Genomic DNA, 56,676 nt, shown 5'->3' with positions numbered 1-56,676 from the left:
CTCATGGTGCGGGCGTGCCAGCGCTGGATGGCCGGGTCCTCGTAGGCCGCGACGACGGCGGGAACGTCCACCGGGGTCCACGGACGGAGCAGGGCGGTGCCCGCCTCGAGGACCGGCTGGCTCCGTCCGGAGAAGCTGCCGGTCCGCAGGGCGGGTGACGTGGTGGTCGGCACGTCACCCGATCCTGCCCGACCGGCGGCCGGGGAGGGGACGCGCGGCGCGGGGCGCCAGAGGAATTCAGGGGCGGCCGGGGCCGGTGGCCTCCTACCGTGCCCCCATGAGTGAGACCGCCGCCGTCGCCGCCAACCGGGCCAACTGGGACGAACGCGTCGCCTCCCACCTCATCGCCTACGGCGTCGAGGACTTCATCGCCGACCCCACCCGGACCACCTCGATCGTCCGCGACGACCTGGCGCTGATGGCCCCGCACCTGCCCGGCGGCTCGCCCGCCGGTCTGGACCTGGTGCACCTGCAGTGCCACATCGGGCTGGACACCCTGTCGTGGGCGCGGCTCGGTGCCCGCGTCACCGGCATCGACTTCTCCTCCGCGTCCACGGCCGCCGCCCGGGACGTCGCCGCCCGCGCGGGCCTGGCTGCCACCTTCCTCGACTCCGACGTCGACTCCGCGCTCGACGCCTGCGGCGACCGCTTCGACGTCGTCTACACCGGCGTCGGTGCCCTGTGCTGGCTGCCGGACCTGACGCGCTGGGCCCGGGTCGTGGCGGGTCTGCTGCGCCCCGGCGGGCTCTTCGCCGTCCGCGACGCCCACCCGGTCCTGAGCGCCGTCGACGACGACCGCTCCGACGGGGCACTGGTCCTGACCCACCCGTACTTCCCGACCGGCGGGCCCCAGCACTACGACGACGGCACCACCTACGCCGACGCCGACGTGCGGCTGCAGCACGCCGACACCTACGAGTGGCAGCACTCCCTCGCCGAGATCGTGCAGGCCCTCCTCGACGCCGGGCTGACCCTGACCTCCCTGGCCGAGCACCGCACCATCCCGTGGCGGGCCCTGCCGCAGATGGTGGAGACCGCCGGGGGCTACGTCCTGCCCGTCGGCGGAGACCGGCTGCCCCTGACGTTCTCCCTCACCGCCACCAAGCCCCTCGGCCGAGGAGCGGACCGCCTGCGGGACACTCGGCCGTGACCTTCTCCGCGGTGATCCTCGACTGGCGCGGCACGCTGGTCACCACGCTGTCGTGGCGGGCCTGGGTGGAGGAGGGGCTGCGCCTGGCCGGGCGGGAGCACTCCGCCGCGCACGTCGAGCAGGTGCTGCAGGCGCTGGAGGCGGTCGATCCCGGGGAGGCCCGGCTGGACGCGCCGGGGGTGGACTGCGACGCCGAGCTGCACCGGCGCACCTACTTCGGGGTCTTCGCCGACGCCGGTCTGGACCCGGAGGTCGCGCGGGCCCTGTACGCGGTGGAGTCCGACCACCGCCACAACCGCTTCGCTGGCGACGTCGCCGGGGCCCTGCAGCGGCTGAGGAACGCGGGGGTCCGCGTGGCGGTGCTGAGCGACGTGCACTTCGACATCCGCCCGGCCTTCACCGAGGCGGGCCTGGGCGGCCTCGTGGACGCGTTCGTCCTCTCCTTCGAGCAGGGCGCGCAGAAACCGGATCCGGCGGTGTTCACGGCCGCCCTGCACGCCCTGGGCGCCGCGGCCGAGGACACCCTGATGGTCGGCGACCGCTCCGGGCCCGACGGAGCCGCCGTCGAGTGCGGCATCACGACGCTGCTGCTCCCGCCGCTGCGCAGCGTCGACGACCACCGGCTGGAGCGGGTGCTCGCACTCTGCGGCTGCCGCTGAGGGATTCCTCTCCTCCGCGGGGGCGGCGACCGGCTCAGCCGCCGCGCCGCGTGGGCCGGGCGCGGACGTGCATGCGCTCCCCCTGCGGGCCGAACAGGCTGAGCAGTTCCACGGGCCGGTTCGTGGCGCTGCCGAACCAGTGCGGCACGCGGGTGTCGAACTCGGCGGCCTCCCCCTTGCCGAGTTCGACGTCGTGCTCCCCCAGCACCAGCCGCAGGCGGCCGGAGAGGACGTACATCCACTCGTAACCCTCGTGGACCTTCAGGTCGGGTTCGGCGGGGCGGGCGGGCAGGACCAGCTTGTACGCCTGCACGCCACCCGCTTCCCGCGTGAGGGGGACGTGGGTGGTGCCGTTGCGGGTGACGGGCCGCTGCGGAACGCGCGGGTCCTCGACGGCGGGGGCGCCGACGAGGTCGTCGAGGGTCGTGCCGTAGAGGCGGGCCAGGGGCAGCAGCGACTCCAGCGCGGGCCGCCGCGCGCCCGACTCCAGCCGGGAGAGGGTGCTGACGGAGATGCCGGTCGCGGCGGCCACGGCGGCGAGGGTGAGCTCGCGCTTGCCGCGGGCGGCGCGCAACCGCGGTCCCACTCCCGCCAGGACCTCGCCCAGCCCGCCGCCGTCCGCACCGTTCACGCACCTATTTGCCGTTCCGGCAACCGTGCTTGTCAAGACCGCCCACCCGGGCGGAGCGTTCGGTGCGGAGGTGGTCGACGTGGGAACGGGAGGGGTGGTCGCGGTGCGCGGGGACGAGAGGGCGGTCGCCGGGGAGCGGGGGCCGGCGCGGGACGGCTACGACGTGGTGGTGGTCGGCGGCGGGGCGGCGGGGCTGAGCGCGACGCTGCAGCTGGCGCGCTCGCGGCGGTCGGTGCTGGTGGTGGACGCCGGGGAACCCCGCAACGCCCCCGCGGCGGCGATGCACGGCTTCCTCGGCCACGACGGGCTCCCCCCCGCCGACCTGCTGGCCCGCGGCCGGGCGGAGGTCCGCCGCTACGGGGCGGAGGTGGTCCGCGGACGCGTCGACGGAGCAGCCCGCGACGGCAGCGGTTTCGCGGTGCGGCTGGCCGGCGGCCGCGAGGTCGGCGCACGGCGGCTGCTGGTGGCGACCGGCCTGGTGGACGAGCTGCCCGACGTCCCCGGCCTGCGCGAACGGTGGGGGCGCGACGTGCTGCACTGCCCCTACTGCCACGGCTGGGAGGTGCGCGACACCCCCGTCGGCGTCCTCGGGTCCCCCGCTGCGCTGCACCAGGCGCACCTGTTCCGGCAGCTGACGCCCGACGTGGTGCTGTTCCAGCACACCGCACCGGCGCCGGGCGCCGCGGAGCGGGAGGAGCTCCGGGCCCGCGGCATCCGCCTCGTCGAGGGCGAGGTCGCCGGGCTCGTCGTGGCCGGGGACGAGCTGACCGGGGTCCGGATGCGCTCCGGGGAGGTCGTGCCCCGCCGGGCGCTCGCGGTGGCGCCGCGCTTCGTCGCCCGCAGCGCCGTGCTCGAGTCGCTGGGGGCGGCGCTGTCGCCGCTGACCGTGGACGGTGCGGTGGTCGCGGTGCAGGTCGAGGTGGACGGGGGCGGGCTGACCTCCGTGCCCGGGGTGTGGGCGGCGGGCAACGTCTGCGACGCCCGTGCGCAGGTCGTGACCGCCGCGGCCGCCGGCGCCGCCGCCGGTGCGCGGATCAACGCCGACCTCGCGGCGGAGGACGTCGAGCGGGCCGTCGCGGCGCTGCGCTCCCCCGAGCCGGCGCGGGCGGTCGGCTAGCGTCGGGGCATGCGCGCGGCGGAGCAGGACGACCGGTCGACCGGGGCGGCGGGCCACGTCGGGGCGCTGGCGCGGTACCCGGTGAAGTCGCTGCTGGGCGAGTCCCTGCCCCGGGCGCGGTTCGGCACCCGCCTGGAGGGCGACCGCTGCTGGGCCGTGTACACCGAGGACGGCCGCCTCGGCAGCGGGAAGAACTCGCGCAGGTTCCGCGCCGTCGACGGCCTCCTGCACCTGCGCGCCCGGCTCGCGCCGCAGGGTCCGCTCGTGCGGCTGCCCGACGGCCGGGAACTGCCGGCCGGGGAGCCGGGGACCGACGCGGAGCTCAGCGCCCTGCTGGGTGCGCCGCTGGCGCTGCGGCCGGAGACGACCCAGCCCCACCACGACGACTCCCCCGTGCACGTCGTGACCACCGCGGCGTTGCGCCGCCTCGCCGGGCTGCTCGGGGAGCCGGTGGATCCCGCCCGCTTCCGGGCCAACGTCGTCGTGGACACCGGCGACGCCGAGGGGTTCGTGGAGGACCGCTGGCTCGGCCGCGAGCTGCACCTGGGGGCGGAGGTGGTCCTCCGCCTCACCGAGCCCATGCCGCGCTGCGTCATGGTGACCGCCGCCCAGGAGGCCCTGCCCCGCGCGCCGCAGGTGCTGAAGACCCTCGGCGCCGTGCACGACGTCGAGTTCGGACTGCAGGCCGAGGTCGTGCGCGGTGGTTCCGTCGCGCTCGGCGACCCGGTGCTCCTCGGCTGAGGAGCACCGGGTCGGCGGCGGTCGTCGCGGCGGTGGTGGCCCGCCTCAGCCCAGCGCGATCGCCGTCCAGGACACCGGCGGCAGCTCGACGGTGAGGACGCCCTCCTCGAGGGCCGCACTCTTGTTCTCCACGGGCACCACCCGGTCCGGCTCCTCCAGGGTGTTCTGCGCGTAGGGGTCGTCGTCGTTGAGGGTGTGGGTCTCGACGATCCGCACGTTCCCGAGGCCGGAGACGTCCACCGTGACCGTCGTCGCCTCGGCGAGGTTGCGGTTGACGAGGAAGACGGTGGTCGCGCCCGTCTCCTCGTCGTGGGTGGCCACCGCGTCGACCAGCGGCACCTCCCCGTAGGCGCCGGTCCGGTAGGCCGGGGTCTCCAGCTCCACGCGCAGCGCGCTCCCCCGGGCCAGGCGGGAGGTGAGCGCGAAGGGGAAGAACGTCGTCTGCCGCCACGCGGGGCCGCCGGGCTCGGTCATGATCGGGCCGATGACGTTGACGAGCTGGGCGAGGCTGGCCGAGGTGACCCGGTCGGAGTGCTTGAGCAGGGAGACGAGCAGGCTGCCGACGACGACGGCGTCGGCGACGGTGTAGACGTCCTCCAGCAGCCGCGGCGCGTACGGCCACTGCTCGATGTCGGTGATCTTGTCGACGTTCTCGAAGCGGTCCTGGTCCCAGACGTTCCACTCGTCGAACGAGATCTCGATCGTCTTCGAGCTGCCGAGCTCCGCCTTGACGGAGTCCGCGGTGGCGACGACGTCCTCGATGAATCGGTCCATGTCCACCGCCGAGGCGAGGAAGCTCGCGAGGTCCCCGCCGCGCTCGAAATAGTAGGCGTGGCAGGAGATGTAGTCCACGTCCGCGTAGGTGTGCTGCAGGACGGTGCGCTCCCACGCGCCGAAGGTGGGCATCTGCCGGTTGGAGCTGCCGCAGACGACGAGCTGGATGCGCGGGTCGAGCTGGCGCATCGCCTTCGCGGTCTGGGAGGCGAGCTTGGCGTAGTCCTCGGCGCTGCGGTGCCCGAGCTGCCACGGCCCGTCCATCTCGTTGCCGAGGCACCACATCCGCACGTCGAACGGCTCCGCGGTGCCGTCGGCGATGCGCTTGTCGGACAGCGCCGAGCCGGAGCGGACGTTGCTGTACTCCAGCAGGTCCAGCGCCTCCTGCACGCCACGGGTGCCGAGGTTCACCGCGAGCATGAGCTCGCTGCCCGCCTTGGCGTTCCAGCGCGCGAACTCGTGCAGGCCCACCTGGTTCGTCTCCAGCGAGTGCCACGCCAGGTCCAGGCGGCGCGGGCGCTCCTCCCGGGGCCCGACCCCGTCCTCCCAGCGGTAGCCGGAGACGAAGTTGCCGCCGGGGTAGCGGACGGTGGAGACGCCCAGCTCCCGCACGAGCTCCAGCACGTCGGCGCGGAAGCCGTCCTCGTCGGCGCTCGGGTGGCCGGGCTCGTAGATGCCGTCGTAGACGCAGCGCCCGAGGTGCTCGACGAAGGAGCCGAACACTCGGCGGTTGACTTCCCCGACGCGGAAGCGGGGGTCGATGGTCAGGCGTGCGGTGGCCATGGGAAGTCCTCGCGGTCGTGGTGTCGCGCTCGGGTGGCGCGGGAGGGGTGGAGACGGGGTGCGGAGCCGGCGGCGGGCACGGGTCCTACTTGAGGCTGCCGATCGCCAGGCCGCCCTGCCAGTACTTCTGCAGGGAGAGGAAGGCGATGATGAGCGGGATGATCGAGACGAGGGAGCCCACGACGATGAGCATCCAGAGGGACTCCCCACCGCCGTTGTTCGCGCCGGCCAGGCCCTGCAGCAGCCCGATGCCGACCGTGACGGGGAACAGCGTGGAGTCCGACAGCATCGCCAGCGGGAGGAAGTAGTTGTTCCAGGTCGCGACGACCGACAGCAGCAGGACGGTCACGATCGCGGGCCGCAGCAGCGGCAGGGCCACCTGGAAGAAGGTGCGGAACGTCCCGGCCCCGTCGACCCGCGCGGCGTCCAGCAGCTCGTCGGGGACGCCCTCGGCGGCGTAGACCCGCATCAGGTAGACGCCGAACGGGTTGAGCAGCGAGGGCAGGATGACGGCCCAGGGCGTGTTCGTCAGCTCCATCTCGGACAGCAGGACGAACGTGGGGATGACCAGCGCCGTCGCCGGCACCATGACCGCGCCGAGCAGGATGGAGAAGGCGAGGTTGCGGCCCTTGAAGTGGAACTTGGCGAAGCCGTACCCGGCGAGGACCGCCAGCACCGTGGAGCCGAGGCCGCCGGCCAGCGCGTAGAGGAAGGAGTTGCCCATCCAGCGCAGGTAGATGCCGTTGTCGTAGGCGAAGAGGGCGCGGAGGTTCTCCACGAGGTGGAAGCCGTCGCCGAACCACAGGGCGCCGTGCGGGCTGGCGAACAGGCTGGTGGTGTCCTTGGTGCTGGCGACCAGCAGCCACCACAGCGGGAGCGCGAAGTACAGGATCAGCGCGACGAGGAACAGGTTGCTCAGCATCTTCGGGCGCCGTGCGGCGCGCTGCCTGCGGGGAGCCTCGTCCGGGGTGCGGGTGCTGGAGGCTCCGGCGGGGGTGGTCAGGACGGTCACAGGAAGCTCCCCCGCTTGCGGGTGGCGAACAGGAAGATGTACACGCCGATGAAGACCACGGCACCGAGGGAGAAGGAGATCGCCGACGCGTAGTTGAACTGGGCGAAGGCGAAGGCCGTGGTGAAGGCGTACATGTTCGGCGTGAAGTCCGGCGGGATCGCCCCGTTGGAGATCCGCCCGAGGATCTGCGGCTCGGTGAAGAACTGCAGGGTGCCGATGACGGCGAAGACCAGGATGAGCACCAGCGCCGAGGCCACCATCGGGATCTTGATGCGCAGGGCGACCTGCCACGAGGAGGCGCCGTCGATCTTGGCGGCCTCGTAGATCGAGGGGTCGATGCCCTGCAGGGCGGCGTAGATGACGATCATGTAGTAGCCGGCCCACTGCCACGTCACGACGTTCATCAGGGCGCCGAAGACGTTGTCGGGGCTCAGCATGACCGGGGCGTCGAGGCCGAAGAACCCGAAGAGCTGCTGCGCCGGGCCGAAGTTGGGGCTGTAGAGGAAGCCCCACATGAGGGCGCCGATGACCGCCGGGATCGCGTAGGGCACGAACATCATCAGCCGGGAGAAGCGGCTGAACTTGCTCGTCATGCCGTCCAGGACGAGTGCGGCGGCGAGCGAGACCGCCATCTGGACCGGGATGAGGACCAGCGAGAACTTCACCACGAACCACAGGCCCTTGAGGAAGGCGGGGTCGGTGAAGGCGCGGGTGTAGTTGTCGAGGCCGGCGAACTTCGTCCCGGTCGCCAGGCCCTTGGTGAAGAGGCTGAGGTAGAACGCGTAGGCAAGCGGCGCCACCAGGAAGACGATGAAGACCGCGCCGAAGGGGGCGATGAACAGCCAGCCCTTCGCGTCCTCGCGCTGCCGCCAACCGCCGGCGGGCCGGCCGCTGCCGCGTGCGCCGGGGCGTTCCCGGGGCGGCGGGGGCGCCGCCCGCAGGTCCGTCTGTGCTGCCATGACCGTCTCGCCTTCGTGCGCTGGGGGATCGCCGGTGCCGCCCCGGGGAGGGTGCCAGGCACCCTCCCCGGGGACGTACCCATCGCCGGCTCGATGGGCCGCGCCTGCTGCTCGCTCAGGGTGGTCGCGTCGCGCTCACGCGGGGCGCGACCACCGTGAGCAGGTCACTCCTGGACCGTGAAGCCCTGCTGCTTGCCGTAGGCGACCATGGCCTTGTGCAGGTCCTCGGCCGCCTGCGAGCCGGTCTTCTCGCCGTTGTTCATGGCCGTGATCTGCTTGGTGAACTCGGCGTAGAAGCTGGTCGAGTAGGGGCTGTAGGTGGAGCCCTTGTAGGCGTTGGCCGCAGGGATGTAGACGTCCTTGTTGGCGGTCTGGCCGTCGAAGAACTCGGACTCGTTGTTGATGAACCAGTCCGCGTTCAGGACGCTCTGGTTGAGCGGGAAGATGATCTGGTCCTTCGCGCCCTGCTCCAGCGACGCGTCGTCCGCGTAGAGCTCCATGGCCACCTTCGCGGCGAGCTCCTTGTTCTCCGCCTGGCTGGTCACGGCGAAGGTCGAGCCGCCCCAGTTGACGGCGACGGGGTTGGCCGGGTCCCACTGGGGCAGCGGGGCGACGGCCCAGTTGCCCTTGTCGTCGCCGGCACCGGCACCGGCACCGGTGAGGTAGCCGGGGGCCCAGGCGGCGGAGATGTAGGTGGCGTAGTCGCCGTTCACGACACCGGAGATGTACTCGGTGGTGAACTGGTCCTGCTTGCCCACCAGGCCGTCCTGGACGAGGCCGCCCCAGTAGTCCAGCACCTTCTTGGCCGGCTCGGAGTCCAGGTCGATCTTCAGGTTGGTCTTGTCCGAGGCGTCGTACTCCCACGGCTTGGCGCCGGCCTGCTCCATGAGCGCGACGGTGGGCGCGGGGACGTTGCTCGGGAAGTCACCGAAGAGGGGGCCGCCGGCCGCCTTCATCTTCTCGGCCGCGGCGCGGTACTCGTCCCACGTCGTGGGCGGGGTGATGCCGTACTTCTCGAAGATGTCCTTGCGGTACATCATCGCCATGGGACCGCCGTCGACGGGGATGGCGTACACGGCGTCCCCGCTGGAGACGTCCTTCCACGCACCCTCGCTGAAGTTGCCCTTGACCTCCTCGGCGCCGTACTCCGTCAGGTCCACGAGGGCGTCCTGGATGGCGAAGACGGGGACGGTGTCCGCCTCGAGCATGATGACGTCGGGGGCGCCCCGGCCGGCGGAGACCGCCGTCTGGAACTTGTTGTACTCGTCGGCGCCCTGGCCGGCGTTGGTCCAGCAGACCTGGACGTCCTCGTGCGACTCGTTGAAGTTCTTGACGACCGACTCCATGTTCGGGTACCACGCCCAGACGGTGACCTGCGGCGCGTCCGCGTGGGTCACCGGGACGCTGCACTTGGCCTTGGCGTCGGAGGCGGCACCGGCCGCACCGCCGCCACCGCCACCGCCACCACCGCCGCACGCGCTCAGCGAGGCGATGAGCGCTCCGGCGCTGAGGACGGCGGCTGCAACCTTCGTGTTCATGTGCTCCCTCTCGGTGTGGCCGCACGGACTGCGTCGTCGTGCTCGGCTCGTGGTGGCGGCGGGCCCGGTGGGCGCTGCCGTCGGCTGGGGCGTCTCGCTGCGGAGCGGGTTCCCGCCCGCTCGATCCGCCGGTGGCGGGCACGGGCACGGGTTCCCGGGTCTTGCGGAAATCGTTCTGGGTGGCGCGGAACGGTGGTGCTACCGGGTCCTCCTCGACCCTCGAGAGCCCTCCGGTGGGCGGTGGCCGCACCCGGGAACTTCTCGTTTACAACGTTGTGAGGGCAATCATGCGTACCCACCAGCCCCCTGTCAAGCCGCCCCGGGGAACCGGTTCACCCGCGCAGCACGCATCACATTCTCGTTGCAGCGCAAGGTGATTCCCGGCCGATGCGACCGGGAAGGCAAGGGGTGGAGCAGTGGGTCAGGCGGACTCGCGCACGACCACGCTGAAGCCGACCTCGACGTGTCTGGCCGCCGATCCGCGGTTCTCGATCCGGTTCAGCAACACGTCCACGGCGGACTCCGCGATCCGGCGCCGGCCGGGGTCGATCGTGGTGAGGCCCGGTATCGAGTACATGCCCTCGTCGGAGTTGTCGAAGCCCATGACGGCCACGTCGTCGGGAACCTCCCGGCCCGCCGAGCGCAGCGCATGGATCGCCCCGAGCGCCAGGGTGTCGTTGAAGGCGAACACCGCGTCGAAGTCGACGCCGGAGTCGATCAGGGTCCTGGTGGCCTCGTCGCCCTCGCGCAGGTGCCAGAGGTCCGCGACGCCGAAGAGCCGCTCGTCCACCTCGATGCCCGCATGCTCCAGGGCCTCGCGGTAGCCGCGCAGGCGCAGGCCGGCGGTGCCGATGACCTCACCCGGATGGACGCCGACCACGGCGATGCGCCGGCGCCCGCGGTGGAGGAGGTACTCCGTGGCGGCCCGGGCGGCCTCCACGTTGCGCATGGTCACGTGGTCCACCGACGGGTGGAACATCCGTTCGCCGAGGAGCACGAGCGGCGTGTCGATCTCGATGAGAGCGGCGTCCTCGATGCCGAGGACGAGCGGGCTGAAGAGCAGGCCGTCCACCATGCGCAGCCGCGCGCTGGCGAGCAGGTCGACCTCGCGCTGGCGGTCGCGGTTGGTCTGCTCGATGAGGACGACCATCCCCCGCCGTTCCGCGGCGCGGATCACCTCGTCGGCGAGCTCGGCGAAGTAGGGCAGTCGCAGCTCCGGCACGGCGAGGGCCAGGGCCCCGGTGCGACCGGAGCGCAGCGTCCGGGCCGTGAGGTTGGGCTGGTAGTCCAGCGTCCGGATCGCCTCCTCCACCCGCTGCCGGGTGGTGGGGCGGACGTGGGGGTAGTCGTTGACCACGTTGGACACGGTCTTGATGGAGACGCCCGCGAGGCGCGCGACGTCCCGCAGCGTGGCGGCCCCCGCACCACGACGTCCCTCCGCCTGCGGAAGGGGTCCCGCACTCGTCGTCGTCATGGCCCCTCCGCGGCTCGTCGTCGCAGGGCAACCGCCGTGTGCAACGTTGTAGAGAGCTTATCGTGCGTCCCGCTCCCGAGCCTGTCAACTCACCTCCCACGCGCGGTGCAGCCGGGCGTCGGAGGCCGCACCTACGCTGCCCGCATGTGCCGCAACATCCGCCCGCTGCACAACTTCGCCCCGCCCGCCACCGACGAGGAGGTCGAGGCCGCCGCGCTGCAGTACGTGCGGAAGGTCTCGGGGACGGTGCGCCCGTCCCAGCGCAACGCCGCCGCCTTCGACCGCGCCGTGGCCGAGGTGGCGGAGGTGACCCGCCGCCTGCTGGGCGAGCTCGTCACCACCGCCCCGCCCAAGGACCGGGACGTCGAGACCGCGAAGGCCAGGGAGCGCGCCGCCGCCCGCTACGGCGGCTGAGCTCGGCCCCCCGTCACTCGACGATCAGCGGCCCGCCCGGTCGCTGGACGTGCTCCTCGGCGATGCAGCCCTCGGACGGCGCGTCCTCCGCCATCACGACCGGTAGACGGGTGGGAGCCGTGATCTCGACCCGGTGGTGGCTCGTCCAGCTCACCGAGAGGGAGGGGATGCCGTGGCTGCCACCGTGCGCACCGGCCCGAAGGGCCCGCTCAGGTGGCGGTCGACCCTCGCGGGCCGGAGGGTGGTTCCTCGTGAGCCAGAACAGCGACGCCCCGACCGGCACCACCCCCAGCGACGACACCGTCGACGTGTTCGACAACGCCGAGGTCCGCCAGGTCCAGGACCAGGGCAGCCGCGAGAACGCGCGGGCGTCGAACTCCGGCCCCCTCCCGGCTCCCGCACGCGACCCCCAGGACCCCTTCGGCCAGCAGGACGACGTCGCCGACGGCACCGGCCAGGGCGACCCGACCGCCGGCGTCCGGATCAGCGACGAGGACCTCCAGGACGCCGTCCCCGGCGACGACGGACCCGCGCACCCCGGCACCCGCTGACGGCCCCGCCCCGGTCGAGCGAGGCGTCGCCGCCCTGACGAGGCGCTCCCGGGCGAAGTGCTCCCGGGCGAGGCGCCAGTGCCCACCTCGGGGGCGCGAGGACCGTTCCCGGGGACCTCACCGGCCGAGGCGCAACGCGTCCCGGAGCATCTCCGCCTGCTCCTCCGCGCCGCTCAGCCCGCTGCTCAACCCGGAGAGGAAGATCCTCCGTCCGTCCCCCATGTGGAGCTCAGGAGCGAACGCCCGGCCGCGCACCGCGACCTCCACGCCCTCGACGTCGCGGACCTCCAGGCGCCGGGTGCGGAGGAACTCCACGCTCCGGAGCTCCTCGCCGTCGACGTCCACCTTCATCAGCAGCGACCTCACAGACATGATCACGAAGATCGCCGCGAGGACCGGGAGCTCCGGCTGCTCCTGCCCGTACAGGTGCGCCAGGGCGCAGGCGGCGACGGTGACGGGGAGCAGGGCCCAGCGGTTCGACCCGCGCATCGTCACTCGCCATCCCCCTTCCGGACCACACCGGGCATCGCACAGCCATCCATCGCCCGCCGCGGAAGCGATGCGGGTCCTGCCGTTCCGGCCTCCGTCCCGGGAACCCCGGGACGGAGGCCGGCGCTCCGAGCGCACCGCCGACCTCAGCCGAGCAGCTTCACCACCGGCTCCGGCAGCGGGGACCCGAGCTCCGCACGGCGGTCGCGGTAGCGCTGCACGCTGTCCAGCTTGATGTCCTCGTAGCCGCGGACCAGTTCCGCCGACTCCACGACCTCGCAGGCGGCCTCGTACCCCGCGGCGTCGAGACCGGCAGCCAGGTGCCGCACCAGCGCCTCGAACTCCGCCGCGAGGGCGCGCTCCACCCGGCGGACCCGTGCGTAGCCGAAGACGTCCAGGGGCGTGCCCCGCACGACCTTCGCCCTGGCCAGCGCCCTCATCGCCGGGGCGAACCGCGGCCCCAGGTGGATCTTGTGCTTGAGGCCCATCGCCCGCAGCGCCGGCGGGTGCAGGTTGAACGTCGGCCCCGTCGCACCCGGGACCTGCGCCATCAGGTCGGCGATGAGCTGCGGGTCCGTCAGCAGCCGGGCGACCTCGTACTCGTCCTTGTACGCCCACAACCGGTGCAGGGAGGACGCGACCGCCTCCGAGAACCGCGTGGCCTGGCCGGCGCGCCGCTCGGCCTCCCACGCCAGTTCCACCAGGTCGACGTAGCGGCGGGCGAGGTCGTCGCCGCCGAAGTCGCGCAGCGCGGCGGCGCGGATCCCCGCGAGCCGGCGGGTCTCCCCCGCCAAGGGGCTGCCGTCGAGGAACCGCGAGCCGTCGGGCACCTGGCGCTCCGCGGTGGCGGGAGCGGTCGCGGCGGCGAAGGCGGCGGGGTCGGCGACGGCGAGACGTCCCCAGCGGAACGCGGCGACGTTCTTCGCGACCTCCACGCCGTTGAGGCGGATCGCCTCCTCGATGCTCGCCGCGCGCAGCGGCAGCGCCCCCGCCTGGAACGCGGCGCCCACGACGAGGAGGTTCGCCACGGTCGTGGTGCCGAACAGCACCTCCGCCGCGCCGAGGGCGTCGAGGGTGTGCACCTGCGCGGTGGAGCGGGTCAGCCTGTCCAGCAGCTCCCGCTCCTGCGGGTAGCGCACGCCCGGGTCGTAGACCATCTCCCCCGTCGGCGTCTTGCTCGTCGACGCGACGGCGACCGTGCTCGCCTGGCTGGCGACGGGGAGGTTCTTGGCGTCCGTCCCCACGAGCAGGTCGAACGCCAGCAGCGCGTGGGCGTGCCCGGCGCTGACGCGGTTGGCGACGTCGCCGGTGCCGAGCGCACCCGGGGCGGACAGCCGCAGGTGCGACGTGACCGGGCCCGCCTTCTGCGACAGCCCCGTCTGGTCCAGGCCGGCGCTGCGCAGGCCGTCGACGAGCGCCGCGGTGGCCAGCACCGCGTTCACGGTGACGATGCCCGTGCCGCCGACGCCGGCGAGGAACACGTCGTACGTCGGGCTCGGGACCGGCAACTGCGGGTCCGGCACCGCCGGCGCCTGCGGCGGTGCCCCGGCCGACGTGCGCGGCTTCTTCCCGCCGGACTTCTTCGTCACCGGAACCTGCACCGTCACGAACGAGGGGCAGTCGCCCTCCAGGCACGTGTAGTCGGTGTTGCACGAGGTCTGGTCGATGCGGGTCTTGCGGCCGAACTCGGTGTCCACCGGCTGCACGGACAGGCAGTTGCTCTTGCGGCCGCAGTCCCCGCACCCCTCGCAGACGGCCTCGTTGATGAGGACGCGCTTCGAGCGCTGCTCCAGCTGCCCGCGCTTGCGCAGGCGGCGGGCCTCCGCGGCGCACATCTGGTCGTAGATGATGACGGTGACGCCGGGAACCTCGCGCAGCATCCGCTGTGCCTCGTCGAGGCGGTCGCGGTGCCACACCAACGTGCCGGGGGCCCACTTCGCGCCGCGGCCGTAGCGCTCCGGCTCCTCGGCGCACACCACGACCTTCTTCACGCCCTCGGCGTGCAGCTTCCGGGTGAGGTCCGGCACCGACAGCGACGCCTCGGCGTGCTGCGCGCCGGTCATGGCGACGACCTGGTTGTGCAGGACCTTGTAGGTGATGTTGACCCCGGCGGCGACGCAGGCCTGCAGGGCGAGCTGGCCGGAGTGGAAGAACGTGCCGTCGCCGACGTTCTGGAAGATGTGCGGCACGTCGGTGAACGGCGCCTGGCCGATCCACTGCGCACCCTCGCCGCCCATCTGGGTCAGCCCCGTCACCTGCGAGGACTCCCGCGAGGCGATCGTCACCATGGTGTGGCAGCCGATGCCGCCGCCGCCGATGGACCCCTCCGGCAGCACGGTGGAGCGGTTGTGCGGGCAGCCGCTGCAGAAGTAGGGCTTGCGCGCGGCCGAGGCGTCGACGGGGGTCAGGCTCAGCGTCGTGCGCGGCGTCCGCGCCGGCGGGGTCAGGTCCACCCGGCGCCGCAGCAGCGAGCGCAGCGGCGCCGCGAGGGAGTCGGCGGTGAGCGCACCGCCGGCGGGGATGAGCGCCCGCCCGTCGGGGCCCTTCTTGCCCAGCACCGCCGGGGCGCCGCTGCGGCCGTAGAGGAGGTCGCGGACCTGCGTCTCGACGAACGCCGTCTTCTCCTCCACGACGAGGAGCTGCTCCAGCCCGCGGGCGAAGCGCTCCAGCGGGCCGCGGCTGAGGGGGAACGGCATCCCGATGCGCAGCAGCCGGATCCCGGCGCGCTCCAGGCGGGCGTCGTCGAGGCCGAGGTCGGCCAGGGCCTGCCGCACGGAGTCGTACTGCGCGCCCGCCGCCGCGATGCCGAACCACGCGTCGGCCGGGTCGACGGTGACCTCGTCGAGCGGGTTGAGGTTGCCGAACTCCTCCACCACCGCCCAGCGCGGACCGACGAGGTCGGCCTCGGCGATGAGGCTGTCGGTGGGGTTGGCCATCCGGCGCTGGACGTACTCCCACGGCCGGCCCTGCCACTCGATGCGCGGGATGCGCACGTCGAGGGCGGCGAAGTCGCGGTCGACGGTGAACAGCCCGTCGGCCACGTCGGAGACGATCTTCAGACCGACCCAGCAGCCCGAGGCGCGCGAGAGGGCGACGCCGTAGAGGCCGAGGGTGACGAGCTCCTCCGCGTTGCGCGGGTACAGCACCGGCACCTGGAACGAGGCGAGGGTCCGCTCGCTGACGCACGGCACCGTGGAGGACTTGGAGGCGGGGTCGTCGCCGGCCAGTGCGAGCACGCCGCCACGCGGGTGCACCCCGTACATGGAGGCGTGCCGGATGGCGTCGCCGGAGCGGTCCACGCCCGGGCCCTTGCCGTACCAGACGCCCAGCACGCCGTCGTGGGTGCGCGTGCCCGCCGGCAGCTCCGTCTGGCTGCCCCACACCGCCGTGGCGCCCAGCTCCTCGTTGACGCCGGGCACCAGCCGCACGTCGTGCTCGCGCCGCAGCGCCGGAACCGACGTCAGCGCCTTGTCGATGCCCGCCAGCGGGCTGCCCTGGTAGCCGGAGACGAACGTCGCCGTCCGCTGCCCCGCCCGGGCGTCGCGCACGTGCTGCTCCACCAGGAGGCGGGCCACCGCCTGCACGCCCGTCAGCAGCACGGGTCGGGTTCCCGGCCGGTACCGGTCCCCGAGGTCGAGGGAGCGCGGCTCCCCAGCCCCGGCCAGCTCCACCGTCTCGATCACGTGGACCACCTCCAGCGGCGCCCTGCGCAGCGCGCAGTCCAGGCACCCGCACTGGTGCCTGGAGGAGCCAATGTGCGACCGTGCGTGCGGATGCGTCAACAACGTGTGCGGCAACTGAGCAATATGCTCAGGCCGGACCGCGAAGAGCCCAGGGAGGTGACGTCCGTGAGCAGCATCGACCGGCTCGACGCGGACCTGCTGGCCGCGCTGTCCGAGGACCCCCGCCGCGGCATCAGCGAACTCGCCGCCCTCACCGGGGTGGCCCGCAACACGGTGATGGCCCGGCTGTCCCGCCTGTCGGAGACGGGCGTGCTCCAGGGCTACGACGTGCGGGTCGACCTGGAGCGCCTCGGGCTGCCCGTCACGGCGTTCCTGCACCTGCAACTGGCGCAGGGCGGGCTCCAGGAGATCATCGACGCCCTGGCCCGCTTCCCCGAGGTGCTGGAGATCTGCATCACCACCGGCGCCAGCGACCTCGTCGTCCGCGTCGCCTGCCCCGGCAACGCCGAACTCCAGGCGTTCGTGCAGGAGGTGCTCGCCGTGCCGGGGGTGGTGCGCACCACCACCGAGATCGCGCTGACGACGCCCGTGCCCTACCGCGTCGCCCCGCTGCTGGCGGCGCTGACGGCGGGACGGGGCCGCGGACGCGCGGGCAGGCCGGCGCAACCCCAGCAGCGCGGCTGACGGCCGCAGCCGCGCCGGCCGGCACCCCGGGCGGACTCAGCCGCGGGCGACCCGCAGGACCACCGCGGCGGCGCGACCCGCGGCGGCGGTCAGCGAACCGTGCCGCAGCGCCCACTCCCGCACCTGCGCACGCCGCTGCGCCGAGGGGTGCCCCGTGCGCGCGAGCGCCGCGGCGACCGCGTCGGGATCGTGCTCGGCCACCACCCCGAGGTCGTGCTCGGCGACGACGGCGCGGCCCCGCCCCGAGCCCGCGAACAGCACGGGCGTGCCGCACGCGGCCGCCGCAGCGATCTTCGTGGGTTCCATCGCGTCGTAGCCCGACCCCGGCCGCAGCGACGCCAGCGCCACGTCGGCGCGGGCCAGCCATCCCGCCGCGACCTCCGCGGGCACCGGCCCGGGCAGCTCCACCGCCGCCGGAGCGAGGTCCGCGGCCAGGCGGCGCAGGCGCGGCACGTCCACCCCGCCGCCGAGCATCACCAGCCGCGCCCCGGGCAGCTCCGCCAGCGCGCGCGCGAAGCCCCGCACGAACACGTCCGCACCCTGCCACTCCGACATGGTGCCGCTGTAGACCGCGAGCAGCCCCGTCCCCACCGGCGCCCCCGGAGGCGGGGCCGCGCCGGGGTGGAAGACCGCGGTGTCCACCCCGTTGCCCACCACGTGCACCCGCTCCGCGGGCACGCCGAGCCCCCGCACCTCCGCGGCCATCGCCTCGGTCACCGCCACCACCGCCGCCGCCCCCCGCAGCGCCGCGGCCTCCGCCACCCGCAGCGCCCGCAGCACCGGCCCCGGGGCACCCGCCGCCGCCGCCCCCACCGACCACACGTCCGGGGCGTAGGAGACGTAGGGAACCCGCCGCGCCAGGCTGCCCAGCCGCGTCGCCAGCCCCGTCGTCGGCGGCGGCTCGTGCACGACCACGTCGGGCCGGCGCCCCAGGAGCAGGCGCGCGGTCAGCGGCACGTCGAAGCTCAGGTACTGCACGTAGCCGCGCACGGCACCCTGCGCGTCGCGCAGCACGGGCGCGCGGCGCACCTCGACCCCGCGGTCGGCCGGTCCCCGATCGGCCCCCGGCGGGCGGACCGTGACCACCTCCACCTCCGCCCCCGCCGCCACCAGCGCCCGCGCCAGGGCCTGCAGCCGGAACGCGGCCGCACCGGCGTCCGGGGGGTAGGTCCTCGTGGCGATGCGGACGAGTGGGGCCGGCACGGGCGGCACCCTACCCAGCGGGCGGCCCGCCCCCGGGCGGCAGACTGTGCGCCCGGCGGAGGGAGCCGGATGCGGATCGCGATGGTCACGACGTGGTACCCCAGCGTGGAGGACGGCGTGGAGGGGGTGTTCGTCCAGCGCCACGTGGAGGCCCTGCGGCGCCACCACGACGTGCACGTCCTGCACCTGGCCGCCGGGCCCGGCACCCCCGCCGGACCGGGCCAGCACCGCCTCGTCCTCGACCGGCGCGACCCCCGCTCCCTGCGCCGCGGTCTCGCCGCCGTCCTCGACGCAGCCGCCGGCGCCGACGTGCTGCACACCTCGGCGTTCTCCACCGCCCTGCTGACCGCCCCGCTGGCACCCGCCCTGCGGCGCCGGCGCACCCCCTGGGTGCACACGGAGCACTGGTCGGGGGTGTCCGACCCCTCCTCCGGCGGCCCGCTGTGGGAGCGGCTGGCCCGGCTGCGCTCCGTCCTCGCGCTGCCCGCCGCCGTCACCGCCGTCAGCGGCTACCTCGCCGGGGCCGTCGCCCCCTTCCGGCGCGGCCGCGGCTGCGACGTCGTGCCCAACGTGGTCCCCGCACCCGACGCCCCGCCTCCCGCCCGCACCGGCGAGGGCCTGCGCCTGTTCGCCGTGGGCAACCTGCGCCCCGTCAAGGACCCCGTCCTCGCGGTCGAGGTCCTCGCCGAGCTCGTCGCCCGCGGGGAGGACGCCACCCTGCGATGGGTGGGCTCCGGCCCGCTGCGGGAGCAGGTCCTCGCCCGCGCCGCGGCGCTGCGCGTCGACGAGCGCCTGGACCTCCTCGGCCGCCTCGCGCCGCCCGCCTTCGCCGGCGAGTGGGCCGCCGCCGACGTCTTCCTGCTGCCCAGCCGCTACGAGACCTTCTGCGTCGCCGGCGCCGAGGCCGCCGTCCACGGCCGCCCCGCCGTCCTCGGCGCCCGCGGCGGCATGCGCGACTTCGCCGGGCCCGGCGTGCACCTCGTCGCCGACCGCTCCCCCGCCGCCTTCGCCGACGCCGTCCAGCGCGCCCGCGCCGAGCAGCTGCCCCCCGAGGCCGTCGCCGCCCCCGTGCGGGCCCGCTTCAGCGCCGGGGCGGTCGCGGACGCCTTCGACGAGGTCTACCGCCGGCTGCGCTGAGCGCCGCACGGCCGTGCGCGGCGCCCGCCCACCGTGGCCCTAGCGCCCGCTGGGCCGGGCCAGCCCCGACAGCACCGCCTGCTCGGCGAAGTCCGGCACCGCCGCCACCACCTCGTCGAACGTGCCCACGGCCGCGACGGCCCCGTCCTCCAGCAGCACCACCACGTCGCAGTCGCGCACCGTCGCCAGCCGGTGCGCCACCACCAGCACCGTCACGTCCGAGTGCAGCGCGGCGACCGTCTGCATCACCCCCGCCTCCGTCGAGGCGTCCAGCGCGGACGTCGCCTCGTCCAGCACCAGCACGTGCGGGTCGGTGTACAGCGCCCGCGCCATCCCCAGGCGCTGGCGCTGCCCGCCCGACAGCCGCACCCCCCGCTCACCCACCTGGGCGTCCAGCCCTTCCGGCAGCTGCGCCACCACGTCGAGCAGCTGCGCCGAGCGCAGGGCCCGCCGAACCCGCTCCTGGTCGACGTCCTCGTCGCGCCAGCTCAGCGCCACGTTGCGGGCGACGCTGGCGTCCAGCAGCGCCACGTCCTGCGGGACGTAGCCGATCCGCGAGCGCCACGCCTCCAGCACCTCCCGCAGCGGGCGGCCGCCCACGAGCAGCTCGCCCTCCGTCGGGGTGTGCAGGCCCAGCACCAGGTCCACCAGCGTGGACTTGCCCGACCCCGAGCGCCCCACCAGCGCCACCCGCGCCCCCGCCGGCACGTGCAGGTCCACCCCGCGCAGCGCCGGGCGGTCGCTGCCCGGGTACGCGAAGCCCACACCGTGCAGCGAGATGTCCACCGCCCCCGCCGGCAGCGGGTCCTCGATCCCCTCCCGCCGCGTCGGCAGCGGCAGCACGGCCGCAGCGGCGCCGGTCTCCCGCAGCGCCTCCAGCACCTCCAGCGCGTTCGGCTCGTGGGCGTGCATCGTGGCCAGCACCGACTGCAGCCGGGTCAGCGACGGCACGACGCGGAAGCCCGCCACGGCGAACAGCCCCAGCGCGGAGACCGCCGCCTCCACGCCCTGCGTCAGCACCGCCACCCCGCCCACCAGCAGGAACCCGCCGAGCAGCGCGGCCTCCAGCACGTAGCGCGGCCCGACGGAGTAGAAGAAGGCCAGGCCCCGGGCCCGCGCGCTGCGGGTGCGCACCCCGCGCGCCACCTGCGCCAGCTGCTCACCCCGCCCGAGCACCGCGATGTCCTTCGTCGCCGCGAAGGACTCCTGCACGATGCGGATCGTCTCGGTGCTCGTGGCCGTCGCCGTGCGCCCCGCCGCGGCGGCCCGCCGGGCGATGACCGCGTACAGCAGAACCGCCACGACGGCGAAGTACCCCGCGGCCAGCACCGCCGTCTGCCACGCCGCGACCAGGATCACCAGGCCCACGGCGGTCAGCGACGCGAACTCCGCGACGAGGCTCGTGAACGGCATGAGGAAGCCGTTGAAGGACTGGTTCAGCGACTCGTCGACGACGCGCACCGCCTTGGCGGAACTCGCCCGCAGCCGGTAGCTCCACGAGGCGGACAGGTACGCACGGACGAGGCGGTCCGCCACGTCGACCTCGTGCTCGGCGAAGCGCACCACCCCCCAGCGCACCAGCAGCAGGCTGGCCAGGCTCTTGGCGATGAGCAGCACGCTCACCACGCTGATCAGGGCGATGAGCTGCCCGGTGGAGACGGTGGAGCCGATCCCCGGCAGGGCCACGGCCAGCTCCCGGTCGCCTCCCACCGCCACGGGCAGGAGCAGGGCCAGCAGTCCCAGCGCCACCACGTCCAGCACCGCGAGGAGGGCCTGCCCTGCGCTGTAGGCGACGACGAAGCGCTTGCTGCCGTCCGGCAGCAGGGCCAGGAGGGCTCGCACGGTGGAGAGGAGGGAGGCCACGGGCCCATCCTCCCCGACCCCTGCGGCCGCACCGCGCCACGCCGCGGCGCGGGCGCGCCCGTGGTCGGCGCAGCCGGCGAGGCGCGCCATGATGGGCACGACACCCGGCCCGCCGCGCGCACGCGGCGCCGGGGAGACGCCCGCCACGCCGACCACGGAGGCCCTGACCGCGATGACGCTGCCCGACGAGGCGCCGGCACGCGCGGACGTCGCCGACCTGCGCCACCCCGCGACGTGGGTCGTCGTCCCCCTGTACCAGGAGGCGTCCGTCATCGGGCAGGTGGTCAGCAGGGTCCAGGAGCGCTTCGCCAACGTCGTCTGCGTCGACGACGGCAGCCGCGACGCCTCCGCCCAGGCCGCCGCCGAGGCCGGGGCCGTCGTCGTGCGCCACTGCCTCAACCTCGGCCAGGGCGCGGCACTGCAGACGGGCTTCGACTACGCGCTGCGGGACCCGGGCATGCGCAGCGTCGTCACGTTCGACGCCGACGGGCAGCACCGGGTCGAGGACGCGGCGGAGATGGTGGCGCGCCTGGAGCGCGAGGACCTCGACGTCGTGTTCGGCTCGCGGTTCCTCGACCGGCGCACGCGCGTCGACCCGCTGCGCCGCGTCGTCCTGCGCACCGCCGTGGCCTTCACCAACCGCACGACCGGCGTCCGGCTCACCGACGCCCACAACGGGCTGCGGGTGCTGTCCCGGCGCGCCGCGCAGACGGTGTCGCTACGGCACAATCGGATGGCCCACGCCTCGGAGATCGTGGCGCAGGTGGGCCGCTCGGACCTGCGGTGGGCGGAACACCCGGTGGAGATCCTCTACACCGACTACTCCCGCTCGAAGGGGCAGTCCCTGCTCAACAGCGTGAACATCCTGGTCGAGACGCTGCTCGGCTAGGCGGGCCCCGCCGAGGAGGGCCCCGCGGGGGAACGAACGCAGGAGGAGAACGTGCTCGGCATCCAGGTCCTGCTCATCACCGCCGTGCTGGTGACGGGGGCGCTCCTCGTGCGCAGCACCGCCGGCGACCGCCACCAGGCGGTGCGGCGGCTGCTGCTCGCCCTGCTCGTCGTCCTCGCGATCGCCAGCATCCTCGCCCCGGCCGTGGTCACCGCGGTCGCCCGGGCGGTCGGCGTCGGCCGCGGCACCGACCTGCTGCTCTACTGCCTGGTGATCGCCTTCCTGGGCTTCGTCGTCTCCTCGTACCGCAAGTCGCGACTGCTGGAGGCGCAGGTGACGGCCCTCGTGCGGCGCCTCGCCCTCGACGAGGCCGTGCCCCCGGTGGCCGCGCGCTCGGGCCCGCCCCGCCGCGAGGACGGCGGCGACGGCCCGGGTGCCGCCCGGCGGGCCTGAGCCCCCGGGCGGCACCGGGGAGTCAGCCCAGGGCGGCGCTGATCTGCCCGAGCTGGCTGTCGGCGACCGCCCGCGGCCCGCCGAAGACGAGCGCGATGGTCACCCCGCCGGCGTTGCGGGCGTCGTCGCGCAGGGCGTTGAGCGCGCCGGCCGTCTCCGCGGGCAGGGAGTTCGGCCTCGTGAGCAGCAGCGGTCCCGCGGTGTACCCCATGACGGCGGAGCCGGCGAGGGCGTCGGGCCAGTCCTCGCCGGTGGCGACCCCGACGGAGTTGCCCGGGGTGCGGAAGAACGGGCCGGTGGAGACGAAGTGCCTGGCCACACGGGCCGCGGTGTCGTAGCGGTCGTTGCCGGCGATGGCCACCCGCTCGACCTCCACGGGCAGCGGCCGCGAGGCCCGCACGGCCTCCCCGCCGATGGGCACGACGTAGCTGTCCTGGCGGCCGAAGCCGCGCTGGTCGATGTAGTCGCGGGTGACGGGCGGCAGGGCCTCGCCGTCGGTCAGCAGCACGACGCCGGTGGTGTGGTCCGTGCCCTCCTCCTGCACGCCCATGAGTGCGCCGGCCGCGAGACCGTCGGGGAAGTTGCGGCCGGTCACGAGCGCGGCGTGCCGTGCGGCGGGCATCAGCTTGGCGACCTCCACGGCCGTGGCGTAGCGGTCCGCACCCTGCACGCGCTGCACCCGCACGCCCAGGTTGCGCACCGCCGTCTCCACACCGGCCGACAGGGCGCTGGTGCCGCCGAGGAGGTAGACCGTGCCGCCGTCGGCGAGCACCCGGCGGATCTCGGCGGCGACCTCGGGGGCGAGGCTGCCGGGCGGCGTGAGCAGCAGGGGGCCGCCGCGGTCGGAGGCGAGGGGGCCCGCGGCGAGGGAGTCCGCGAAGGCGTCGGAACGGGCGAGGACGACGTTGGCCGCGCCCTTCTGCCCGTAGGCGAGGACGGAGGCGCTGACGGCGGTCTCGATCCGGCTCGGCCCCCAGACGCGGTCCACGGTGGGCCCGGCCTGCGGAACCGGGTCGCCGGGTGCGGCGTGTGCCGTCACCGTCCCCGCGGCGCCGAGGCAGGCGCTCGTGACGAGAGCGGCGAGGGCGGTCAGTCCGGGGCTCGAGCGCATGTGCTGCCTCTCCAGGGTTCGGTGCCGCCGCTCACCGGGCGCGGTGGCGCGGCGGATGGCACGTCCAGTGTCGCCGATGGGCCGGGGTGCCGGGCACACGGCCGTCCCTGCCGGCACGGCCGCCCGTCGCCGGGGCCCGTTCCCCGCACCTGCGGCTCCGGCCCCCGCGGCGCGCGCACTACTCTGCGCAGATGCGCGTGACGGTGATCGGTTGTGGATACCTCGGTGCGGTGCATGCCGCCTGCATGGCTGAGCTCGGCCACGACGTGGTGGGCATCGACGTGGACGCGGAGAAGGTGGCGTCCCTGCAGGCGGCGCAGGCACCGTTCTTCGAGCCCGGCCTGCCCGAGCTGCTGGAGCGGACGGTGGCCTCCGGCCGCCTGCGCTTCTCCACCGACATGGCGGACGCCGCCGGGTCGCAGATCCACTTCGTCTGCGTGGGCACCCCGCAGAAGAGGGGCGAGTTCGCGGCGGACCTGCGCTTCGTCGACGCGGCCGTGACCGCCCTGCTGCCGCACCTGGGCCCGGGCGAGCTGGTGGCGGGCAAGTCCACCGTCCCGGTCGGCACCGCCTCGCGGCTGGCGGCGATGGTCGCGGAGGCGCAGCCGCAGGCCCTGCTGGCCTGGAACCCGGAGTTCCTGCGCGAGGGCCACGCCGTGGTGGACACCCTCACCCCCGACCGCTTCGTCTACGGCCTGCCGGAGGGCGGGGCCGGCGAGCGCGCCAAGGCCCTGCTCGACGAGTGCTACGCCACCCCGCTGAGCCGCAACACCCCCCTGGTCACCACCGACTACCAGACCGCGGAGCTGGTCAAGGTCGCCGCGAACTCCTTCCTCGCGACCAAGATCTCCTTCATCAACGCGATGGCCGAGCTGTGCGAGGCGGTCAACGCGGACGTCACCTCCCTGGCCGACGCCATCGGGCACGACGACCGCATCGGGCGGAAGTTCCTCAACGCCGGTCTCGGCTTCGGCGGCGGCTGCCTGCCCAAGGACATCCGTGCGTTCATGGCCCGTGCCGGTGAGCTGGGCGCGGACCAGACCCTGACCTTCCTGCGGGAGGTCGACTCCATCAACATGCGCCGGCGCATCCGGATGGTGGACCTGGCCCGCGAGGTCTGCGACGGCTCCCTCATCGGCAAGCGCGTCGCCGTCCTCGGGGCCGCCTTCAAGCCGAACTCCGACGACATCCGCGACTCCCCCGCGCTCAACGTCGCGGCGCAGATCCGCCTTCAGGGCGGGGAGGTGGTCCTGACGGACCCCGCCGCGCTCCACAACGCCCGCAAGGCGCTGCCCGACATCAGCTACGCCGAGACCGCCGAGGAGGCCGCCGCGGGCGCCGACGTGGTCCTGCTGCTCACCGAGTGGCAGGTCTACCGCGACCTGGACCCCGTCGCGCTGGCCCGCGTCGTCCGGGGGCAGCGCATCCTGGACGGGCGCAACGCCCTGGACCCGGCCCGCTGGCGCGCGGCGGGCTGGACCTACCGCGCCCTGGGCCGGCCGCGCAGCTGACGCCGGGCCGGGGCGCGGCGCCCGCCTCCCCCGGGCGGGCGGTTCCTCCACGAGAAGTGCACGCGCCGCGTGCGGCACGTCCGCGAGCGCTGCCCCGTCGCGCCGTCGTCCCGCCGTACTGTTGACAGGTGCCAGCGGACCCGCCCTACCGCGACGACCAGCCGACCCGCCGCATCCCGCGGACACCCCCGGGCGGCCGGCCGGGGGTTCCGCGGCGCCTGGAGGCGCCCGTCCCGCCGCTGGAGGAGACGCGCGTGATGCCGCGCGCCGCCGGCACCCCCCGCCTCGACGGCCCGCGGCCGCAGGGGCGGGGCGGCCACCCGCCGCAGCCTCCCGCCCACGGGCCGGCCCCGCAGCGGCCGGCCCGCCCGGTGGCCACGACCGTCCGGCGTCGACGCCGCCCGCGCCCGGGCCGGCTGCTGCTGCTGCTCGCGGTGCTCCTCGTGGCCTACCCGGTCGCGCTCGGCGCCACGGCGTGGGCGAAGGTGACGGAGGTGTCGGCCCTGCCGGCCGCGAGCCCCGCCGACACCCCCGGCACGACGTTCCTCGTGGTGGGCAGCGACTCCCGGGCCGGCCTGGACGAGGCGCAGCGGCAGGAGCTGTCCACGGGGAACGACGAGGGCCACCGCACCGACACGATCATGCTCCTGCACGTGCCGGACTCCGGCGGGCCGACGGCGCTCATCAGCATCCCGCGCGACAGCTACGTCCCGATCCCCGGACACGGCCGCAACAAGATCAACTCGTCGTTCTCGATCGGCGGGCCGCAGCTGCTGGTGCAGACGGTGGAGGAGGTCTCCGGCCTGCGCGTCGACCACTACGTGGAGACCGGCTTCGGCGGGTTCGCCCGCATCGTCGACGCGGTGGGCGGGGTGGACATGTGCGTTCCCAGCCCCGTGCGGGACGAGCGCGCCGGTCTGGACCTCGCCGCGGGCTGCCAGACGATGGACGGCCCCACCGCCCTGGGCTTCGCCCGCTACCGCTACTCCGACCCCCTGGGCGACCTGGGTCGCGTCCAGCGCCAGCGGGAGCTGCTGGCGGCGATCATGGCGAAGGGGGCGAGCCCGGCCACCCTGGCGAACCCGCTGCGCGCGGTGCCGCTGGCCTCCGCCGGGGGCTCGGCGCTGGTGCTGGACGAGCGCGCCACGCCCTGGACGCTGCTGACGTTCGCCCGCGGGATGCGCGCCGCGGCCTCGACCGCGGGCATCTCGATGACGGTGCCGATCGGGGACCCCGCCCTGCGCACCCCGGCCGGCACGGCGGTGAAGTGGGACACCGAGCGGGCGGTGGCGATGTTCGAGGCGCTGAAGGCCGACGACACCGAGCAGCTGCGCGCCCTCGCCGGCTGATCCGCCCCGGACACCGACGACCCCTCCCGGGGCGCCGAGGCGTTCGGCGGCCCGGAAGGGGTCCTCTGCAGGTGGTGCGCCGCGACGCGGGAGGCGGTCAGGCCCCGAAGCCGACACCGCCGCGCAGCCGGCCGCGCAGCTTCTCGCCCTTGGCGTGGGCGCCGTCGCGCAGCTCGCCCTGGAAGGCGACCATGCGCTCGCGCAGCCGCGCGGCCTCCTCCCCCTCACCGGCGGCGAGGATCCGCACGGCCAGCAGCCCGGCGTTGCGCGCCCCGGCGACCGAGACCGTCGCCACGGGCACTCCCGCGGGCATCTGCACGATCGACAGCAGCGAGTCCATGCCGTCGAGGTGGCGCAGCGGGACGGGCACGCCGATGACGGGCAGCGGCGTCACGCTGGCCAGCATCCCCGGCAGGTGCGCGGCGCCACCGGCCCCGGCGATGACCACGCGCAGGCCCCGCTCGGCGGCGGAGGAGCCCCACGCCACCATCTCGTGCGGCATGCGGTGCGCGGAGACGACGTCCACCTCGTGGGCGATGCCGAACTCGGCCAGCGCCTTCGCGGCCTCCTCCATCACCGGCCAGTCGGAGTCGGACCCCATGACGACACCGACCACGGGTCGGGTGGCGCTCCCGGCGATGCTCATGCGTCGATCTCCCCTGCGATGAAGGCGGCGGCGTGCCGCGCGCGGTCGAGGACGGCGTCCAGGTCGTCGCCGTAGGCGGTCACGTGCCCGAGCTTGCGCCCGGCCCGCTGCTCCTTGCCGTACAGGTGCACCTTGACGGCGGGGTCGTGCGCCATGACGTGCAGGTAGGAGCGGAAGAGGTCGAGGTGGCGCGGCTCCGGGTCGCGGCGGCCGAGGACGTTGACCATCACCGTCCACGGCGCCCGCGGCCGGGGGTCGCCCAGCGGCAGGTCCAGCACCGCGCGCAGGTGCTGCTCGAACTGCGACGTCACCGACCCGTCGATGCTCCAGTGCCCGGAGTTGTGCGGCCTCATCGCCAGCTCGTTGACGAGGACCTCCGTGCGCCCGTCGCGCTGCACCTCGAACATCTCCACGGCCAGCACGCCCGTCACGCCGAGGCCCTCCGCGATGCGCAGGGCGGTGTCCGTGGCGCCGGCGGCGAGGCCGGGGTCGAGGTCCGGGGCGGGGGCGACGACCTCGCGGCAGACGCCGCCGGCCTGCACGGTCTGCACGACCGGCCACGCCGCCGCCTGCCCGGAGGGGCTGCGGGCGACGAGCGCGGCGAGCTCGCGGGTGAAGTCGACGCGCTCCTCGGCCAGCAGCGGGCCGCGCTCCCACCAGGCGTCGGCCGTCGCGCGCCAGTCGCCCTCGGGTCCGTCGACGACGAGGACGCCCTTGCCGTCGTAGCCGCCGCGGGGGGTCTTGAGCACCACCGGCCAGCCGGTCTCGTCGCCGAAGCGGCGCAGTCCGGCGGCGTCGGCGACCTCCGCCCACCGCGGGCAGGGCACGCCGAGGGCGGTGAGCCGGCGGCGCATGACGATCTTGTCCTGGGCGTGGACGAGGGCGTCGGGGCCCGGCTGGACGGAGGCCCCGGCCTCCTGCAGGGCGCGCAGGTGCTCGGTGGGGACGTGCTCGTGGTCGAACGTCACGGCGTCGCACTCCGCGGCGAAGCGGCGCAGGGCGTCGAGGTCGTCGGCGGCGCCGAGCGGGGCGGGGTTGATGACCTGCGCGGCGCTGGCCGCCGGGGACTCCGCCAGGACCTGCAGGCGCACGCCGAGCGCGACGGCCGGCGGCTGCATCATCCGGGCGAGCTGGCCGCCACCGACGACACCGACCACCGGGAACCCCCCGGGGCGTGCGTAGGGCGGCGGATCGTGGGGCTGTGTCGTCACGTCCGAGGAGCCTAGGGCCTGTTCCCCGGGGGTCGTGGCGCCCGCGGGTGGCGGGGATCGACCGTCGGTGAAGTCTTGACAACGCTCGGTGCGACCGGCGTGTCCGGAGATGCCGGACCCGCATCCTCGCGAGAGGCTTGCCCCGCCGGGCGGGGGCTCCGGCATGCAGTCGAGGGCCGGGAGCACCGGCCGAGAGGGAGATCCATGTTCACGCTCATCGCCTGCGTCGCGCTCGTCGTCACCGGCATCCTCGGTGCCATGCACATGGAGACGCGCCTCGGCGCCCGCCCCGAGGTGGAGCGGCAGCCGAAGGGGTGACCCCGGCGGGCGCGGCCGCCGCGCCCGTGCGCGCTGCCGGGCGCCCGTGCGGCACACTGCCCGCAGGGGCGCGGTGCGGGTCGCTTCGCCCGGAACCGGACCCGACAGTCGACGACGAGCAGGAGCACTCCCCACCGTGGCGCAGGCGGACGACGGCCGGAAGGGCCCCGGGGGTCTGGCGGCGAGGCTGCGGACGACCTTCGACGTGGTGGTGCGCGAGGTCGCCAAGTTCGGCGTCGTCGGCGCGGTCGCGTTCGTCGTCGACATCGGCGTGTACAACCTGCTGTGCTTCGCCGGCCCCGACGGTCAGGGCCTGCTGTGGCACAAGCCGCTCACCGCGAAGGTGATCTCCGTGGCGGTCGCCACGCTCTGCTCCTGGCTCGGCAACCGCTACTGGACGTTCCGCCACCGCAACCAGCCCGGCAAGCTCCGGGAGCTGGTGCTCTTCGGCGTGATGAACGCCTGCGGGCTGCTCATCGCCCTCGCGTGCCTGGGCTTCACCGTGTACGTGCTGGGGCTGCGCTCCCCGCTGGCGCAGAACGTGTCGGGCAACGGGGTGGGCCTGGTCCTCGGCACGGCCTTCCGCTTCTACGCGTACCGGACCTTCGTCTTCGTCCGGCCGGCCGCGGACGTGCCCAGCGCCGCCGCGGCGGCCACCACCGGGGACGAGGCCACCGCGGAGGGCCCCACCGCCGGTGACGCCGGCGCCGGGATCACCACCGCGACGGACGCGCCCTCAGCCGGCGCGGCGCACGTGCACGACGTCGGCGGCCGCGAGCGCGGTGCGACCGGGCACGCCGCCCGCTGAAGCGTCCCCGCCGCCGAGTTCAGCCACCACGAGCCTGCCCTCGTCGTCGACCTCCTCCGCCCGCCCGGCCAGCACCGGCCCGCCGGGCAGCTCCGCGAGGACCTCGGCCCCGAGCGTGCTGCACGCCTCGCGGTAGGCGGCGCCCACACCGCTGGCGGTGGGATCCCCTCCCGCCGCCTCCCAGTCGTCGAAGCGGCGGCGCAGCGCCCGCAGGTAGGCCCGCAGCAGGGTGTCGCGGTCGAGGGTGGCGGCGCCGGCCAGCAGCAGGGAGGTGGGCGGCGGCGCGGTGGCGCCCGTGGACGTCGCCGGCGGCGGGGGCAGCTCGTCGTCGCGCTGGGAGACGTTGAGACCGGCCCCGAGGACCACGGCACCGTCGCCGACGGCCTCCGCGAGCACCCCGCACACCTTCGACTCGGTGCTGACGGCCCCGGTGCCGCGGCCGCGGACGGGCACGAGGACGTCGTTGGGCCACTTCAGCCGCGCCGGCAGGCCCGCGACCGCGACGAGCGCGTCGGCGACCGCCAGGCCGGTGAGCAGCGGCAGCCACGCCCAGCGCGCCGGGGGCACCCGGGGACGCAGCAGCACGGAGACGGTCAGCGCCGAGCGCGGCGGTGCCACCCAGTCCCGGCCGAGGCGGCCACGGCCGGCGCTCTGGTGCTCGGCGACGAGGACGGCCCCGCCGGCCTCCCCCTCCCGGGCGCGGGCGGCGAGGTCGGCGTTGGTGGAGCCGGTGCCCGCCACGACGTCGAGGCTGCGCCAGCCGCCCTCCCCGCACAGCGCGCGGCGCAGCGCGGGCGTGCGCAGCGGGGGGCGGTCGAGGTCGCTCCAGGCCGCGGCGGCGGGTTCGGCGGGGGGCTCGGAACCGGGGCCGGCGGGGGGTCCGCCCTGCGTCGTCACCCGCCCCACGCTACGGCGCTGACGTGCCGGGGCGCAGCCGGCGGCGGTCGCGAGCGGGCTGCGACCACCGCGGCGGCGACTACAGTTCACCCCCGTGACGAGCACCCAGGACACCGACGTCGCCGCCACCACCGGGGGGCGGACCGCCGGCAGGACCGCGAGGCCGGACCTGCACACCACGGCGGGCAAGCTCGCCGACCTGCGGCGCCGCACGGAGGAGGCCGTGCACGCGGGCTCCGAGCGGGCCGTGGAGCGCCAGCACGCCAAGGGCAAGCTCACCGCCCGCGAGCGCATCGCCCTGCTGCTGGACGAGGACTCCTTCGTGGAGATGGACGCCCTGGCGCGGCACCGCTCCACCAACTTCGGGATGGAGCGCTCCCGCCCCTACGGCGACGGGGTGGTCACCGGCTACGGCACGGTCGACGGGCGCACCGTGGCCGTCTACGCGCAGGACTTCACGGTGCTGGGCGGCTCCCTCGGCGAGGTCCACGGGCAGAAGATCATCAAGGTGCAGGACTTCGCGCTGCGGGTGGGCTGCCCGGTCGTCGGCATCAACGACTCCGGCGGCGCCCGCATCCAGGAGGGCGTGGTCTCCCTGGTGCAGTACGCGTCGATCTTCCGGCGCAACGTCGCGGCCTCCGGCGTGGTCCCGCAGGTGTCGCTGGTGATGGGCCCGTGCGCGGGCGGCGCGGTGTACTCCCCCGCCCTCACCGACGTGACCGTCATGGTGGACGGCACCTCGCACATGTTCGTCACGGGCCCTGACGTCATCAAGACGGTGACGGGCGAGGACGTCGGCTTCGAGGAGCTGGGCGGCGGGCGCACCCACAACAGCCGCAGCGGCGCGGCGCAGCACCTGGCGGTGGACGAGGAGGACGCGATCGCCTACGTGCGGGAGCTGCTGTCCTACCTGCCCAGCAACAACCTCACGGACCCGCCGGTGCTGCCGGGGGTGGAGGTGGCGCTGGAGGCGCTGCCGGAGGACCTGGACCTGGACACGCTGGTGCCGGACTCGGCCAACCAGCCCTACGACATGCACCGGGTGATCGCCCACGTCCTCGACGACTCGGAGTTCCTCGAGCTCGGGGAGCTGTTCGCGCCCAACGTGATCGTCGGCTTCGGGCGGGTGGAGGGCCGCAGCGTCGGCGTGGTGGCGAACCAGCCGCAGCAGCTGGCCGGCACGCTCGACATCGACGCCAGCGAGAAGGCCGCCCGCTTCGTGCGGATGTGCGACGCCTTCAACGTGCCGGTGCTGACGTTCGTGGACGTCCCGGGCTTCCTGCCGGGCACCGAGCAGGAGTGGAACGGCATCATCCGCCGCGGCGCGAAGCTGCTCTACGCCTACGCCGAGGCGACGGTGCCGCTCGTGACGGTCATCACGCGCAAGGCGTACGGCGGCGCGTACATCGTGATGGGCTCCAAGGAGATGGGCGCCGACGTGTGCCTGGCGTGGCCGACGGCGCAGATCGCGGTGATGGGCGCGCAGGGCGCGGTGAACATCCTGCACCGCAAGACGCTGGCCGAGGCCGGGGAGGACGCGGAGGAGGTGCGCGCCGACCTCGTGGCCGACTACGAGGAGACGCTGGCCAACCCGTACGTGGCGGCCGAGCGCGGCTACGTCGACGCCGTCATCGAGCCCAGCTCGACGCGTGCGCACGTGGTGCGGGCGCTGCGGGCGCTGACCACCAAGCGCGCCAGCCTGCCGGCGAAGAAGCACGGGAACATCCCGCTGTGAGCGCCCGTGCGACGCGGGCCCACTCGCCGGAGCGGCGCGTGCGGCAGCTGCCGTTCCAGGGGCCGGACCGGCGCCGCGCCCCCCTGGAGAGCGGGACGGTGCGGGACGGCGCGGTCGCCGAGAGCGCGCTGCGCATCGTGCGGGGCACGCTCGACGAGGAGGAGCTGGCGGCGCTGACCGCGGTGGTGGGTGCGCTGGCCCGCACCCGCGCGCGGTCGGGGCCGCGCCCGCAGCCGCTGGTCACCTCGGCGTGGACGGACCGTGCGCACCAGCTGCTGCGCGGTCAGTACAAGGGCATCGACGGGTGGCGGCGCAGCGGCCTGCCCCGCTGAGATCATCACCACACGGGTGAGGTTAGGCATTCCTACAGTGGCTGTGGTTAGGTGAGCCGTACCTGACCGACGGACCCGTTCCGCGACCTCCGGAGAACCCGTGCCCCTGCTGGACCGCCGCCGCGCCCTCACCGCTGCAGCCACCGCCGCCCTGTCCCTCGCCCTCGCCGCCTGCGGCTCGGACGCGCCGAGCACCTCCAGCCCGGCGGCGGGCGGCACCGAGAGCGCATCCACCGGCGCGTTCCCGGTCACCATCGAGCACGCCCTCGGCGCGACCGAGATCGAGGAGCAGCCCGAGCGCGTCGTCGTCATCGGATGGGGCTCCGCCGACGTCCTGTGGGCCCTCGGGGTGGACCCGGTGGCGGTCCCGAAGGGCGACTACGGCGCGGACGCCGACGGCACCTACCCGTGGTGGGAGGGGCACTATGACCCCGCCAAGACCGAGCTGCACCCCAGCGCCGACAACGGCGAGGTCCCGTTCGAGTCGATCGCGGCCTCCCGCCCCGACCTCATCGTCGCCGTCCAGTCCGGCATCACGCCCGACGACTACGCCAAGCTCGAGCAGATCGCCCCCACCGTCGCCTACCCCGAGGCGGCCTGGAAGACGACCTGGCAGGAGCAGGCCACCATCGTCGGCAGGGCCGTCGGCAAGGAGGAGGAGGCCGAGGCGCTGGTGGAGCAGACCCAGGACGCCCTCACGGCCGCCGCCGAGGCGCGCCCCGAGCTCGCCGGCAAGACCTTCACCTACACCTACGCCACGGACGGCAACCTCGGCGTGTACCTGCCCGGCGACTCGCGCGTCGACCTGCTCGTGGACATGGGCCTGGCCGTCCCCCCGGGGGTGGCGAAGCTCGCCGAGGGCGCGACCACCTTCTACTCCGAGGTGAGCAAGGAGCGCGTCCACGACGTCGACTCCGACATCCTCGTCGGCTACGCCGACGTCCTGCCGCTGGCGCAGTTCGCCGCCGACCCCGTCTACGGCACCATCCCCGCCGTGCGCAACGGCGCGGTCGTGTGGATGGAGGACAAGACGTACATCACCGCCACCTCCGCCCCGAGCGTGCTCAACGTGCCGTGGTTCCTGGACCGCTACGTGGCGGAGCTGTCGGCTGCGGCGCAGGACGTGCCCGCCTGACGGGACGCCGAGGCGGCGGACGGGGCCGGGAGGGCGCGAGTCCTCCCGGCCCCGTCCGCCGTTCGCCCCCCACCCGGGGACGGACGTCACCGGGTGGCGGGCGGGGTGACTCGTCGGGAGCATGGAGGCAAACCCGAGCAAGGAGGTTTCCGTGGAGGTCACCGGTGCGGCGTGGGCCGTCACCATCGGCGTCATCCTGGCGCTGCTGGCGCTCGACCTGGCCGTGGGGGCGCTGCGCCCGCACGCGGTGGGGTTCAAGGAGGCGACGGTCTGGTCGGTGTTCTACATCGGCATCGCCATCGCCTTCGGCGTGGTGCTGGGCTCTCTCGCCGGATGGCAGTACGGCACCGAGTACTTCGCCGGCTACCTCGTGGAGAAGAGCCTCTCCGTCGACAACCTCTTCGTCTTCGTCATCATCATGACGACGTTCGCCGTGCCCGCGGAGCACCAGCAGAAGGTGCTCACCTTCGGGATCGTCCTCGCCCTCATCATGCGGGCGGCGTTCATCGCGGTCGGCGCGGCCCTGCTGAACCTGTTCTCCTTCATGTTCCTGGTGTTCGGGCTGCTGCTGATCTGGACGGCCGTGCAGCTCTTCCGGCACCGCAACGAGGACCCTGACGTCGAGGACAACGCGCTCGTGCGCGCCACGAAGCGGGTGCTGCCCACCACCTCGGAGTACCACGGCGGGAAGCTGACGGTGCGGCTGGACGGGAAGCGGGTGGTGACCCCGCTGTTCGTCGTGCTCATCGCCATCGGCGGCACGGACCTGCTGTTCGCCCTGGACTCCATCCCCGCGGTCTTCGGGGTGACGCAGGAGGCGTTCATCGTCTTCGCCGCCAACGCCTTCGCCCTGCTCGGCCTGCGGGCGCTGTACTTCCTCGTGCAGGGCCTGCTGGACCGGCTGGTCTACCTCTCGACCGGTCTGGCGCTCGTGCTGGCGTTCATCGGCCTCAAGCTCGTCCTGCACTGGGCCCACACGATCTGGCACTCCGCCCCGCAGATCTCCACGCCGGTGTCCCTCGTCGTCATCGGCGTCATCCTCACCATCACCACGGTGGCGAGCCTGGCGAAGTCGCGCCGCGACCCCTCGGCGAAGGCCCACGCCGGCAGCCTGCGCGCCACCTCCTCGCGGGAGGACGAGCCGAGCGGCTCCTGAGCGCGCCGCGGATCCGCGGGAAGGACCCTAGGCTCGCCGGGTGAGCCAGCAGCAGACCTCCCAGCACGCCACTTCCGAGGGCCCCGCACGCCCGCGCACCGCCGTCGACGCCCTGGCCGAGTCCCACTTCGAGGCCGCGCTGGAGCTGGAGCCCCTGTTCGCCCTGTCCATCGGCGCCGCGGAGGTGGCCCCCGGGCTGGGCGACCGCTCCCCCGCCGGCGCGGAAGCGCTCGCGGACCTCGCACGGTGCACCCTGGCGCGGCTGCGCGACGCCGAGCCGGTGGACGACGTGGACCGCGTGACGGTGGCGGCGCTGCGGGAGCGCCTCGGCCTGGACCTGGAGCTGCACGAGGCGGGCGAGACGCTGGCCCCGCTGAACGTGATCGCCAGCCCCGTGCAGGAACTGCGCATGGTCTTCGACCTGCTGCCCACCGACACCCCGGAGCAGTGGGAGGAGGTCGCCCGGCGCCTCGCGGACGTGCCCGCCGCCGTGACCGGCTACGTGGAGTCCCTCCGCACCGCCGCCGCGGCGGGCCGGGTCGCCGCCCGCCGGCAGGTGGTGGACTGCGCCGCGGAGGCAGCCGCCTACGGCCGCCCCGGTGGGTTCTTCGACGCCTTCGCGGCGGCCGCCGCCCCGACGGCGGGCACACTGCCGGACGCCACGCGCGAGCGGCTGCGGACCAGCGCACGCGCCGCGGCCGGCGCCTACGCGGACCTCGCGCGCACCCTGCAGGAGGAGCTGCTGCCGAGGGCGCCGGAGGCCGACGCGGCCGGCGCCGACCGCTACCGGCTCTGGTCGCGCTACTTCCTGGGTGCGCAGGTCGACCTCGCCGAGACCTACGCCTGGGGACTGGAGGAGGTCACCCGCATCCGCGAGGAGATGCGGCAGGTGGCGGCGGAGGTCGTGCCCGGGGGCGGCGTCGCCGAGGCCGTGGCCGCCCTCGACGCCGACCCTGCGCTGAGCATCGAGGGCGCGGAGGCGTTCCGGGACTGGATGCAGGCCCGCTCCGACGCCACGGTGGAGGCGCTGGCGGGGACGCACTTCGACATCCCCGAGCAGGTCCGGCGGCTGGAGTGCCGCATCGCCCCCACCACCAGCGGCGGCATCTACTACACCGGCCCCAGCGAGGACTTCAGCCGCCCGGGGCGGATGTGGTGGGCGGTGCCCGAGGGCGTCACCCGCTTCACGACGTGGCGGGAGGCGACGACGGTCCACCACGAGGGCGTCCCCGGCCACCACCTGCAGGTGGGCCAGGTGGCGGCGCGCAGCGACGTGCTGAACCGGTGGCGCCGCTACGGCTGCTGGGTGTCCGGGCACGGGGAGGGCTGGGCCCTCTACGCGGAGCGCCTCATGCACGACCTCGGGCACCTGCACGGCCCCGGGGAGGTCATGGGCATGCTCGAGGGGCAGCTGCTGCGCGCCGGGCGGGTCGTGGTCGACATCGGCGTGCACTGCGGCTTCGAGGCGCCCCCGGAGGCCGGCGGCGGCAGGTGGGACTACGACAAGGCGTGGGGCTACCTGCGGTCGACGGCGACGATGGAGGAGGCGATGCTGCGCTACGAGCTGCACCGCTACCTCGGCTGGCCGGGGCAGGCGCCCTCGTACAAGGTCGGCGAGCGGCTGTGGACGGCGCTGCGCGACGAGACCCGCGCCCGGGAGGGAGCGGCGTTCGACGCGGTCGCCTTCCACCGCCGGGCCCTGGACGTGGGGTCGGTGGGGCTGGACGTGCTGCGCGCGGCGGTGCTGCCGCGCTGAGCCGGCGCCCCGGGTCCGTGCGGGGGCCACCGGGCCGCGGTCGGTGGACGCGGGAGGTGCCAGACTTCCCCCGTGCCGTCCCTGGTCCTCGCCTCCGCCTCCCCCGCCCGCCTGGCCACCCTGCGTTCCGCCGGCGTGGAGCCCACGGTGGTCGTCTCCGCCGTCGACGAGCCGGCTGTGGTCGCCCGCTACGGCGTGAGCGACGCCGAGGACGTCGCGCTGGTGCTCGCCAAGGCGAAGGCGGAGGACGTCGCCGCCCGCGACGACCTGCCCGCCGACGGTCTCGTGCTGGGCTGCGACTCGGTGCTGGAACTCGACGGGGAGGTCCACGGCAAGCCGGCCGACGCGGAGGAGGCCCGGCGGCGGTGGCGGGCGATGCGCGGGCGCAGCGGCGTGCTGCACACCGGCCACTGGGTGGTCGACGCCCGGGAGGAGGGCTCCAGCGGCGCCACGCTCGGCGCGGTGGCCTCCGTCACGGTGCACTTCGCCGACCTCAGCGACGCGGAGGTCGACGCCTACGTCGCCACCGGCGAGCCGCTGCGGGTGGCGGGGGCGTTCACCCTCGACGGCCTCGGCGGTCCCTTCGTCCGCGGGGTCGAGGGCGACCCCCACGCGGTGGTCGGGGTGTCGCTGCCGCTGCTGCGGGAACTGCTCGGTGAGGCGGGGGTCGCGTGGCCGAGCCTGTGGTCGGTGGAGGCCGATCCGGCGGCCGGCGAGGACGGCGCAGCGGTCCCCGGTCTCGGGCACGGACCCGACGGGGCCGCGTCGGCGTGAGCGCCGGGTTGCGCGCGGCAGTATCCTCGCCCGGACCCCCGACGACCCCAGGACGCACCCGCCTGCCGATCCCACCCGCCTGCCGAGGATGAGCACCGTTCGTGACCACCACAGTGGAGACCGCATGACCGCCCCCACCGCGCAGAAGCGGGCCGTGACCGGTCCGGTCTCCAAGGTGCTCATCGCCAACCGGGGTGAGATCGCGGTGCGCGTCGCGCGCGCCTGCACCGACGCGGGCATCGCCTCCGTCGCGGTGTACGCCGACCCCGACCGCGACGCGCCGCACGTCACCGCCGCCGACGAGGCGTACGCCCTGGGCGGTGCGACGGCCACGGACTCCTACCTGGACGTGGCGAAGGTCCTCGACGTCGCCGCCCGCGCCGGCGCGGACGCCGTCCACCCGGGCTACGGCTTCCTCTCGGAGAACTCCACCTTCGCCCGCGCGGTGATCGCCGCCGGCCTGACCTGGATCGGGCCGCCGCCGGAGGCGATCGACGCCCTCGGCGACAAGGTCTCCGCCCGGCACATCGCCCAGCGGGCAGGGGCCCCGATGGTGGCCGGCACGTCCGACCCGGTCTCGGGCCCGGACGAGGTGCTCGCCTTCGCCGACGAGCACGGCCTGCCCATCGCCATCAAGGCGGCCTTCGGCGGTGGCGGTCGCGGCCTGAAGGTCGCCCGCACCCGCGAGGAGGTCCCGGAGCTGTACGAGTCCGCGGTGCGCGAGGCCATCGCGGCCTTCGGGCGCGGGGAGTGCTTCGTGGAGCGCTACCTGGACTCCCCCCGGCACGTGGAGACCCAGTGCCTCGCCGACGTCCACGGCGGCGTGGTCGTCGTCTCCACCCGCGACTGCACGCTGCAGCGCCGCCACCAGAAGCTCGTCGAGGAGGCCCCCGCGCCCTTCCTCACCGAGGCGCAGGTGGAGCAGCTGTACTCCGCCTCCAAGGCGATCCTGCGGGAGGCCGGCTACGTCGGCGCGGGCACCTGCGAGTTCCTCGTCGCCGCCGACGGCTCCGTGAACTTCCTCGAGGTGAACACCCGCCTGCAGGTGGAGCACCCCGTCACCGAGGAGGTCGCCGGCATCGACCTGGTGCGGGAGCAGTTCCGCATCGCGACCGGGGAGGCCCTCGGCTACGACGACCCGCAGGTGCGCGGGCACTCCATCGAGTTCCGCATCAACGGCGAGGACCCCGGCAACGGCTTCCTGCCCGCTCCGGGCCGCATCACCAAGTGGCAGCTGCCCGCCGGTCCCGGGGTCCGCGTCGACGCCGGGGTGCGGCGCGGCACGGTCGTGAGCGGGGCCTTCGACTCCCTCCTGGCCAAGCTGATCGTGACGGGCGCGGACCGGCAGCAGGCCCTGCAGCGCGCGCGGCGGGCGCTGGCGGAGTTCCGCGTCGACGGGATGCCGACGGTCCTGCCGTTCCACCGGGCGGTCGTGACGAACCCGGCGTTCAACCCGGCGTTCGACCCGGCCGTGGACCCCGCCGAGGCCGCCGAGGTGCCGTTCACCGTGCACACCCGCTGGATCGAGACGGACTTCGAGAACGGGCTCAGCCCGTGGAAGGGCGGGCCCGACACCCCCGGCGCGCACCCCGCGTGGGAGACCGTGGTGGTCGAGGTCGGCGGGAAGCGGCTGGAGGTTTCCCTGCCGGCGACGCTCACGGGGGCCGGGGACCAGATCCGCGAGGCCGGCGCCTCCATCGCCCGGGCGGTGCGCCGTCCCCGCCGGAAGACGAGCGCACCGGCGACCAGCGGCGACGCCCTCACCGCCCCCATGCAGGGCACCATCGTGAAGGTGGCCGTGGCCGACGGTGACGTGGTGAAGGCCGGCGACCTGGTCGTGGTGCTGGAGGCGATGAAGATGGAGCAGCCGCTGCTGGCGCACAAGGCGGGCACGGTGAAGAACCTCAGCGCCTCGGTGGGTGCGACGGTCACGAACAACGCGGTGGTCTGCGAGATCGCCGACTGACAGCTCGTTTCACTATGACTTGCTGGGTCGGTGAGGTGGGAGCAGCCTAGTGGCATGGTCGAGGAGACGGTGCCCGAGCGGGTTGCGGAGCTGGTGCCGGACGCGTTGTGGGAGCGGGTGCAGCCGCTGCTGCCTGAGCGTCCGCCGCGCCGGCACCGCTACCCAGGACGCCTGCCGCGCGATGACCGCGCGGCCCTTGCCGGCATCGTCCACGTGCTGATCACCGGCTGCACCTGGGCGCAGGTTCCCACTGAGCAGTTCGGCTGCTCAGGGGTGACGTGCTGGCGGCGGCTGCGGGACTGGACCGAGGCGGGCGTGTGGCCCCGCCTGCACCAGGTCCTGCTCGATGAGCTGCGTGCGGCGGGAAAGCTGGACCTGGAGACTGCGATGGTGGACGGCTCGCACGTGCGGGCCCTCAAGGGGGGGCTCACACCGGTCCTTCACCGGTAGACCGCTCCCGTAAGGGATCCAAGCATCACCTCATGACCGATGCTCAGGGCGTTCCGTTGGTCGTGACGTTGACCGGCGGCAACCGCCACGACGTGACCCAACTGCTGCCCCTGGTCGATGCCTTCCCGACCGTGCGCGGCATCCGCGGCCGGCCACGACTGCGCCCGGACTACCTCTACGCCGACCGCGGCTACGACTTCGACGTCTACCGCCGCGCCCTTCGAGCCCGCCGCATCGTGCCCCGCATCGCCCGCCGCGGCAGCGCCCACGGATCCGGCCTCGGCGCCCGACGCTGGGTCGTCGAGCGCACCTTCGCCTGGCTGCACCAGTTCAAGCGCCTCCGCACCCGCTACGAAGTCCGCGCCGACCTCCACCTCGGACTCCTACAGCTGGCCTGCGCCCTCATCTGCCACCGGAAACTCCCGAAGTCATAGTGAAACGAGCTGTGAGCCCCGCGCCTCCGGCGAAGGCCCCCGCACCCCGGTGCGGGGGCCTTCGTCACTCGTCGAGGGCGTCCGGTGCCCGCAGCCGCGCGCGGGGGGCGTGCCAGTCGTAGCGCACCCCCAGCAGGCGCACCGCCGCGCACACGCCGGCGCCCGCGAGCGCGACGGGGAGGCCCGGCAGGTCGAGTTCGGTGCCGGCCACGGCGATGGCGGCGCCCAGCAGCGCCGGGACCGCGTAGAGGCCACCGGTGGCGGTGAGCACGGTGGGGACCCGGCGGACGAGCACGTCGCGCAGGGTGCCGCCGCCGACGGCGGTGATCGCGCCGAGGAGGACGGCCTGCCCGGGGCCGGCACCCGAGGCGAGCGCGACCCCGGCGCCGGTGACGCAGAACAGCGACAGCCCGGCCGTGTCGAAGAGCAGGATCGGCCGGGACAGCCGGCTCAGCAGCCGGTGGCCGTAGAAGGCGACGAGCGCCCCGCAGGTGGCGGTGAACAGCAGCCGCCAGTCCTGCAGGTTCGCCGGGGGCAGGTTGCCCAGCAGCACGTCGCGCAGCGTCCCCCCGCCCAGGGCGGTGACCATGCCGAGCGCGATGACGCCGAGCAGGTCCAGGTGGGCGGCCCGCATGGCGGTGAGGGCACCGTCGAGGGCGAAGGCGAAGATGCCGGCCAGTTCCAGGACGAGGAGCAGCTCCTGCGGCGACACCCCCGGCCCTCAGCTCATGACGTGCAGCTGCCGCGCGGCCTCGGCCAGGGAGCCGGACAGCGACGGGTAGATGGTGAAGGCGTGCGCGACGTCGTCGACGTTGAGCCGCTTCTCCACCGCCAGCGTGAGCGGGAAGATCAGCTCGCTGGCGCGGGGGGCGACGATGACCCCACCGATCACCGTTCCGGAGCCGCTGCGGCAGAACAGCTTCACGAAGCCGTCGTGGATGCCCAACATCTTCGCGCGCGCGTTCGTGGACAGGGGCAGCTTCACGATGTCGCCCTGCGCCTCGCCGGAGTCGATCTGGGCCTGCGTCCACCCCACCGTGGCGATCTCGGGGGAGGTGAAGATGTTCGACGAGACCGACCGCAGTGCCAGCGGGGACACCGCGTCACCCAGGGCGTGCCACATGGCGATGCGCCCCTGCATGGCGGCCACGGAGGCCAGCGGGAACACGCCGGTGCAGTCACCGGCGGCGTACACCCCTCGGGCGGAGGTGCGCGAGACGCGGTCCACGGTCACGTGCCCGGACTCCGCGACCTCCACCCCGGCCTCCTCCAGCCCCAGACCGGCGGTGTTGGGGATCGCGCCGACGGCGATGAGGCAGTGCGAGCCCTCCACGGTGCGCCCGTCGGACAGCGTCACGGTCACGGTGTCGCCGTGGCGGACGGCGGACTCGGCGCGGGAGCGCGACATCACGGTCATGCCCCGGCGGCGGAAGACGTCCTCCAGGACCTCGGCGGCGTCGGCGTCCTCGCCGGGCAGGACGCGCTCGCGGCTGGAGACGAGCACGACGTCGGAGCCGAGGGCGCGGTAGGCACCGGCGAACTCGGCGCCGGTGACCCCGGACCCGACGACGATCATCTTCTCGGGGAGCTCGTCGAGGTCGTAGAGCTGCTTCCAGGTGAGGATGCGCTCCCCGTCCGGCTGTGCGGCGGGCAGCGTGCGGGGGCTGGTCCCGACGCTGAGGAGAAGGTGCTCGGCCTCGACGCGCTCCCCCTCGTCGTCGCCCGACGTCACGACCAGCGCCTGCGGGCCGTCGAGGCGGCCGCGGCCGTTGAGGACCCGCACGCCCTCCTTCTCCAGGCGGGCGCGGATGTCCATGGACTGGGCGAACGCCAGGGACTTCACGCGCTGGTTGACGCGGGCCAGGTCCACGGTGACGCTGCCCTCGGCGTCGGTGCTGCCGCCGCGCCCGCCGGGGAAGCGCACCCCGAGCTCGGCGGCCCCGCCGACGGTCGTCATGAGCTCCGCCGTGGCGATGAGCGTCTTGCTGGGGACGACGTCGGTGAGGACCGCGGAGCCGCCCAGGCCCTCGTCCTCGACGATGGTGACGTCGGCGCCGAGCTGCGCGGCGACGAGCGCGGCCTCGTAGCCGCCGGGACCGCCGCCGAGGATGCCGACACGGGTGCGCTTGGTCTGGCCGCTGCTGCTCACGCACCCATCGTGGCAGGACTCGCCGACACGGGCAGGTCCACCACACGCCTCCCACGGGACACAAGCGCCCCGTTCCCCGCCCCGCTGTCCTACGCTTCCGGCTCGTGCCCGTCTACGCCGCCTACGCCAGCAACCTGCACCCGGAGCAGATGGCCCGCCGCGCGCCGCACTCGCCGCTGCGGGCCTGCGGGTGGTTGCCCGGGTGGCGACTCACCTTCGGCGGCGAGGACCGCGGATGGGAGGGCCCGCTCGCCACGGTCGTGGAGGACGAGGCGGAGCAGGTGTTCGTCGCCCTCTACGACATCACCGACGCCGACGAGGCCCGCCTCGACGAGTGGGAGGGCCTGGACATCGGCCTCTTCCGCAAGCTGCGGGTGCGGGTGCACACCCTCGACGGCGACGTGCTGGCCTGGATCTACGTGCTGGACGACTACGAGGGTGGCCTGCCCACCGCCCGCTACCTCGGCATGATCGCCGACGCGGCCGAGGCGGGGGGCGCCCCGTCGGACTACGTCGAGGCCCTGCGCCGGCGGCCCTGCCGCTCCAACGACCACTGACCGCGGCTGCGGCTGTGCCCGCCGGACGGTGGCCCGCGGCGAGGCGGCGGACGGTGCGGGCAGGGGTGTAACGCCCGGGCGGGGGACGCCGATGTGACCGCTGAGTCCGGGGGGGACGGGGTCAGGGTCCGGGGGGCCCAGGCCACGAGACCGGCTCGCAGGGGGGACGTTGCGGTGCGCCTGGTGGCAGGGGGGCTTGCCACCAGGCGCCGCACACGCTCCGCCCGCTCCGCCGCCGTGACGACACCGGCGCGCAGCCGCCCGCACGCATCCAGGCCCCCGCCGCCACCGGCACGCTCGTCGTCGCGCCTCCGTGGCCGCAGCGAGAACCTTCCCTCCCCCCGCCTGGCGAACCCCCCGCGAGGGTGTGTCGATCCGTGCTCCTACCGTTCGTGTGAACGGTGAGCGCCGGCAGCGGGCCGGCCCGATCGCCAGGAGGAGTCGTGACCCAGTACCTGCTCAGCGTCGTCCAGCCCGTCGGTGCGCCGCCGGCACCGGAGGCCATGGCGCGCATCGGCGCGGACGTCCAGGCCTTCCACGAGGAGCTGAGGGCGGCCGGGGCGTGGGTCTTCGCCGGCGGCCTGCACGGGCCGGAGAGCGCCACCGTCGTCCGCGCCGCCGGGGACGAGGTGGTGCTCACCGACGGCCCGTGGATCGAGGCCAAGGAGCACCTGGGCGGCCTCTGCATCATCACCGCGCCCGACCTCGACGCCGCCCTGGAGTGGGGCCGCAAGGCGTCGGCGGCGACCACCCTGCCCATCGAGGTCCGGCCCTTCCGCGGCTGATGAGCGCCCCCACCGCGCAGGACCGGGTTCCGGAGGGCCTCGGGCCGGAGGGCGTCGGCCTGGAGGCCGTCGAGCGCGTCTTCCGCGAGCAGTACGGCCGCGCGGTCTCCGTCCTGGTCCGCCTCCTCGGCGACATCGACCTCGCCGAGGAGGCGGTCCAGGACGCCTTCACCGCCGCCGTGCAGCGCTGGCCCGCCACCGGCCTGCCGCCGAGCCCGGCCGGCTGGATCATCACCACCGCCCGCAACCGCGCCGTCGACCGCCACCGGCGCGAGTCCACCCGTGAGCAGCGCCACGCGCAGGCCGTGCTGCTGCACGCCCCCGACGAGCCCGCCGAGGAGGGCGCCGTGCGCGACGACCGCCTGCGCCTCCTGTTCACCTGCTGCCACCCCGCGCTCGCCACGCCGGCGCAGGTCGCCCTCACGCTGCGGCTGCTGGGCGGGCTGAGCACCCCCGAGATCGCGCGGGCCTTCCTGGTGCCGGAGGCGACGATGGCCCAGCGCCTGGTGCGGGCGAAGAAGAAGATCCGCGACGCCGGCATCCCCTACCGGGTGCCGCACGAGGTGGACTTGCCGGCACGGCTGCGCGGGGTGCTGGCAGTCATCTACCTCGTCTACACCGAGGGGCACTCGGCCACCTCCGGGGAGGACCTGGTGCGCGCCGACCTGTGCGCGGAGGCGGTGCGCCTGGCCCGGGTGCTGGCCGAGCTCATGCCCGACGAGCCGGAGGTGCTCGGGCTGCTGGGGCTGCTCCTCCTCTCGGAGTCCAGGCGCCCCGCCCGCACCGGCCCGGACGGCGGTCTCGTCGTGCTGGCCGAGCAGGACCGCTCCCGCTGGGACCGCGGTCTCCTCGTCGAGGGACAGGACCTCGTCCGGCGCTGCCTGCGCCGCGGCCGGCCCGGGCCGTACCAGCTGCAGGCCGCGATCGCCGCGGTGCACAGCGACGCCGCCACCGCCGCGGCGACCGACTGGCACCAGGTGCTGGCCCTGTACGACCAGCTGCTGGCCCTCGCCCCCACCCCGGTCGTCGCCCTCAACCGGGCCGTGGCCCTCGCGGAGGTCGAGGGGCCGGCGGAGGCGCTGGCGGTCGTCGAGGGCCTCCACCTGCCCGGCTACCCCCCGCTGCACGCGGTCCGCGCCGACCTGCTGCGCCGGCTCGGACGCCGCGAACGGGCCCGGCAGGCCTACGACGAGGCGATCGCCACCGCCGGCAACGACACCCAGCGCGGCTTCCTCGCCCGGCGCCGCGCCGAGCTGGACGCCTGAGCGAGCAGCCCGTGGACGGCGCTGCGGTCAGGGACGCGACACCTCGGCCCTCGTGCGCGATGGGCGCGGTTCGCGCACGACGGCGTCCGCGATCCGCTGGGCAGCCTGGGCGGGTGTCAGGTGGGTGGTGTCGACGACCTCGGCCTCGTCGTGCAACCAGGTGCGGGCCGCCTCGGCGTAGGGCTCCAGGTGGGCGCGGCGGAACGGCGACGGGCCGAGGAGGGCGTCACCCTCGATGCGACCGCGGAGGGTGTCCTGGTCGGCGTGCAGGACGAAGTGCCGCACGGGGACGCCGTGCCGGGCCAGGCCGGCGCTGATCTCGCGCCAGTACTCCTCGACCAGGACGGTCATGGGCACCACGAGGGTTCCGCCGGTGTAGTCGAGCACCCGGCGGGCGGTCTCCACGACGAGCGGCCGCCACGGTGGCCAGTGCTGGAAGTTGTCCGTCGCCGGCAGTCCGGGCGAGATGTCCATGAGCGTCTCGCCCACCTTCTCGGCGTCGAACACCCGCGAGTCCGGGATCAACCGTTGCACCAGAGCGCTGGTGGTCGTCTTGCCCACACCATGGGTGCCGTTGATCCACACGATCATGGGCCCCGACGCTAGCGCGGCGCTGACAGGTCAGCCGCCGACCTCCGCACGGCCCGCGGTGCGTGCCTTCGCCGACGGGCGCGGCTGGTCAGGGTCGCGGAATCTGCTCCTGGCCGGTCGCCGGCCACGGCACGACCACGAGCCGAGGCCATTCCCGCCGCCACCGCAGGGCCTTGCGCTCGTAGACCTCCCGTGGCGCGAGCACCGGGTTGGGCCGCAACCGCTGCGCGAACAGGTCGTCGTAGCCGTGAGGGGCGTGGACGAGCAGCTGCCCGTCGGGGTCGACCGTGAGGCCGAGGCAGCACGTCGTGGCTGCGAAGTGGTCGATGGCGTCCCGACTGCTGCGGAACGGGACGGCAGGAACCCCGAAGTGCTCCTCGTACCAGAGGTGCACGCGGGCCTCGTTGCGCACCTCGATCGTCGCGCCCAGGTCCTCGAAGACCACCTCGGCCCGGCGGATGACGGCGTCCTCGGCCTCCCAGGACAGGTCGGAGCCGTCGAAGTAGAAGAGGTCGTAGTCGCGGATGCCCGTGCACGGGTCGCGGCCGTCCTGCACGTTCCACACGGTCTGGAAGAGGGCTCCGGCCGTGAGCCACCAGTCCGGCAGTTCCAGCCCGGGCGCCCGCTCCAGGACGGCGCGCACGACGTCGTTGCGCAGGACCATGTCGAGGAAGACGTCGCGCTGCTCCACCCCGGCAGCCTGCACCACGGCCCTCGAGCACCCGGGCCATGGGCTCTCCACGTGCTCGCCCACGCCGCCGTGCGGACGCGTGGGGGGGCTACTGGGCCGCGCCGGTGAGCAGCCACCTGCTGACCGGGATCTCCAGCAGGACCCGCTCGGCGTCCGGCCGGGGTCGGTGCCGGACGTCCCAGCCGCCGTACTTGCCGGCGAACGCGGCGACGATGCGCTCGGGGAAGGCGTCGCGGTGGACGCGGGTCAGGCCCTCGGCCACGACCGGTGCGGTGCCGTCCTCCAGTGCGAGCGAGACCCGCGCATCGGCCAGCACGTTGCGCACCTTCACGCTGTGCCCGTCGCACCCGACCCACCACGTCCCGCCGTCGTAGACGAACCACACCGGCGTCACGTGCGCCGAGCCGTCAGCCCGCAAGGTGCACAGCCAGACGTTGTGCTCCCGCGCCAAGCGGGCCTCCGCTCCAGGCGGAAGAGGTCGACTCACCGGAGAAGTGGATCACGATCGGTCGCGCGCGAGGCGGTCGGTGTCCACCGCTGAGGGCCGACGTGCGCGAAGCTGGAGCCATGCGGGAAGCCAGGCGACTCGTCACCTCCATCGACCTCGACACGACGGCGGGACCTGAGGCCAACACCGAGCGCCGGATGTCCATCGATGCGCTGCTCGAGCTCGAGCTCGTCGATGGTCGGCGGGTGACGCTGCTCGACGATCGCGGCTGGGCGTCCAGCGGCCCGAGCGACCTCTGGTCCCGCACATCGCTGGAGGACCTGGCGCACGACGCACGCACGGTGGTCGGACCCGACGAGCCCCCCGAGGGGTGCTCCTCCGAGGATGCGGCTGCGATGCACTGGGACCACCTGGCTGCCACCGCCCGGAATCAAGGGGTGCGCATCGCGCCGGAAGAACTCGCCGCACTACCGCACGACGTGGAGGCCAGCGCCGACATCCAGGCACGGCTGGCCCGCTCAGCGCAGTGAGCGGCATCGGCGCCATCTGGCCCTTGACGATCCTGCGCTGACGTCGCCGAGCGGGCGCGGTCGTGACCGATCGACGACGCACTCCCCGGTCGAGGACGGGGCGGTCCGTGCTCGAGCACGGCTCGACGACAGCAGGTGGTCACGCGAGCCGAGGGCCGGCTCGACGGGCGCGGTCGACCAGCACGGCCAGCAGCGTCAGACCCGCAGCCAGCTCCGTGGCGTAGACGATCAGAGTTCCCGCTGGTCGGTCCAGGGTCAGACCCCACATCAGCGGCAGTCCCAGCAGGGGCGGCAGCTCGTGGCGCCATGCCTCCGACAGCGGCGAGGCGTAGCCGAGGGCGAGCAGCACCAGTGGCTCCCCGGCCAGCAGCAGTGCCGCGAGCCACCACACCCGCCCCTGCCCCTGGGCTGTCGTTCCCCGCCCGCGGTGCCGGCTGCCCCGCTGCCAGGCGGCTCCGAGCGCCCCCAGCAGCGGGCCGGTGAGCAGCCCGGCCTGGAAGTGGACCTGGTTGGCCAGCATCCACAGCGGCGCCGCGCTCAGGCCGTTGCGCCCGTCCAGGCCGATGATCAGTCCCGTGGCGGTGTAGAAGCCGACCAGAGCGACCAGGGTGGTCCCGAGCCCCGTCACCGCCCCACCACGCAGGCCGCGGCATGCGCTGCCCGCCAGGAACGGCAGCAGCAACCACGGGGCGCTGAGGTTGCCCAGCGTCGCCCGCACGACGTAGTCGGCGCTGTCGGGGCCACCGCCCTGGTCCTTGACCACGGCCGCCACCGCCCCGAAGAGGGCCGCCGCAGCCAGCCCTCCGGCGATCTTGCGCATGCAGCGGAGGGTAGACCCGAGCGCCCGGCCCGCGAGGAACCTCCGCAGTCGACGCGAGGAGAGCGAGATCGCATGTGACGCCAGCTGAATGCGACCACAGCCACCGCGGCATGCACGCCTCCGTTGGTGTGCGAGCAGTCGTCTCAGCCTTGATCTCAACCGAGGTTGAGGAGCGAAGGTGCCCGTCATGACGATCTGGATCTGCGCCGCCTGCGGCATCGAGCACCCCGACACTCCCCAGCCACCGGCGGTCTGCGCCATCTGCAGCGACGAGCGGGCACACGTCCCCGCCTCCGGGCAGCGCTGGACCACCCACGCGGAGCTGGCCGCCGCAGGACAGCGGATCGACATCGAGCAGCTCGAGACCGACCTGTACGCCCTGACCGCCGAGCCGGAACTGGCCATCGGCCAGCGCGGGCTGCTGCTGCGCACCCGGGGTGGCAACCTGCTGTGGGAGCCGCCCGGCTACCTCGACACCGACACCGTGGAGGAACTGCGGCGGCTCGGTGGGGTGGACGTCGTCTCCGCCAGCCACCCCGACCTGGTCGGCGCGTCCGTCTCGTACAGCCACGCCTTCGGCGGCGTCTCGGTTCTGGTGGCCTCCGCCGACCGGGCCTGGATCCGCCGCCCTGATCCCGCTGCCTGCCCGCGCCATCCGGCGCATCCTCGACGCCCTGGCCCCCTACACCTACGACCGCCTCTACGGGGCCTTCGGCGTCATCGACTCCGACGCCGAAGCCGTCGTGGACCGTTCCCTGCACCGCTACATCTCCTGGGTCGACGGCGACATCCCCGACGAGCCCGACCGCTGACGGCCCGCCCGAACGATTCGGCGTCCACGCTGCGGGTGCGCGATCACCGAGGCTGTCGAACGTCCCCCCTCACTGACGGGCGCATGATCGCAAGGGTGTTCTCCCAGACCGGATGAGCGAGTGGTGGGCGCCTTCCGCGGCGACGGGCACGCCTGTGCGGCGTGCCCGTCATCCTTCGCAACTCTCGGCTGCGTGAGGGCGATGATGGGCTGGTGAGCGAGCACCCGGATCAGTCTCCGGAACCCTCAGCTGCCCGGGTGACGAGCCCGACGACCGCCGGAACCTCCCGGGAGCTGACCCGCCGAGAGCGGGAGGTCTTGACCGTGCTGATCGACCGCGGAGCGAGCTTCGACCTGACCAGCGCGTCGTCGAAGAGGCCGACCGGGCCCGCTGGCGCGCACAACTGAGCACCGTCCGGGCCGGGCGTTCGTGCGGCTGCGGCACGTGCCCGTCCATCGAGCTGACCCACACCAGCGCTCCCAGGACACCGGGGATGGACGGCTACCCGGTGGTGGAGGGCGACGCCCCCGAGGCGCTGGTGCTGCTGTTCGTCGACGAGGACGACCGGCTCAGGTACCTGGAGCTGGCACCGACGGGTGAGCAGGCCCACGCCGAGTTCCCCGACCCTGCCGACATCCGCACCCCCTGACCATCGCGGGCCCCGCGAGGCGGAGATCGTGGCCAGCCGGGCAGCACGACGGGCCGGACCACCCGATCGGCGTGCGCCTGTGGTGCACCGAGGACGAAGCGCCGTGGGATGGCGCGGCCTGGGTTCGTGCGGCCTGGGTTCGTGCGGTGGACGTCGTCGCGGAGGTGCGCGATTGGGAGCAGTGCTGCTGCGGGTCCTCCATCGAGCGCAACCAGATCGTCGACCTCGAGTGCGCCCGCGTCGTGGGGGACGACGGCCGGATGCGGCCGGTCGTGGCCGGTCGCGGCCGGTCACGACACCGAACCCGAGGAGCGGGTCCGGGGGCGGGTGACCGACGTCGAGGTGGTGCTGGGCGGCGGGGCCACCCGGCCTGTTCTGCACCTTCCGGGTGGAGACGCCCTGCGGAGGCTGTGACCCCATGACGACGGGCACCTGGAGGATCCCTGGACCGGTGACGAGATCACGTGGGAGGGCGGGGACTTCCCCGTGACCGTCCGCACGGCTGGCCAGCGGTTCCCGGACCCGCCGTCGATCCACCGCCCCTGACGCGGGACGACCGCGATGGTGGCCGACTCGGCGCGCCCCCTCGATCCGCGGCCCACGGGCCGTCGCGGGCCGCCCCCGGCCCCGCAGCACGAGGGCCGCACCCGACGCCGCTCCGGTCCGACCCGCACGGTGCCGATGACCAGGGTGGCCACCACAACCCGCTCGCCTGGAAGGCATCCGATGCGCTCCGCGCCGCTGCTCGCCGCCCTCACCGTCACAGCCGCACTCCTCACCTCGTGCGGTGGCGACGCCGCGACCACCCCGCTGGACAGCACCACGACCGCCGGCACACCGGCGCCGCCGGCCACCGCTACGCCCGGCAACCCCACCGATCCCCTCACGCAGGCTCCGCCCCCCGGGGGAGCGCCCGCCGACCGGGTGGCACCGGAACCGCCGGTCAGCGACCAGCCCGTGACACCCGTGCCCGCCCCCGAGGGCGGCGACATCACCCCGACCGCAGTCGCCTCGCCGCCCGCGGGCGACCGGCTCGCCTGGTGCACCGCACTGATCGCCGTCCCCAACGCCAACGAGGACGGCGGGTCCATCGCCCCCGCCGACCACCTGCGCACCGCCGCGGGGCTGCGCAACGCGGCGGAGACACCAGGCATGCCCGCCGAGGTCGAGGAGTTCGTCCTCGGCATGGCCACCGTCAGCGAACTGTTCGCCGCCTCCAACGGCGTGCCCTCCGAAGCCGACCGAGCCATGGTCCAGGACGCGTTCGCGAGCATCGGACCCGCCTCCGAGGTCGGCGGCGCCGCATGCCCGGAGGTCTTCGACATGCCCACCGGCGGCTAGCAGCACGTCGCCCGCGACGCCGGACGTCCGTCAGGGCGCGGGGGGTGAGGGCTGCTCTCGCGAGGTCCCCGCTGCGGAGAGTGAGCTCTCCCTCGACGCTGCTCTGCCCGAGGAGGACGGCGACGACGTCCTCGATGCACCCGGGCGCGCAGCCCCCGGACGCTCGCCACGTCCCGCCTCGGCAGCACCTAGGGTGTCGGCCGTGGACGACGACGCCCTGAACACCGCCCCCTCCCCCACCGACGCGGCGAGCGCGGACCGCCCCAGCGGATCCGCCCCCGGCCCGGACCCTCAGGAGCTCGCGGCGCAGGCCGCGGCCCGGCTGGCGGAGCTGACGGGGGTGGCCACCCACGACGTGGCCCTCGTGCTGGGGTCGGGCTGGGCCGCGGCCGCCGACCGGATCGGCGAGGTCGTGGCGGAGGTCCCCGCCTCGGAGGTGCCCGGTTTCTCCAAGCCGGTGGTCTCCGGGCACGTGGGGACGCTGCGCTCGCTGTCGGTGCCCCGGGAGGGGGCCGAGCCGCTGCGCGCCCTCGTGGTGGGGGCCCGCACCCACCTCTACGAGGGCCGCGGGGTCCGCGCGGTGGCCCACGGGGTGCGCGCCGCCGCGGCCGCCGGATGCCGCACCGTCGTGCTGACCAACGGCTGCGGCGGGCTGGACCCGGCCGTCGCTCCCGGCTCGGCGGTGCTCATCTCCGACCACATCAACCTCACCGGGCAGTCCCCGCTGGAGGGGGCGACCTTCGTGGACCTGACCGACCTCTACTCCTCCCGGCTGCGGGAGCTGGCCCGCACGGTGGACCCCGGTCTCACCGAGGGCGTCTACGTGCAGATGCCCGGCCCGCACTACGAGACCCCCGCCGAGGTCCGGATGGCCGGGATCATGGGCGGCACCCTCGTCGGGATGTCCACCGCGCTCGAGGCGATCGCCGCCCGGCACGCGGGCATGGAGGTCCTGGGGCTGTCGCTGGTCACCAACCTCGCGGCGGGCGTGCAGGAGACGCCGCTGTCGCACACGGAGGTGCTGGAGGCCGGCCGCGAGGCCGCACCGCGCTGCGCGCGCCTCCTCGCGGAGCTCGTGCCGCTGCTCTGAACCGCCCCGAACGCAGCAGGGCCCGGCACGACGGACCGTGCCGAGCCCTGCTGCGCAACCGGATCAGCGGGACGTGGCCCGCTTGTACTGACGGCTCGCGACGGGCACGAACACCAGCAGGATGAGCGCGACCCAGATCAGGGTGTACGCGACGGGGTGCTGCAGCGACCACGCCTCCGGCGCCCGCACCAGGCCGGCCGGGCCGACGTTGCCGAAGAGCTCCCGCGTGGCCAGGACGAGCGAGGACACGGGGTTCCAGTCCGCCACGACCTTCAGCACGGTCGGGAAGTTGTCGATCGGCACGAACGTGTTGGCGATGAACGTCACCGGGAAGACGGTGAGGAACGTCAGCGACTGGAAGGCCTCGGGGGTGCGCACCAGCAGGCCGATGTAGGCCATCGCCCAGGAGACCGCGTAGGCGAACAGCAGGAGCAGGGCGAAGCCGAGGACCGCCTCGGGGATCGACGTGCGGATCCGCCACCCCACGGCGAGGCCGGTGGCCGCCATGATGGCGATCGTCAGGATGTTGGTGACCACGTCGCTGCTCGTGCGGCCGATGAGGACGGCCGGCTGCGCCATGGGCAGCGAGCGGAACCGGTCGATGATGCCCTTCTGCATGTCCGTCGCCAGCCCCATGCCCGTGATGGTGCCGCCGAAGATCACCGTCTGGGCGAAGATGCCCGGGACCAGCCACTCGCGGTAGTTCACCCCGTCCGGCGCCGGGATCGCGCTGCCGAAGACGTAGGCGAACAGCAGGATGAACATGATCGGGGAGATCAGCGTCCCGATGAGCAGGTCGGGCACCCGCTTGATGTGGATGAGGTTGCGCTTGGCGACGACCGAGCCGTCCGCCAGTGCGCCGAGCACCGCGTTCACCGCGTCACCTCCGCATTCCGGTCGAGGCGTCCTGGTCCAGGTCGATCCTGCGCTGGGCGGGAGGACCGCCCGGCACCGCGCCGGGGCTGCCCTGCCCGCCCTCGACGTCCTCCTCCGCCGGACGTCCGGTGAGGCTGAGGAACACGTCGTCCATCGTGGGCCGGCGCAGACCGGCGTCGAGGATGCCGACCCCGGCGGAGTCCAGCCGCCGCAGCGCCTCCACGAGGCACGCGGCGCCCCCGGAGACCGGCGCGACCAGCCGGCGGGAGTGCCGCTCCACGACCACCTCGCCCACCGCGATCGCCTGCAGCGCGGCACGGGCGGCCTCGACGCCGGCGTCCTCGGTCACGACGACCTCGATGCGCTCGCCGCCGACCTGGTCCTTGAGCTGGTCGGCCGTGCCGCGGGCGATGACGCGGCCGTGGTCGATCACCGCGATGTCGTCGGCGAGGCGCTCGGCCTCCTCCAGGTACTGCGTCGTCAGCAGCAGCGTCGTGCCGCCGCGGACCATCTGCGAGAGCAGGTCCCACATGTCCATGCGGCTGCGCGGGTCCAGCCCCGTCGTCGGCTCGTCGAGGAAGAGGACCGGCGGCTCGGCCACCAGGGCCCCCGCCAGGTCCAGGCGACGGCGCATGCCGCCGGAGTAGGTCTTCGCCGGCCGGTCGCCGGCCTCGGTCAGCCGGAACAGCTCCAGCAGCTCCCGGGCGCGCTCACGGCTGCGCCTGCGCCCCAGGTGGTAGAGCCGCCCCACCATGTCCAGGTTCTCGAACCCCGTCAGGTGCTCGTCGACCGCCGCGTACTGGCCCGACAGGCCGATGCGCCGCCGCACCTGGCGCGGCTCGCGCAGCACGTCGACGCCCGCGACGGTCGCGCTGCCCTCGTCGGGCTCCAGCAGCGTCGTCAGGATCCGGACGGTCGTCGTCTTGCCGGCCCCGTTCGGGCCGAGCAGGGAGAGCACGGTGCCCTGGGGCACCACCAGGTCCACGCCCGCCAGGGCCGTGACCTTCCCGTACCGCTTCACCAACCCTCGTGCAACCACTGCCTCCGTCTCCGCCATGTCCCGACCGTAGGGGTGACCTCGGACACACCGCCTCGGCTTTTCGTCGCTGCTGCGCGCGCTGGGCCGGACGGGTGAGGCCGACCCCCTAGGGTCTGCGGGTGACCCACGACGACCCCACCCCGCGCCTCGACGGCGAGCGCGCGCGGCAGCTCGACTCCCTGCTGCAGCGGGCGCGCGCCTGGATGGCCGACGACCCCGACACCGCCACCCGCGACGAACTGGCCGCGGTCCTCGCCCGCGCCGAGGACGACGACCCCGCGGCCCTCGCCGACCTCGCCGACCGCTTCTCCGGCTTCCTGGAGTTCGGCACCGCCGGCCTGCGCGGTGCCCTCGGGGCCGGCCCCCGCCGGATGAACCGCGCCGTGGTGCAGCGCGCCGCCGCCGGGCTGGGCTCCTGGCTGGTCCGCACCCTCGACGGCGCCCGCCCGCGCGTGGTCGTCGGTTACGACGCCCGCCACGGCTCCGCCGACTTCGCCGCCGACTCCGCCTCGGTGCTCACCGGCGCGGGCTGCGAGGTGCTGCTGCTGCCCCGGCCGCTGCCCACCCCCGTGCTGGCGTTCTGCGTGCGCGACCTGGACGCCGACGCCGGGGTGATGGTGACCGCGAGCCACAACCCGCCGCAGGACAACGGCTACAAGGTCTACCTCGGGGGCCGCGCCGCGAGCGAGGAGGGCCGCGGCGTGCAGATCGTCCCGCCCGCGGACGCCGGGATCGCCGCCGCCATCGACGCGGTCGGGCGCCTCGCCGACCTGCCGCGCCCGGACGGCGGCTGGACCTCGCTCGGCGAGGAGGCGCTGCAGCGCTACCTCGACGCGGTCACCGGCGCGGTGGGCGGCACCACCGACGGACCGGCGCTGCGCGTGGTCGCCACCCCGCTGCACGGGGTCGGCGGCGAGGTCCTCCTGGAGGCATTGCGCCGCAGCGGGTTCGACGACGTCGCCGTGGTCGCGGAGCAGGCCGAGCCGGACCCGGACTTCCCGACGGTGGCCTTCCCCAACCCCGAGGAGCCCGGTGCGCTGGACCGGGCGCTGGCGCTGGCCGCCGAGCGCGACGCCGACCTCCTCCTCGCCGTCGACCCGGACGCCGACCGCTGCTGCGTGGCGGTTCCCGAGGCAGGTTCCTGGCGGGTGCTCACGGGTGACGAGCTGGGCTGCCTGCTGGCGGAGTGCATGGCCAGGCCGGGGCTGCTGTCGGAGGAGGGCCTGCCCGCCGGCGCGGTGCTCGCCTGCTCCGTCGTCTCCTCCCAGCTGCTGCAGCAGATCGCGGCCCACCACGGTCTGCCGTTCGGCCCGGCGCTGACCGGTTTCAAGTGGATCGCCCGGGTCCCCGGCCTCGCCTTCGGCTACGAGGAGGCCATCGGCTACTGCGTCGCCCCGCACGTGGTGCGCGACAAGGACGGCATCAGCACCGCCGTCCTCGTCGCCCGCGCCGCGCAGGCGCTGCGCCGCGACGGCAGGGGCCTCACGGACGTCCTCGACGAACTCGCCGAGCGGCACGGGCTGCACGCCACGGGGCAGGTGTCGCTGCGGGTGGACGACCTGTCGCTGGTGCCGCAGGCGATGGCCCGCCTGCGCAGCACCCCGCCGACGGAACTGGCGGGGGCGGCTGTCACCGGCACCGAGGACCTGGCCGAGGGAGTGGACGGGCTGCCCCCCACCGACGGGCTGCGCTTCCGCACCGCCGCGGGGGCCCGCGTGGTCGTGCGCCCGAGCGGCACCGAGCCGAAGCTGAAGTGCTACTGCGAGGTCGTCGTGCCCGTCGACGGGGACCTCCCCGCCGCACGCGCGAGGGCCGCGGAGGCACTGCAGGCGCTGCGCCGCGACATCGCCGCTGCCACCGGCCTGGGCTGAGGCGGCGGGCCGGCCGTGCCTGCACCGCCCGGATGCAGGCACGGGATCCGGGCTTCCCCCGGGCGTGGTGACGAGGACGACGACGAGGCGCGGGAGTTCCGCGTCGGGGTGCGGGGGGACGACATGAGGGACGAGCCGCTGGACCTGCGCAAGGACCCCTACGCGCCGCGGCCGGAGGGGCCCGGCGGGCCGACGCCCCCGGGAACCGGGCCCCACGAGTTCACGCCCCACGGGTCCACGCCCTACGGGAGCGGCGCCCACGCCCCGACCCGTCCGCCCCAGACCCCTCCCGCCTCCTCCCCGCTGCCCGGCATCGCGGTCGCCGCGCTCGTGGTGAGCTGCACCGCGTTCGTCCTGGGCCTGGCGCCCGTGCTCGGCTTCCTCCTCGGCGCGGCCGGGGTCGTCCTGGCGGTCGTGGCGCTGCGGCGCAGGGCACGGGCGGGGCTGATGGCCCTGTCGATCGTGCTGAGCTCGCTGGCCCTCCTCGCCAGTGTCGGGTCGACCGCCTTCTGGATCCTCGTCGCACAGGACGTGCGCGACTCCTCCGCCGCGAACCGGGACGAGGACGTCGAGGAGGACGGCGGAGGAGTACCGCTCCCCGGCGGCCCCGCCCTGCCCGCCGACGCCCTCCCCGACGGCGACCACCTCGTCGGGGAGAGCGTCCAGCCCGGCCTCTACCGCAGCCTGACCCCGGCCGGGGAGAACTGCTACTGGGAGCGCACCAGCGGGCCCGGCGACGACGCCGACGCGATCATCGTCAACGGTGCGGGCCCCGGTTCCGCGGTCGTGGAGGTGCTGGCCGGCGACTACGGGTTCAACACCAGCCGGTGCGGCGGCTGGGTGCCCGTGGACCCCACCCCGCAGGTGCGGGAGACGATCGGCGACGGCGACCACCTCGTCGGCATCGACGTGGCCCCGGGCGTCTACACCGCCGGCAGCAGCACCGCCGACTGCTTCTGGAAGCGCAGCAGCAGTGCCGCCCAGGGCCGCGACGACACCATCGACATCGAGGCGGGACTGGCCCACGCAGTCGTGGAGATCAAGCCCGGGGACGTGCTGTTCACCTCGCACGAGTGCGGGGAGTGGACGCGGGAGGACGGGCAGCCGGACCCGCTGGGCCCGCCCGTTCCCGACGGGGACCACCTCGTCGGCGACACCGTCCTCCCCGGCGTCTACCGGGCCGTCGGCATCGACGGCGAGGAGTGCTACTGGGAGCGCGACAGCGCGCTCGGGCGCGAATCCGACGGGCTCCTCGCGAACTCCTTCGGCGCGGGACCGGCGATCGTCGAACTGCTGCCGAGCGACCGGCGGTTCTCCAGCACCCGCTGCGGCGGCTGGGTCCCCGTGGACCGCACCCCGGACCTGCAGG

Annotated in this window: 54 protein-coding genes and 2 pseudogenes (2 of these 56 cut by a window edge); 32 read left to right on the top strand and 24 right to left on the bottom strand. The window is 74.5% G+C overall.

All coding sequences use genetic code 11. The annotated features are described in order from the left end of the window. Nucleotides 1-173, bottom strand: partial view of a GNAT family N-acetyltransferase gene (locus CLV92_RS06140; RefSeq protein ID WP_104431897.1) — the start only. Its footprint begins 409 nt before the window's first position; the window shows 173 of its 582 coding nt (coding positions 1-173); it begins with the start codon at nt 171-173; its stop codon lies off the left edge, out of view. Nucleotides 174-277: 104 nt separating this feature from the next. Between CLV92_RS06140 and CLV92_RS06135 the strand changes: the two genes are divergently transcribed. Both CLV92_RS06135 and CLV92_RS06130 read left to right on the top strand, forming a co-directional pair. Further along, the gene (locus CLV92_RS06135) at nt 278-1,150 is read left to right on the top strand and encodes a class I SAM-dependent methyltransferase (protein ID WP_104432015.1); all 873 of its coding nucleotides are present in this window, start codon (nt 278-280) and stop codon (nt 1,148-1,150) included. After that, nucleotides 1,147-1,809, top strand: a complete 663-nt coding sequence (locus tag CLV92_RS06130; protein WP_104431896.1) for an HAD family hydrolase — start codon at nt 1,147-1,149, stop codon at nt 1,807-1,809. The genes CLV92_RS06135 and CLV92_RS06130 overlap by 4 nt, the downstream gene beginning before the upstream one ends. A 34-nt stretch (nt 1,810-1,843) precedes the next feature. Here the strand turns inward: CLV92_RS06130 and CLV92_RS06125 are convergent, their stop codons facing one another. Beyond that, nucleotides 1,844-2,440 carry a helix-turn-helix domain-containing protein gene (locus CLV92_RS06125; protein WP_211290904.1) on the bottom strand — a complete coding sequence of 199 codons (597 nt, stop codon included), beginning with the start codon at nt 2,438-2,440 and terminating at the stop codon, nt 1,844-1,846. Between the two features lie 103 nt (nt 2,441-2,543). Between CLV92_RS06125 and CLV92_RS06120 the strand changes: the two genes are divergently transcribed. Further along, the gene (locus tag CLV92_RS06120; protein ID WP_342762200.1) at nt 2,544-3,557 is read left to right on the top strand and encodes an NAD(P)/FAD-dependent oxidoreductase; all 1,014 of its coding nucleotides are present in this window, start codon (nt 2,544-2,546) and stop codon (nt 3,555-3,557) included. A gap of 9 nt (nt 3,558-3,566) precedes the next feature. Beyond that, on the top strand, nt 3,567-4,298 hold the full coding sequence (locus CLV92_RS06115) for an MOSC domain-containing protein (protein ID WP_104431894.1): 732 nt from the start codon (nt 3,567-3,569) through the stop codon (nt 4,296-4,298). Nucleotides 4,299-4,343: 45 nt separating this feature from the next. Here the strand turns inward: CLV92_RS06115 and arfA are convergent, their stop codons facing one another. From arfA to CLV92_RS06090, 5 genes are all read right to left on the bottom strand, one after another. Continuing rightward, nucleotides 4,344-5,855 (bottom strand): arabinosylfuranosidase ArfA, encoded by a 1,512-nt coding sequence (arfA, locus tag CLV92_RS06110; protein WP_104431893.1) that lies wholly within the window; start codon nt 5,853-5,855, stop codon nt 4,344-4,346. Nucleotides 5,856-5,940: 85 nt separating this feature from the next. Further along, a complete protein-coding gene (locus tag CLV92_RS06105) occupies nt 5,941-6,867 on the bottom strand; it encodes a carbohydrate ABC transporter permease (protein ID WP_211290903.1) in 927 nt (308 codons plus the stop codon). After that, nucleotides 6,864-7,826, bottom strand: coding sequence for a carbohydrate ABC transporter permease (locus CLV92_RS06100; RefSeq protein ID WP_104431892.1), 963 nt, complete (start codon nt 7,824-7,826; stop codon nt 6,864-6,866). The genes CLV92_RS06105 and CLV92_RS06100 overlap by 4 nt, the downstream gene beginning before the upstream one ends. Before the next feature lie 164 nt (nt 7,827-7,990). Next, entirely contained in the window at nt 7,991-9,364 is a 1,374-nt protein-coding gene (locus tag CLV92_RS06095) for an ABC transporter substrate-binding protein (RefSeq protein ID WP_104431891.1), read from the bottom strand. 421 nt (nt 9,365-9,785) lie between these two features. Then, complete coding sequence (locus CLV92_RS06090; protein WP_104431890.1) at nt 9,786-10,838, bottom strand: LacI family DNA-binding transcriptional regulator; 1,053 nt, start codon at nt 10,836-10,838, stop codon at nt 9,786-9,788. Nucleotides 10,839-10,982: 144 nt separating this feature from the next. Between CLV92_RS06090 and CLV92_RS06085 the strand changes: the two genes are divergently transcribed. After that, on the top strand, nt 10,983-11,252 hold the full coding sequence (locus tag CLV92_RS06085; protein WP_104432012.1) for a DUF2277 domain-containing protein: 270 nt from the start codon (nt 10,983-10,985) through the stop codon (nt 11,250-11,252). Between the two features lie 13 nt (nt 11,253-11,265). Here CLV92_RS06085 and CLV92_RS21310 read toward each other — a convergent pair whose 3' ends face one another. Further along, nucleotides 11,266-11,406, bottom strand: coding sequence for a hypothetical protein (locus CLV92_RS21310; RefSeq protein WP_158257148.1), 141 nt, complete (start codon nt 11,404-11,406; stop codon nt 11,266-11,268). Nucleotides 11,407-11,503: 97 nt separating this feature from the next. On the opposite strand from CLV92_RS21310, the gene CLV92_RS06080 reads away from it, so the two are divergent. Further along, nucleotides 11,504-11,803 carry a hypothetical protein gene (locus CLV92_RS06080; RefSeq protein ID WP_104431889.1) on the top strand — a complete coding sequence of 100 codons (300 nt, stop codon included), beginning with the start codon at nt 11,504-11,506 and terminating at the stop codon, nt 11,801-11,803. A gap of 117 nt (nt 11,804-11,920) precedes the next feature. Here CLV92_RS06080 and CLV92_RS06075 read toward each other — a convergent pair whose 3' ends face one another. Beyond that, nucleotides 11,921-12,292 (bottom strand): hypothetical protein, encoded by a 372-nt coding sequence (locus CLV92_RS06075; protein ID WP_146099432.1) that lies wholly within the window; start codon nt 12,290-12,292, stop codon nt 11,921-11,923. 146 nt (nt 12,293-12,438) lie between these two features. Continuing rightward, a complete protein-coding gene (locus CLV92_RS06070) occupies nt 12,439-15,984 on the bottom strand; it encodes an indolepyruvate ferredoxin oxidoreductase family protein (protein ID WP_425433559.1) in 3,546 nt (1,181 codons plus the stop codon). Nucleotides 15,985-16,140: 156 nt separating this feature from the next. On the opposite strand from CLV92_RS06070, the gene CLV92_RS06065 reads away from it, so the two are divergent. Next, nucleotides 16,141-16,659: an Lrp/AsnC family transcriptional regulator gene (locus CLV92_RS06065; protein WP_104431887.1), complete on the top strand. Its 519-nt coding sequence runs from the start codon at nt 16,141-16,143 to the stop codon at nt 16,657-16,659. Nucleotides 16,660-16,695: 36 nt separating this feature from the next. Here CLV92_RS06065 and CLV92_RS06060 read toward each other — a convergent pair whose 3' ends face one another. After that, nucleotides 16,696-17,862: a glycosyltransferase gene (locus tag CLV92_RS06060; protein ID WP_211290901.1), complete on the bottom strand. Its 1,167-nt coding sequence runs from the start codon at nt 17,860-17,862 to the stop codon at nt 16,696-16,698. Nucleotides 17,863-17,931: 69 nt separating this feature from the next. On the opposite strand from CLV92_RS06060, the gene CLV92_RS06055 reads away from it, so the two are divergent. Then, complete coding sequence (locus tag CLV92_RS06055; RefSeq protein ID WP_104431885.1) at nt 17,932-18,999, top strand: glycosyltransferase family 4 protein; 1,068 nt, start codon at nt 17,932-17,934, stop codon at nt 18,997-18,999. Between the two features lie 39 nt (nt 19,000-19,038). Here the strand turns inward: CLV92_RS06055 and CLV92_RS06050 are convergent, their stop codons facing one another. After that, complete coding sequence (locus tag CLV92_RS06050; RefSeq protein WP_211290900.1) at nt 19,039-20,862, bottom strand: ABC transporter ATP-binding protein; 1,824 nt, start codon at nt 20,860-20,862, stop codon at nt 19,039-19,041. Nucleotides 20,863-21,034: 172 nt separating this feature from the next. On the opposite strand from CLV92_RS06050, the gene CLV92_RS06045 reads away from it, so the two are divergent. Both CLV92_RS06045 and CLV92_RS06040 read left to right on the top strand, forming a co-directional pair. Then, the gene (locus CLV92_RS06045) at nt 21,035-21,751 is read left to right on the top strand and encodes a glycosyltransferase (RefSeq protein ID WP_104432009.1); all 717 of its coding nucleotides are present in this window, start codon (nt 21,035-21,037) and stop codon (nt 21,749-21,751) included. A 51-nt stretch (nt 21,752-21,802) separates the two neighbouring features. Beyond that, on the top strand, nt 21,803-22,204 hold the full coding sequence (locus tag CLV92_RS06040; protein WP_104431884.1) for a DUF2304 domain-containing protein: 402 nt from the start codon (nt 21,803-21,805) through the stop codon (nt 22,202-22,204). Nucleotides 22,205-22,226: 22 nt separating this feature from the next. Here the strand turns inward: CLV92_RS06040 and CLV92_RS06035 are convergent, their stop codons facing one another. Beyond that, nucleotides 22,227-23,315, bottom strand: coding sequence for a cell wall-binding repeat-containing protein (locus tag CLV92_RS06035; protein WP_146099431.1), 1,089 nt, complete (start codon nt 23,313-23,315; stop codon nt 22,227-22,229). A 191-nt stretch (nt 23,316-23,506) separates the two neighbouring features. Here CLV92_RS06035 and CLV92_RS06030 point away from each other — a divergent pair, with 191 nt between their 5' ends. Both CLV92_RS06030 and CLV92_RS06025 read left to right on the top strand, forming a co-directional pair. After that, nucleotides 23,507-24,826 (top strand): UDP-glucose dehydrogenase family protein, encoded by a 1,320-nt coding sequence (locus tag CLV92_RS06030; RefSeq protein WP_104432008.1) that lies wholly within the window; start codon nt 23,507-23,509, stop codon nt 24,824-24,826. Between the two features lie 128 nt (nt 24,827-24,954). Next, nucleotides 24,955-26,175: an LCP family protein gene (locus CLV92_RS06025; protein WP_104431882.1), complete on the top strand. Its 1,221-nt coding sequence runs from the start codon at nt 24,955-24,957 to the stop codon at nt 26,173-26,175. 97 nt (nt 26,176-26,272) lie between these two features. Here the strand turns inward: CLV92_RS06025 and purE are convergent, their stop codons facing one another. Both purE and CLV92_RS06015 read right to left on the bottom strand, forming a co-directional pair. Beyond that, nucleotides 26,273-26,821, bottom strand: coding sequence for a 5-(carboxyamino)imidazole ribonucleotide mutase (gene purE / locus CLV92_RS06020; protein ID WP_104431881.1), 549 nt, complete (start codon nt 26,819-26,821; stop codon nt 26,273-26,275). Further along, entirely contained in the window at nt 26,818-28,032 is a 1,215-nt protein-coding gene (locus CLV92_RS06015) for a 5-(carboxyamino)imidazole ribonucleotide synthase (protein WP_245886464.1), read from the bottom strand. Before CLV92_RS06015 ends, purE begins: the two co-directional genes overlap by 4 nt. A gap of 454 nt (nt 28,033-28,486) precedes the next feature. Here CLV92_RS06015 and CLV92_RS06010 point away from each other — a divergent pair, with 454 nt between their 5' ends. Further along, complete coding sequence (locus tag CLV92_RS06010) at nt 28,487-29,158, top strand: GtrA family protein (protein WP_104431880.1); 672 nt, start codon at nt 28,487-28,489, stop codon at nt 29,156-29,158. On the opposite strand, the gene CLV92_RS06005 is transcribed toward CLV92_RS06010, so the two are convergent. Beyond that, the gene (locus CLV92_RS06005) at nt 29,087-30,055 is read right to left on the bottom strand and encodes a biotin--[acetyl-CoA-carboxylase] ligase (RefSeq protein ID WP_104431879.1); all 969 of its coding nucleotides are present in this window, start codon (nt 30,053-30,055) and stop codon (nt 29,087-29,089) included. The genes CLV92_RS06010 and CLV92_RS06005 overlap by 72 nt on opposite strands. 169 nt (nt 30,056-30,224) lie before the next feature. Between CLV92_RS06005 and CLV92_RS06000 the strand changes: the two genes are divergently transcribed. From CLV92_RS06000 to CLV92_RS05965, 9 genes and pseudogenes are all read left to right on the top strand, one after another. Beyond that, on the top strand, nt 30,225-31,790 hold the full coding sequence (locus CLV92_RS06000; protein ID WP_342762198.1) for an acyl-CoA carboxylase subunit beta: 1,566 nt from the start codon (nt 30,225-30,227) through the stop codon (nt 31,788-31,790). Beyond that, on the top strand, nt 31,787-32,122 hold the full coding sequence (locus tag CLV92_RS05995; protein WP_104431877.1) for an acyl-CoA carboxylase subunit epsilon: 336 nt from the start codon (nt 31,787-31,789) through the stop codon (nt 32,120-32,122). The genes CLV92_RS06000 and CLV92_RS05995 overlap by 4 nt, the downstream gene beginning before the upstream one ends. Before the next feature lie 100 nt (nt 32,123-32,222). Continuing rightward, the gene (locus CLV92_RS05990; protein WP_104431876.1) at nt 32,223-33,257 is read left to right on the top strand and encodes an iron-siderophore ABC transporter substrate-binding protein; all 1,035 of its coding nucleotides are present in this window, start codon (nt 32,223-32,225) and stop codon (nt 33,255-33,257) included. A gap of 121 nt (nt 33,258-33,378) precedes the next feature. Next, nucleotides 33,379-34,413 carry a TerC family protein gene (locus CLV92_RS05985; protein WP_104431875.1) on the top strand — a complete coding sequence of 345 codons (1,035 nt, stop codon included), beginning with the start codon at nt 33,379-33,381 and terminating at the stop codon, nt 34,411-34,413. A gap of 40 nt (nt 34,414-34,453) precedes the next feature. Further along, entirely contained in the window at nt 34,454-36,169 is a 1,716-nt protein-coding gene (locus CLV92_RS05980) for a DUF885 domain-containing protein (RefSeq protein WP_104431874.1), read from the top strand. 72 nt (nt 36,170-36,241) lie between these two features. Next, nucleotides 36,242-36,943, top strand: coding sequence for a Maf family protein (locus CLV92_RS05975; protein ID WP_104431873.1), 702 nt, complete (start codon nt 36,242-36,244; stop codon nt 36,941-36,943). Between the two features lie 124 nt (nt 36,944-37,067). Next, nucleotides 37,068-38,600: pseudogene (locus tag CLV92_RS05970) on the top strand (acetyl-CoA carboxylase biotin carboxylase subunit); the annotation flags it as partial. Nucleotides 38,601-38,669: 69 nt separating this feature from the next. Next, a pseudogene (locus CLV92_RS23205) lies at nt 38,670-38,909 on the top strand (biotin/lipoyl-containing protein); the annotation flags it as partial. A gap of 54 nt (nt 38,910-38,963) precedes the next feature. Beyond that, nucleotides 38,964-39,793, top strand: a protein-coding gene (locus CLV92_RS05965) for an IS5 family transposase (protein ID WP_104431871.1) whose coding sequence is annotated in 2 segments (ribosomal slippage) — nt 38,964-39,330 and nt 39,330-39,793 — 831 coding nt in all. Because the reading frame shifts where the segments join, the coding sequence is not laid out codon by codon here. Between the two features lie 64 nt (nt 39,794-39,857). On the opposite strand, the gene CLV92_RS05960 is transcribed toward CLV92_RS05965, so the two are convergent. Beyond that, on the bottom strand, nt 39,858-40,505 hold the full coding sequence (locus CLV92_RS05960; protein WP_104431870.1) for a trimeric intracellular cation channel family protein: 648 nt from the start codon (nt 40,503-40,505) through the stop codon (nt 39,858-39,860). 9 nt (nt 40,506-40,514) lie between these two features. After that, on the bottom strand, nt 40,515-41,942 hold the full coding sequence (locus CLV92_RS05955) for an NAD(P)H-quinone dehydrogenase (protein WP_104431869.1): 1,428 nt from the start codon (nt 41,940-41,942) through the stop codon (nt 40,515-40,517). Between the two features lie 104 nt (nt 41,943-42,046). Between CLV92_RS05955 and CLV92_RS05950 the strand changes: the two genes are divergently transcribed. From CLV92_RS05950 to CLV92_RS05940, 3 genes are all read left to right on the top strand, one after another. After that, nucleotides 42,047-42,499, top strand: coding sequence for a gamma-glutamylcyclotransferase family protein (locus CLV92_RS05950; RefSeq protein WP_104431868.1), 453 nt, complete (start codon nt 42,047-42,049; stop codon nt 42,497-42,499). Between the two features lie 443 nt (nt 42,500-42,942). Further along, the gene (locus tag CLV92_RS05945; protein ID WP_104431867.1) at nt 42,943-43,284 is read left to right on the top strand and encodes a YciI family protein; all 342 of its coding nucleotides are present in this window, start codon (nt 42,943-42,945) and stop codon (nt 43,282-43,284) included. Then, nucleotides 43,284-44,549 carry an RNA polymerase sigma factor gene (locus CLV92_RS05940; RefSeq protein WP_211290897.1) on the top strand — a complete coding sequence of 422 codons (1,266 nt, stop codon included), beginning with the start codon at nt 43,284-43,286 and terminating at the stop codon, nt 44,547-44,549. Before CLV92_RS05945 ends, CLV92_RS05940 begins: the two co-directional genes overlap by 1 nt. Nucleotides 44,550-44,576: 27 nt before the next feature. On the opposite strand, the gene CLV92_RS05935 is transcribed toward CLV92_RS05940, so the two are convergent. The 3 genes from CLV92_RS05935 to CLV92_RS05925 all read right to left on the bottom strand — a co-directional run bounded on the left by CLV92_RS05935 (nt 44,577) and on the right by CLV92_RS05925 (nt 46,318). Then, nucleotides 44,577-45,140, bottom strand: coding sequence for an AAA family ATPase (locus CLV92_RS05935; protein WP_104431866.1), 564 nt, complete (start codon nt 45,138-45,140; stop codon nt 44,577-44,579). Nucleotides 45,141-45,228: 88 nt separating this feature from the next. Beyond that, nucleotides 45,229-45,804, bottom strand: coding sequence for a nucleotidyltransferase family protein (locus tag CLV92_RS05930; RefSeq protein ID WP_104432005.1), 576 nt, complete (start codon nt 45,802-45,804; stop codon nt 45,229-45,231). A gap of 115 nt (nt 45,805-45,919) precedes the next feature. After that, on the bottom strand, nt 45,920-46,318 hold the full coding sequence (locus CLV92_RS05925; protein ID WP_104431865.1) for a pyridoxamine 5'-phosphate oxidase family protein: 399 nt from the start codon (nt 46,316-46,318) through the stop codon (nt 45,920-45,922). Nucleotides 46,319-46,398: 80 nt separating this feature from the next. Here CLV92_RS05925 and CLV92_RS05920 point away from each other — a divergent pair, with 80 nt between their 5' ends. Further along, on the top strand, nt 46,399-46,809 hold the full coding sequence (locus CLV92_RS05920; RefSeq protein WP_104431864.1) for a hypothetical protein: 411 nt from the start codon (nt 46,399-46,401) through the stop codon (nt 46,807-46,809). 139 nt (nt 46,810-46,948) lie between these two features. On the opposite strand, the gene CLV92_RS05915 is transcribed toward CLV92_RS05920, so the two are convergent. After that, entirely contained in the window at nt 46,949-47,629 is a 681-nt protein-coding gene (locus tag CLV92_RS05915; RefSeq protein ID WP_104431863.1) for a hypothetical protein, read from the bottom strand. Nucleotides 47,630-47,816: 187 nt separating this feature from the next. Here CLV92_RS05915 and CLV92_RS05910 point away from each other — a divergent pair, with 187 nt between their 5' ends. From CLV92_RS05910 to CLV92_RS05900, 4 genes are all read left to right on the top strand, one after another. After that, nucleotides 47,817-48,557: an MBL fold metallo-hydrolase gene (locus CLV92_RS05910; RefSeq protein ID WP_211290896.1), complete on the top strand. Its 741-nt coding sequence runs from the start codon at nt 47,817-47,819 to the stop codon at nt 48,555-48,557. A gap of 377 nt (nt 48,558-48,934) precedes the next feature. Continuing rightward, the gene (locus CLV92_RS21305; RefSeq protein WP_158257147.1) at nt 48,935-49,090 is read left to right on the top strand and encodes a hypothetical protein; all 156 of its coding nucleotides are present in this window, start codon (nt 48,935-48,937) and stop codon (nt 49,088-49,090) included. Between the two features lie 726 nt (nt 49,091-49,816). Then, nucleotides 49,817-50,431: a hypothetical protein gene (locus CLV92_RS05905; RefSeq protein WP_104431862.1), complete on the top strand. Its 615-nt coding sequence runs from the start codon at nt 49,817-49,819 to the stop codon at nt 50,429-50,431. A 202-nt stretch (nt 50,432-50,633) separates the two neighbouring features. Then, nucleotides 50,634-51,521 carry a purine-nucleoside phosphorylase gene (locus CLV92_RS05900; RefSeq protein WP_245886460.1) on the top strand — a complete coding sequence of 296 codons (888 nt, stop codon included), beginning with the start codon at nt 50,634-50,636 and terminating at the stop codon, nt 51,519-51,521. Nucleotides 51,522-51,584: 63 nt separating this feature from the next. Here the strand turns inward: CLV92_RS05900 and CLV92_RS05895 are convergent, their stop codons facing one another. Beyond that, nucleotides 51,585-52,397 (bottom strand): ABC transporter permease, encoded by an 813-nt coding sequence (locus tag CLV92_RS05895; RefSeq protein WP_104431860.1) that lies wholly within the window; start codon nt 52,395-52,397, stop codon nt 51,585-51,587. 4 nt (nt 52,398-52,401) lie between these two features. Next, complete coding sequence (locus CLV92_RS05890; protein WP_104431859.1) at nt 52,402-53,454, bottom strand: ATP-binding cassette domain-containing protein; 1,053 nt, start codon at nt 53,452-53,454, stop codon at nt 52,402-52,404. A gap of 185 nt (nt 53,455-53,639) precedes the next feature. Between CLV92_RS05890 and CLV92_RS05885 the strand changes: the two genes are divergently transcribed. Then, nucleotides 53,640-55,307: a phosphohexomutase domain-containing protein gene (locus CLV92_RS05885; RefSeq protein WP_104432004.1), complete on the top strand. Its 1,668-nt coding sequence runs from the start codon at nt 53,640-53,642 to the stop codon at nt 55,305-55,307. Nucleotides 55,308-55,430: 123 nt separating this feature from the next. After that, nucleotides 55,431-56,676: the 5' portion of an Rv1352/Rv1906c domain-containing protein gene (locus CLV92_RS05880; protein ID WP_146099430.1), read on the top strand. 230 nt of this gene lie beyond the right edge of the window; 1,246 of the gene's 1,476 nt are visible here — the first part of the coding sequence; it begins with the start codon at nt 55,431-55,433; its stop codon lies beyond the right edge, outside the window.

Origin of the sequence: Kineococcus xinjiangensis, assembly GCF_002934625.1 — a bacterium.
Lineage (GTDB): Bacteria > Actinomycetota > Actinomycetes > Actinomycetales > Kineococcaceae > Kineococcus_A > Kineococcus_A xinjiangensis.
Note: the sequence above shows the minus strand (reverse complement) of the source record. Positions and strands in the feature narration are given on the sequence as shown.

Coding starts and splice junctions, on each gene's coding strand:
- CLV92_RS06135 (WP_104432015.1), top strand. CDS start 278: ATGAGTGAGACCGCCGCCGTCGCCGCCAACCGGGCCAACTGGGACGAA.
- CLV92_RS06115 (WP_104431894.1), top strand. CDS start 3,567: ATGCGCGCGGCGGAGCAGGACGACCGGTCGACCGGGGCGGCGGGCCAC.
- arfA (WP_104431893.1), bottom strand. CDS start 5,855: ATGGCCACCGCACGCCTGACCATCGACCCCCGCTTCCGCGTCGGGGAA.
- CLV92_RS06100 (WP_104431892.1), bottom strand. CDS start 7,826: ATGGCAGCACAGACGGACCTGCGGGCGGCGCCCCCGCCGCCCCGGGAA.
- CLV92_RS06095 (WP_104431891.1), bottom strand. CDS start 9,364: ATGAACACGAAGGTTGCAGCCGCCGTCCTCAGCGCCGGAGCGCTCATC.
- CLV92_RS06090 (WP_104431890.1), bottom strand. CDS start 10,838: ATGACGACGACGAGTGCGGGACCCCTTCCGCAGGCGGAGGGACGTCGT.
- CLV92_RS06085 (WP_104432012.1), top strand. CDS start 10,983: ATGTGCCGCAACATCCGCCCGCTGCACAACTTCGCCCCGCCCGCCACC.
- CLV92_RS06075 (WP_146099432.1), bottom strand. CDS start 12,292: ATGCGCGGGTCGAACCGCTGGGCCCTGCTCCCCGTCACCGTCGCCGCC.
- CLV92_RS06055 (WP_104431885.1), top strand. CDS start 17,932: ATGCGGATCGCGATGGTCACGACGTGGTACCCCAGCGTGGAGGACGGC.
- CLV92_RS06045 (WP_104432009.1), top strand. CDS start 21,035: ATGACGCTGCCCGACGAGGCGCCGGCACGCGCGGACGTCGCCGACCTG.
- CLV92_RS06035 (WP_146099431.1), bottom strand. CDS start 23,315: ATGCGCTCGAGCCCCGGACTGACCGCCCTCGCCGCTCTCGTCACGAGC.
- CLV92_RS06030 (WP_104432008.1), top strand. CDS start 23,507: ATGCGCGTGACGGTGATCGGTTGTGGATACCTCGGTGCGGTGCATGCC.
- purE (WP_104431881.1), bottom strand. CDS start 26,821: ATGAGCATCGCCGGGAGCGCCACCCGACCCGTGGTCGGTGTCGTCATG.
- CLV92_RS05985 (WP_104431875.1), top strand. CDS start 33,379: ATGGAGGCAAACCCGAGCAAGGAGGTTTCCGTGGAGGTCACCGGTGCG.
- CLV92_RS05940 (WP_211290897.1), top strand. CDS start 43,284: ATGAGCGCCCCCACCGCGCAGGACCGGGTTCCGGAGGGCCTCGGGCCG.
- CLV92_RS05935 (WP_104431866.1), bottom strand. CDS start 45,140: ATGATCGTGTGGATCAACGGCACCCATGGTGTGGGCAAGACGACCACC.
- CLV92_RS05930 (WP_104432005.1), bottom strand. CDS start 45,804: ATGGTCCTGCGCAACGACGTCGTGCGCGCCGTCCTGGAGCGGGCGCCC.
- CLV92_RS05920 (WP_104431864.1), top strand. CDS start 46,399: ATGCGGGAAGCCAGGCGACTCGTCACCTCCATCGACCTCGACACGACG.
- CLV92_RS05915 (WP_104431863.1), bottom strand. CDS start 47,629: ATGCGCAAGATCGCCGGAGGGCTGGCTGCGGCGGCCCTCTTCGGGGCG.
- CLV92_RS05910 (WP_211290896.1), top strand. CDS start 47,817: ATGACGATCTGGATCTGCGCCGCCTGCGGCATCGAGCACCCCGACACT.
- CLV92_RS21305 (WP_158257147.1), top strand. CDS start 48,935: ATGGACGGCTACCCGGTGGTGGAGGGCGACGCCCCCGAGGCGCTGGTG.
- CLV92_RS05905 (WP_104431862.1), top strand. CDS start 49,817: ATGCGCTCCGCGCCGCTGCTCGCCGCCCTCACCGTCACAGCCGCACTC.
- CLV92_RS05890 (WP_104431859.1), bottom strand. CDS start 53,454: ATGGCGGAGACGGAGGCAGTGGTTGCACGAGGGTTGGTGAAGCGGTAC.
- CLV92_RS05885 (WP_104432004.1), top strand. CDS start 53,640: ATGGCCGACGACCCCGACACCGCCACCCGCGACGAACTGGCCGCGGTC.